Source organism: Kaistella jeonii (assembly GCF_000812865.1).
GTDB lineage: Bacteria > Bacteroidota > Bacteroidia > Flavobacteriales > Weeksellaceae > Kaistella > Kaistella jeonii.
In genome coordinates this window covers 57,672-115,342 of record NZ_JSYL01000006.1, presented here as the reverse complement: position 1 = coordinate 115,342, position 57,671 = coordinate 57,672, and the positions used below count along the sequence as shown (strand labels likewise).

59 protein-coding genes and 1 tRNA gene (2 of these 60 cut by a window edge) are annotated in these 57,671 nt (G+C 35.3%); 34 read left to right on the top strand and 26 right to left on the bottom strand.

Annotated features, from left to right (window positions below):
- From OA86_RS10180 to OA86_RS10170, 3 genes are all read left to right on the top strand, one after another.
- Window positions 1–94: the end of a glucoamylase family protein gene (locus tag OA86_RS10180; protein ID WP_039352522.1), read on the top strand. The gene continues 1,277 nt to the left of window position 1, outside the view; only the last 94 of its 1,371 coding nucleotides appear in the window; the start codon falls outside the window, past its left edge; it ends in the stop codon at window positions 92–94.
- Window positions 95–361: 267 nt separating this feature from the next.
- Window positions 362–2,689, top strand: coding sequence for a beta-glucosidase BglX (gene bglX / locus OA86_RS10175; RefSeq protein WP_039352519.1), 2,328 nt, complete (start codon window positions 362–364; stop codon window positions 2,687–2,689).
- A gap of 99 nt (window positions 2,690–2,788) precedes the next feature.
- On the top strand, window positions 2,789–4,309 hold the full coding sequence (locus OA86_RS10170) for an FMN-binding glutamate synthase family protein (RefSeq protein ID WP_039352589.1): 1,521 nt from the start codon (window positions 2,789–2,791) through the stop codon (window positions 4,307–4,309).
- Window positions 4,310–4,364: 55 nt separating this feature from the next.
- Here the strand turns inward: OA86_RS10170 and OA86_RS10165 are convergent, their stop codons facing one another.
- The 7 genes from OA86_RS10165 to OA86_RS10135 form a co-directional block, all read right to left on the bottom strand.
- Window positions 4,365–5,777, bottom strand: coding sequence for a chloride channel protein (locus OA86_RS10165; RefSeq protein WP_039352517.1), 1,413 nt, complete (start codon window positions 5,775–5,777; stop codon window positions 4,365–4,367).
- A 112-nt stretch (window positions 5,778–5,889) separates the two neighbouring features.
- Window positions 5,890–6,411 (bottom strand): 50S ribosomal protein L9, encoded by a 522-nt coding sequence (rplI, locus tag OA86_RS10160; protein WP_039352515.1) that lies wholly within the window; start codon window positions 6,409–6,411, stop codon window positions 5,890–5,892.
- A 143-nt stretch (window positions 6,412–6,554) separates the two neighbouring features.
- The gene (gene rpsR, locus OA86_RS10155; RefSeq protein WP_039352513.1) at window positions 6,555–6,857 is read right to left on the bottom strand and encodes a 30S ribosomal protein S18; all 303 of its coding nucleotides are present in this window, start codon (window positions 6,855–6,857) and stop codon (window positions 6,555–6,557) included.
- A 27-nt stretch (window positions 6,858–6,884) separates the two neighbouring features.
- Window positions 6,885–7,226, bottom strand: a complete 342-nt coding sequence (gene rpsF, locus OA86_RS10150) for a 30S ribosomal protein S6 (RefSeq protein ID WP_039352511.1) — start codon at window positions 7,224–7,226, stop codon at window positions 6,885–6,887.
- 130 nt (window positions 7,227–7,356) lie between these two features.
- The gene (locus OA86_RS10145; protein ID WP_039352508.1) at window positions 7,357–9,243 is read right to left on the bottom strand and encodes a T9SS-dependent choice-of-anchor J family protein; all 1,887 of its coding nucleotides are present in this window, start codon (window positions 9,241–9,243) and stop codon (window positions 7,357–7,359) included.
- A 151-nt stretch (window positions 9,244–9,394) separates the two neighbouring features.
- Window positions 9,395–10,147 carry a polysaccharide deacetylase family protein gene (locus OA86_RS10140; protein WP_039352506.1) on the bottom strand — a complete coding sequence of 251 codons (753 nt, stop codon included), beginning with the start codon at window positions 10,145–10,147 and terminating at the stop codon, window positions 9,395–9,397.
- Between the two features lie 5 nt (window positions 10,148–10,152).
- Window positions 10,153–11,118, bottom strand: a complete 966-nt coding sequence (locus OA86_RS10135) for an NAD-dependent epimerase/dehydratase family protein (RefSeq protein WP_039352586.1) — start codon at window positions 11,116–11,118, stop codon at window positions 10,153–10,155.
- 205 nt (window positions 11,119–11,323) lie between these two features.
- On the opposite strand from OA86_RS10135, the gene ggt reads away from it, so the two are divergent.
- Window positions 11,324–13,009 carry a gamma-glutamyltransferase gene (ggt, locus tag OA86_RS10130; RefSeq protein ID WP_039352504.1) on the top strand — a complete coding sequence of 562 codons (1,686 nt, stop codon included), beginning with the start codon at window positions 11,324–11,326 and terminating at the stop codon, window positions 13,007–13,009.
- 6 nt (window positions 13,010–13,015) lie between these two features.
- Window positions 13,016–13,624, top strand: a complete 609-nt coding sequence (locus tag OA86_RS10125; protein ID WP_039352503.1) for a Crp/Fnr family transcriptional regulator — start codon at window positions 13,016–13,018, stop codon at window positions 13,622–13,624.
- 208 nt (window positions 13,625–13,832) lie between these two features.
- Here OA86_RS10125 and OA86_RS10120 read toward each other — a convergent pair whose 3' ends face one another.
- From OA86_RS10120 to crtID, 6 genes are all read right to left on the bottom strand, one after another.
- Complete coding sequence (locus OA86_RS10120) at window positions 13,833–15,260, bottom strand: SDR family oxidoreductase (protein ID WP_039352501.1); 1,428 nt, start codon at window positions 15,258–15,260, stop codon at window positions 13,833–13,835.
- Window positions 15,257–15,742, bottom strand: coding sequence for an SRPBCC family protein (locus OA86_RS10115; RefSeq protein WP_039352491.1), 486 nt, complete (start codon window positions 15,740–15,742; stop codon window positions 15,257–15,259). Before OA86_RS10115 ends, OA86_RS10120 begins: the two co-directional genes overlap by 4 nt.
- A gap of 206 nt (window positions 15,743–15,948) precedes the next feature.
- Window positions 15,949–16,425, bottom strand: a complete 477-nt coding sequence (locus OA86_RS10110) for a sterol desaturase family protein (protein ID WP_039352489.1) — start codon at window positions 16,423–16,425, stop codon at window positions 15,949–15,951.
- Window position 16,426: 1 nt separating this feature from the next.
- Window positions 16,427–16,840, bottom strand: coding sequence for a hypothetical protein (locus OA86_RS15350; protein ID WP_126340437.1), 414 nt, complete (start codon window positions 16,838–16,840; stop codon window positions 16,427–16,429).
- A gap of 44 nt (window positions 16,841–16,884) precedes the next feature.
- Window positions 16,885–17,730, bottom strand: a complete 846-nt coding sequence (locus OA86_RS10100) for a phytoene/squalene synthase family protein (protein ID WP_039352487.1) — start codon at window positions 17,728–17,730, stop codon at window positions 16,885–16,887.
- Between the two features lie 4 nt (window positions 17,731–17,734).
- Complete coding sequence (gene crtID, locus OA86_RS10095; protein WP_039352485.1) at window positions 17,735–19,204, bottom strand: bifunctional phytoene desaturase/3,4-desaturase; 1,470 nt, start codon at window positions 19,202–19,204, stop codon at window positions 17,735–17,737.
- A gap of 86 nt (window positions 19,205–19,290) precedes the next feature.
- On the opposite strand from crtID, the gene OA86_RS10090 reads away from it, so the two are divergent.
- From OA86_RS10090 to OA86_RS10060, 8 genes are read left to right on the top strand one after another with little or no spacing between them, the layout of a single operon-like run.
- Window positions 19,291–19,962: a TetR family transcriptional regulator C-terminal domain-containing protein gene (locus tag OA86_RS10090; RefSeq protein ID WP_039352483.1), complete on the top strand. Its 672-nt coding sequence runs from the start codon at window positions 19,291–19,293 to the stop codon at window positions 19,960–19,962.
- Complete coding sequence (locus OA86_RS10085; RefSeq protein WP_039352481.1) at window positions 19,959–21,278, top strand: ABC1 kinase family protein; 1,320 nt, start codon at window positions 19,959–19,961, stop codon at window positions 21,276–21,278. Before OA86_RS10090 ends, OA86_RS10085 begins: the two co-directional genes overlap by 4 nt.
- A 35-nt stretch (window positions 21,279–21,313) precedes the next feature.
- The gene (locus OA86_RS10080; protein WP_052257480.1) at window positions 21,314–21,550 is read left to right on the top strand and encodes a TIGR03643 family protein; all 237 of its coding nucleotides are present in this window, start codon (window positions 21,314–21,316) and stop codon (window positions 21,548–21,550) included.
- Window positions 21,480–22,172, top strand: coding sequence for a flavin reductase family protein (locus OA86_RS10075; RefSeq protein WP_198410772.1), 693 nt, complete (start codon window positions 21,480–21,482; stop codon window positions 22,170–22,172). The genes OA86_RS10080 and OA86_RS10075 overlap by 71 nt, the downstream gene beginning before the upstream one ends.
- Before the next feature lie 12 nt (window positions 22,173–22,184).
- A complete protein-coding gene (locus OA86_RS15550; protein WP_074781408.1) occupies window positions 22,185–22,322 on the top strand; it encodes a DUF2256 domain-containing protein in 138 nt (45 codons plus the stop codon).
- 22 nt (window positions 22,323–22,344) lie between these two features.
- On the top strand, window positions 22,345–23,040 hold the full coding sequence (locus OA86_RS10070; RefSeq protein ID WP_039352473.1) for an SDR family NAD(P)-dependent oxidoreductase: 696 nt from the start codon (window positions 22,345–22,347) through the stop codon (window positions 23,038–23,040).
- Between the two features lie 15 nt (window positions 23,041–23,055).
- Window positions 23,056–23,706 carry a MarR family winged helix-turn-helix transcriptional regulator gene (locus OA86_RS10065; RefSeq protein WP_039352470.1) on the top strand — a complete coding sequence of 217 codons (651 nt, stop codon included), beginning with the start codon at window positions 23,056–23,058 and terminating at the stop codon, window positions 23,704–23,706.
- Entirely contained in the window at window positions 23,699–25,000 is a 1,302-nt protein-coding gene (locus OA86_RS10060; protein ID WP_039352465.1) for a cryptochrome/photolyase family protein, read from the top strand. Before OA86_RS10065 ends, OA86_RS10060 begins: the two co-directional genes overlap by 8 nt.
- Window positions 25,001–25,028: 28 nt before the next feature.
- Here OA86_RS10060 and OA86_RS10055 read toward each other — a convergent pair whose 3' ends face one another.
- The 6 genes from OA86_RS10055 to OA86_RS10030 form a co-directional block, all read right to left on the bottom strand.
- Window positions 25,029–25,880: a diacylglycerol/lipid kinase family protein gene (locus OA86_RS10055; RefSeq protein ID WP_039352462.1), complete on the bottom strand. Its 852-nt coding sequence runs from the start codon at window positions 25,878–25,880 to the stop codon at window positions 25,029–25,031.
- Window positions 25,881–25,932: 52 nt separating this feature from the next.
- A complete protein-coding gene (locus OA86_RS10050; protein WP_039352461.1) occupies window positions 25,933–26,742 on the bottom strand; it encodes a PdaC/RsiV family protein in 810 nt (269 codons plus the stop codon).
- A gap of 152 nt (window positions 26,743–26,894) precedes the next feature.
- Complete coding sequence (gyrB, locus tag OA86_RS10040; RefSeq protein WP_039352456.1) at window positions 26,895–28,829, bottom strand: DNA topoisomerase (ATP-hydrolyzing) subunit B; 1,935 nt, start codon at window positions 28,827–28,829, stop codon at window positions 26,895–26,897.
- 227 nt (window positions 28,830–29,056) lie between these two features.
- Window positions 29,057–29,230 (bottom strand): hypothetical protein, encoded by a 174-nt coding sequence (locus OA86_RS15695; RefSeq protein ID WP_156127378.1) that lies wholly within the window; start codon window positions 29,228–29,230, stop codon window positions 29,057–29,059.
- A gap of 11 nt (window positions 29,231–29,241) precedes the next feature.
- Window positions 29,242–30,018, bottom strand: a complete 777-nt coding sequence (locus OA86_RS10035) for a hypothetical protein (RefSeq protein ID WP_039352454.1) — start codon at window positions 30,016–30,018, stop codon at window positions 29,242–29,244.
- Window positions 30,019–30,060: 42 nt separating this feature from the next.
- A complete protein-coding gene (locus OA86_RS10030; RefSeq protein WP_039352444.1) occupies window positions 30,061–30,243 on the bottom strand; it encodes a hypothetical protein in 183 nt (60 codons plus the stop codon).
- A 375-nt stretch (window positions 30,244–30,618) separates the two neighbouring features.
- Here OA86_RS10030 and OA86_RS10025 point away from each other — a divergent pair, with 375 nt between their 5' ends.
- Window positions 30,619–31,416 carry a response regulator transcription factor gene (locus tag OA86_RS10025; RefSeq protein ID WP_039352443.1) on the top strand — a complete coding sequence of 266 codons (798 nt, stop codon included), beginning with the start codon at window positions 30,619–30,621 and terminating at the stop codon, window positions 31,414–31,416.
- 56 nt (window positions 31,417–31,472) lie between these two features.
- Here the strand turns inward: OA86_RS10025 and OA86_RS10020 are convergent, their stop codons facing one another.
- Together OA86_RS10020 and lysS are read right to left on the bottom strand one after the other, a co-directional pair.
- Window positions 31,473–31,889: an OsmC family protein gene (locus tag OA86_RS10020; protein WP_039352442.1), complete on the bottom strand. Its 417-nt coding sequence runs from the start codon at window positions 31,887–31,889 to the stop codon at window positions 31,473–31,475.
- A gap of 21 nt (window positions 31,890–31,910) precedes the next feature.
- Window positions 31,911–33,611 carry a lysine--tRNA ligase gene (lysS, locus tag OA86_RS10015; protein ID WP_039352440.1) on the bottom strand — a complete coding sequence of 567 codons (1,701 nt, stop codon included), beginning with the start codon at window positions 33,609–33,611 and terminating at the stop codon, window positions 31,911–31,913.
- A gap of 240 nt (window positions 33,612–33,851) precedes the next feature.
- Between lysS and OA86_RS10010 the strand changes: the two genes are divergently transcribed.
- From OA86_RS10010 to lipB, 15 genes are all read left to right on the top strand, one after another.
- The gene (locus OA86_RS10010; RefSeq protein ID WP_052257478.1) at window positions 33,852–34,211 is read left to right on the top strand and encodes a hypothetical protein; all 360 of its coding nucleotides are present in this window, start codon (window positions 33,852–33,854) and stop codon (window positions 34,209–34,211) included.
- Window positions 34,212–34,300: 89 nt separating this feature from the next.
- The gene (locus tag OA86_RS10005) at window positions 34,301–34,810 is read left to right on the top strand and encodes a DUF4064 domain-containing protein (RefSeq protein WP_074781407.1); all 510 of its coding nucleotides are present in this window, start codon (window positions 34,301–34,303) and stop codon (window positions 34,808–34,810) included.
- Window positions 34,811–34,858: 48 nt separating this feature from the next.
- Window positions 34,859–38,029: an efflux RND transporter permease subunit gene (locus OA86_RS10000; protein WP_052257477.1), complete on the top strand. Its 3,171-nt coding sequence runs from the start codon at window positions 34,859–34,861 to the stop codon at window positions 38,027–38,029.
- A gap of 133 nt (window positions 38,030–38,162) precedes the next feature.
- On the top strand, window positions 38,163–39,386 hold the full coding sequence (locus tag OA86_RS09995) for a TolC family protein (RefSeq protein ID WP_039352572.1): 1,224 nt from the start codon (window positions 38,163–38,165) through the stop codon (window positions 39,384–39,386).
- A 16-nt stretch (window positions 39,387–39,402) separates the two neighbouring features.
- A complete protein-coding gene (locus tag OA86_RS09990; RefSeq protein ID WP_039352438.1) occupies window positions 39,403–39,975 on the top strand; it encodes a cytochrome b/b6 domain-containing protein in 573 nt (190 codons plus the stop codon).
- 13 nt (window positions 39,976–39,988) lie between these two features.
- A complete protein-coding gene (locus OA86_RS09985; protein ID WP_039352437.1) occupies window positions 39,989–41,113 on the top strand; it encodes an efflux RND transporter periplasmic adaptor subunit in 1,125 nt (374 codons plus the stop codon).
- A 199-nt stretch (window positions 41,114–41,312) separates the two neighbouring features.
- Window positions 41,313–42,731, top strand: a complete 1,419-nt coding sequence (locus OA86_RS09980; RefSeq protein ID WP_039352436.1) for an anthranilate synthase component I family protein — start codon at window positions 41,313–41,315, stop codon at window positions 42,729–42,731.
- 12 nt (window positions 42,732–42,743) lie between these two features.
- Complete coding sequence (locus OA86_RS09975) at window positions 42,744–43,313, top strand: anthranilate synthase component II (protein WP_039352435.1); 570 nt, start codon at window positions 42,744–42,746, stop codon at window positions 43,311–43,313.
- 19 nt (window positions 43,314–43,332) lie between these two features.
- The gene (locus OA86_RS09970) at window positions 43,333–44,022 is read left to right on the top strand and encodes an exonuclease/endonuclease/phosphatase family protein (RefSeq protein WP_039352434.1); all 690 of its coding nucleotides are present in this window, start codon (window positions 43,333–43,335) and stop codon (window positions 44,020–44,022) included.
- A 3-nt stretch (window positions 44,023–44,025) separates the two neighbouring features.
- Complete coding sequence (trpD, locus tag OA86_RS09965; protein WP_039352431.1) at window positions 44,026–45,012, top strand: anthranilate phosphoribosyltransferase; 987 nt, start codon at window positions 44,026–44,028, stop codon at window positions 45,010–45,012.
- A 2-nt stretch (window positions 45,013–45,014) separates the two neighbouring features.
- Window positions 45,015–45,800, top strand: coding sequence for an indole-3-glycerol phosphate synthase TrpC (gene trpC / locus OA86_RS09960; RefSeq protein WP_039352430.1), 786 nt, complete (start codon window positions 45,015–45,017; stop codon window positions 45,798–45,800).
- A 58-nt stretch (window positions 45,801–45,858) separates the two neighbouring features.
- Window positions 45,859–46,488 (top strand): phosphoribosylanthranilate isomerase, encoded by a 630-nt coding sequence (locus OA86_RS09955; protein WP_039352427.1) that lies wholly within the window; start codon window positions 45,859–45,861, stop codon window positions 46,486–46,488.
- A gap of 27 nt (window positions 46,489–46,515) precedes the next feature.
- On the top strand, window positions 46,516–47,697 hold the full coding sequence (gene trpB / locus OA86_RS09950) for a tryptophan synthase subunit beta (RefSeq protein ID WP_039352424.1): 1,182 nt from the start codon (window positions 46,516–46,518) through the stop codon (window positions 47,695–47,697).
- Window positions 47,698–47,881: 184 nt separating this feature from the next.
- Window positions 47,882–48,664 carry a tryptophan synthase subunit alpha gene (gene trpA / locus OA86_RS09945; RefSeq protein ID WP_052257476.1) on the top strand — a complete coding sequence of 261 codons (783 nt, stop codon included), beginning with the start codon at window positions 47,882–47,884 and terminating at the stop codon, window positions 48,662–48,664.
- A 176-nt stretch (window positions 48,665–48,840) separates the two neighbouring features.
- Complete coding sequence (gene lipB / locus OA86_RS09940; protein ID WP_039352566.1) at window positions 48,841–49,599, top strand: lipoyl(octanoyl) transferase LipB; 759 nt, start codon at window positions 48,841–48,843, stop codon at window positions 49,597–49,599.
- 11 nt (window positions 49,600–49,610) lie between these two features.
- On the opposite strand, the gene OA86_RS09935 is transcribed toward lipB, so the two are convergent.
- Both OA86_RS09935 and OA86_RS09930 read right to left on the bottom strand, forming a co-directional pair.
- Complete coding sequence (locus OA86_RS09935) at window positions 49,611–50,228, bottom strand: peptide deformylase (protein ID WP_052257475.1); 618 nt, start codon at window positions 50,226–50,228, stop codon at window positions 49,611–49,613.
- A 2-nt stretch (window positions 50,229–50,230) separates the two neighbouring features.
- On the bottom strand, window positions 50,231–50,524 hold the full coding sequence (locus tag OA86_RS09930) for a putative quinol monooxygenase (RefSeq protein ID WP_039352420.1): 294 nt from the start codon (window positions 50,522–50,524) through the stop codon (window positions 50,231–50,233).
- Between the two features lie 130 nt (window positions 50,525–50,654).
- On the opposite strand from OA86_RS09930, the gene OA86_RS09925 reads away from it, so the two are divergent.
- Window positions 50,655–51,989, top strand: a complete 1,335-nt coding sequence (locus OA86_RS09925; protein WP_039352418.1) for a dihydrolipoamide acetyltransferase family protein — start codon at window positions 50,655–50,657, stop codon at window positions 51,987–51,989.
- A gap of 217 nt (window positions 51,990–52,206) precedes the next feature.
- Window positions 52,207–52,677, top strand: coding sequence for a GNAT family N-acetyltransferase (locus tag OA86_RS09920; RefSeq protein ID WP_039352415.1), 471 nt, complete (start codon window positions 52,207–52,209; stop codon window positions 52,675–52,677).
- A gap of 70 nt (window positions 52,678–52,747) precedes the next feature.
- Here the strand turns inward: OA86_RS09920 and OA86_RS09915 are convergent, their stop codons facing one another.
- Both OA86_RS09915 and OA86_RS09910 read right to left on the bottom strand, forming a co-directional pair.
- Window positions 52,748–53,197: an XrtF-associated fRMsr-like GAF protein gene (locus OA86_RS09915; RefSeq protein WP_039352414.1), complete on the bottom strand. Its 450-nt coding sequence runs from the start codon at window positions 53,195–53,197 to the stop codon at window positions 52,748–52,750.
- A 12-nt stretch (window positions 53,198–53,209) separates the two neighbouring features.
- Window positions 53,210–54,637 carry a nicotinate-nucleotide adenylyltransferase gene (locus OA86_RS09910; RefSeq protein ID WP_039352559.1) on the bottom strand — a complete coding sequence of 476 codons (1,428 nt, stop codon included), beginning with the start codon at window positions 54,635–54,637 and terminating at the stop codon, window positions 53,210–53,212.
- Between the two features lie 56 nt (window positions 54,638–54,693).
- Here OA86_RS09910 and OA86_RS09905 point away from each other — a divergent pair, with 56 nt between their 5' ends.
- The 3 genes from OA86_RS09905 (at window position 54,694) to OA86_RS15690 (ending at window position 56,271) form a co-directional block, all read left to right on the top strand.
- Window positions 54,694–55,458, top strand: coding sequence for an MBL fold metallo-hydrolase (locus OA86_RS09905; RefSeq protein ID WP_039352411.1), 765 nt, complete (start codon window positions 54,694–54,696; stop codon window positions 55,456–55,458).
- Window positions 55,459–55,571: 113 nt separating this feature from the next.
- A tRNA-Leu gene (locus OA86_RS09900) sits at window positions 55,572–55,656 on the top strand.
- Between the two features lie 447 nt (window positions 55,657–56,103).
- On the top strand, window positions 56,104–56,271 hold the full coding sequence (locus OA86_RS15690) for a transposase (protein WP_074781406.1): 168 nt from the start codon (window positions 56,104–56,106) through the stop codon (window positions 56,269–56,271).
- A 152-nt stretch (window positions 56,272–56,423) separates the two neighbouring features.
- On the opposite strand, the gene OA86_RS09890 is transcribed toward OA86_RS15690, so the two are convergent.
- Window positions 56,424–57,671: the 3' portion of a sensor histidine kinase gene (locus OA86_RS09890; protein WP_375600437.1), read on the bottom strand. It continues 63 nt past the right edge of the window; 1,248 of the gene's 1,311 nt are visible here — the last part of the coding sequence; the start codon falls outside the window, past its right edge — the gene reads right to left on this strand; it ends in the stop codon at window positions 56,424–56,426.

Genomic DNA, 57,671 nt, shown 5'->3' with positions numbered 1-57,671 from the left:
CAGAACAGGATTACTCTGGAAATTATTTATGAATGCCCCCGAAATTAAGAATGGGTTAAAGAAGTTGGATTTCAGCTCAACGAAATATAAGTAGAATTTTTTGAAGCTGTTTCCCGCTCTCCACTATATCTTTTTCTTTTCCCACCGCTTTATCCACCGCTGAAAAAGAAAAAGGATGCCGTTGCGATCGGGGCTAGAAATGCATTATTATTAAGTAAATAACGAACATCAAATCAGAAAAGTAAACAAACAGATGGAGTTAATCAATTTTCCTAATTCATATTACTCCCGGTTTGATCCGTGATTATATGAAAGGATATTTTCGAAGATAAAATTTAGATAAAAAGTAAAAAGTAATAAAATGAAGAAACTGATGTTTATCGCAGCAGTGGCATTTTCAACCGCCATTTTTGCACAGGAAATCGTAACAAGATCTGTTCAGTCTTATCAAACAGATTCTTATAAAGCCAAGAAAAAAGTTTTTGTAGAGACCCTTCTCGCCAAGATGACTTTGATGGAAAAAATCGGCCAACTCAATCTTCCAAGTGCAGGAGATTTCACCACAGGACAAGCTCAAAGTTCTAACATCGGCAAAAAAATAGAAGATGGTTTAGTCGGCGGACTTTTTAATATCAAAGGCGCTGAAAAAATTCGGGCGGTACAAAAAGTCGCCGTAGAAAAAAGCCGTTTAAAAATCCCATTAATTTTCGGGATGGATGTTATTCACGGCTATGAAACAAATTTTCCAATTCCTTTAGGTTTAGCCGCATCTTGGGATATGAATCTCATTCAGCAATCTGCAAGAGTTGCTGCAAACGAAGCCGCTTCCGACGGAATTTCCTGGACATTTTCACCCATGACCGACATTTCCCGCGAACCAAGGTGGGGCAGAATTTCTGAAGGTTCCGGCGAAGATCCTTACCTCGGAAGTGAAATTGCAAAAGCTATGATTTACGGTTATCAGGGAAAAGATTTATCCGCGAAAAACACCATTTTAGCTTGTGTCAAACATTTTGCATTGTACGGAGCCGGTGAAGCGGGAAGAGATTATAATACCGTTGACATGAGTCGTCTGAGAATGTTTAATGAATATTTTCCACCTTACAAAGCCGCAGTTGATGCTGGTGTCGGAACGGTGATGGCTTCTTTTAATGAGGTCGATGGAATTCCTGCTACCGGAAATAAATGGCTTCAAACCGATGTTTTACGAAACATGTGGGGTTTCAAAGGATTCGTAGTTTCAGATTATACCGGAATCAATGAAATGATTAATCACGGAATGGGAGATTTGCAGCAGGTTTCCGCATTGGCATTGAATGCAGGTGTTGATATGGATATGGTTGGAGAAGGATTTTTGACCACTTTGAAAAAATCTTTAGAAGAGGGAAAAGTTTCACAAGCTGCGATCGATGAAGCAACCAGAAGAATTCTGGAAGCAAAGTATGATTTAGGACTTTTTGAAAACCCTTACCAATACGGAGATCCGAAATGGGCTGCAAAAGAAGTGTACAGTATGGAGAATCGAAATATTGCAAGAAATACTGCAGCACAATCTATGGTTTTATTAAAAAATGACAAACAGATTTTACCTTTGAAAGCAAGAGGAACTATCGCCGTGATCGGTCCTTTGGTTAACAATTCCCTCAATATGGCAGGAACTTGGAGTGTCGGTGCGAAACATGCTAATTCCGTTTCTTTGATGAAAGGTCTTCAGGATAATTTCGGTAAACAAGTTAAATTTATTTCGGCAAAAGGTGCCAATATTGATTACAGCGAAAAACTCGAAAATATTTATGCAGCCCACGGAAAATTAACAGATCGAGACAATCGTTCGAAAGAAGTTTTATTAAAAGAAGCAGTAGATATTGCCAACAAGGTCGATGTTATTATCCTCGCAATTGGCGAATCTGCCGAAATGAGTGGTGAATCTTCCTCCAGAACTCACATTGATATTCCCCAGTCTCAAGTTGACTTGTTAAATGAACTGAAGAAAACAGGGAAACCAATCACAATGGTTCTTTTCACGGGAAGACCTTTAGCTTTAACCAATGTTAAAGACGTTCCCGATGCGATTTTAAATGTATGGTTTTCTGGTACTGAAGCTGGAAATGCAATCTCCGACGTTCTTTTTGGGAAAATAAATCCTTCCGGAAAATTACCTGTGACTTTTCCGAGAAGTTTGGGCCAAGTTCCTCTTTATTACAACCATAAAAATACAGGAAGACCTTTAAGTCCGGAAAAAACGGAGAAATGTCAATACGAAAGATTTAAATCTAACTTTATGGATGAGTGCAACACTCCGCTTTATCCCTTCGGTTTTGGATTAAGTTATACGCAGTTTAAATACAACGATATGTCCGTTTCAAATAGTGATCTGAAAGGAAATCAAACGCTCCAAGCTTCAGTTACGGTTACTAATTCTGGTAATTTTGACGGAGCAGAGGTCGTTCAGTTGTATATTCGGGACCTAGTTGGAAGCATAACAAGACCCGTAAAAGAACTAAAAGGCTTTCAAAAAGTTTTTCTTAAAAAAGGAGAAAGTCAAAAAGTAACTTTTAATATTACTCCCGAAGATCTGAAATTCTATAACAATTCCTTAATTTATGATTGGGAATCAGGGGATTTTGAGGTCATGATCGGAACCAATTCAGATGAGGTGCAACGCACAGAAATTACGTGGAATAAATAAATGTAACAACTTGATCAAAGCCGTTTTCAATATTTGAAAGCGGTTTTTTTACTTGGTTTATTATTGCTAAATTTGGACGAAATCTATAAAAATTTTGTAATGAGAGACAAATTCATTCGTTGGGGTATTGTAATTTTAGTAGCGGTTTGGGCGGTTTCACTGCTCATTAGAGCCCACTATTGGATTCCAGTTTTATTGACCGCAATCTATGCTTTAGGAATTTATAATGTAACGCAATCTAAACACGCCATTCTCAGAAACTTTCCTGTAATTGGTTATTTCCGATATTTTTTTGAAGGCATTTCGCCGGAGATGCAGCAATATTTTATTGAAAGAGAAACTGATGGAAAACCTTTTCCGAGAAATCAGCGGTCTGCCGTTTACCGACGCGCAAAAAATATCAGTGATACTGTTCCATTTGGTACACAACTCGAAGTGAACCAAAGAAAATATGAAGGAATTAAACATTCCATTTATGCAAAATCACCGAACGAAGAATTACCGCGAGTTTGGGTAGGAGGTGAACAGTGTACCCAAAAATACCACGCTTCTTTATTTAATATTTCTGCAATGAGTTTTGGTTCTTTGAGTGACCGCGCTCAAATGTCTCTGAACAAAGGGGCGAAAAAGGGAAATTTTTATCACAATACCGGTGAAGGGGGAATTTCTCCGTATCACTTAGAAGGTGGTGATCTGTGTTGGCAAATTGGAACCGGATATTTTGGATGTAGAGATGAGGAAGGTAAATTTTCTCCAGAAATTTTCAAGAAAAATGCTGCGCTTCCAAGTGTTAAAATGATTGAGATTAAAATCTCTCAAGGTGCAAAACCTGGTCATGGTGGAGTTTTACCAGGTGCTAAAAATACGCTTGAGATTGCTAAAATTAGACATGTTCAACCCGGAATTACAATTATTTCGCCACCGTCGCATTCTTCTTTTTCTGATGCTCCTGGATTATTGAGATTTGTACAGCAACTACGTGAATTATCTGGTGGAAAACCCGTTGGTTTTAAATTATGTATTGGTGATACGAGAGAGTTTGAAGAGGTATGTGTACAGATGAATGTTATGAAAATTTATCCCGATTTCATTACCATTGATGGGGCCGAAGGAGGAACAGGAGCAGCACCGCCGGAATTTTCTGATGGAGTAGGAATGCCTTTGGAACCTGCCTTGATTTTTGTCAATAGAACTTTAAATATCTTTAATGTTCGCGATAAAGTAAAAATTATTGCAAGTGGAAAAGTCTTAACGTCTCTTGATATTTTAAGAGCCATCGCAATGGGTGCAGATATGTGCAATAATGCGAGAGGATTTATGTTCGCATTGGGCTGTATTCAGGCTTTAAGATGTAATACGAACAATTGTCCGACTGGAGTTGCAACGCAGGATAAAATGTTGATCAAAGGTTTAGACGTGACCGATAAAAGTGAAAGAGTTTATCACTTTCACAAAAATACGCTTCATACTTGTAATGAGTTGATCGGTGCTGCCGGAAAAAGCTCTTACGATGAAGTTGATGCAAGCATGTTTATGAGAGGTGATGAATTTGAACATCTATCTGATCTTTATTTCCCAGATATTTTAGGAAATGTAAAAGAACATACGGGTAAATATTAATTTTAGATCTAATAAAATCCCCTAGGCATTACTGAATTTCTAGGGGATTTTTATGTTAAAAGTTCTTTTCATTTTCGTCGTCCTCATTTTCTTTTTCTTTTTTCTTTTCATCTGCATTTTCCTCTTCAGTGCGTAACTCCTCTAAATAGGAAATCTTTAAATAATCATATAATGATCGTTTGCTCACCATCGAAGAGATCAGGGAAGAAACCATTCCTGCAAGCATTAGATGAAAGATTAATGAATGACGATCGGTCATCTCCAAAACAATAATTGCCGAAGTAAATGGAGCTCTTGTAACTCCTGTTAAAAATGCGACCATTCCGGTTAAGATCAAGACATTTGTTTCGTTCGGACTTAAGTGGATCCAACCAGAAATAACCGAACCGATACTCGCACCAACTGAAAGAGCGGGAGCGAAAATTCCGCCTGCACCACCAGAAGTGAAGGACAAAGCCGGACCAATCATTCTGAAAAATGGAATGTACCATTCTTCATGTTTATCATCAGTAAAAAGAGTTCTAACCATAATGCTTTTTCCCGAACCCAAAATTTCACGGTTTACAAAATATGCGAGAGAAGCAATAAGTAATGCACTACCAACAAGAAACAATATTTTTTCTCTGTCTTTTTTTAAAGACTTATTCCATGCGCTAATTTTTAGCATAATTACAGAAAGTTGACTTGCAAAAATTCCTGCAATGATAGAGACCAAAATCACAGGAAACATGATGGATAAAGTGACATCTGCAGTTTTCGGATAACCCAAATAAAGATAAGAACCCGCTAAAGTCTGCGAAGTTAAACCTGCAATAATAACAGCCGTGAAAAGTGCTGTTTTGAAATAGTTGATATGCGTTTTGGAAAGTTCCTCCACCGCAAAAACAATTCCACCCAAAGGAGTATTGAAGGCTGCAGAAAGTCCTGCCGCTGCACCGGTGAGAATCATATTTTTCTTAGAAATTTTTGGCCACCAGTCTGGAAGATATTCATTTACCTTTCGAAAAACTGAACCGGCAATTTGAATGGTCGGACCTTCTCGTCCAACTGCGCCACCTCCAATGATTAAAGCCAGACTCGATAAGACTTTGAAAACGATAATTTTTAAACTTAATAAATTCCGAATCTTGGTATGTTCTTTTGGGTTCGCCAGTTCTACTGCAGCCATTACTTGGGGAATTCCGCTTCCTTTGGCGTACGGTGCAAATTCTTTTACGAGCCACCAGGAAAGCACAAACCCGACGGGAGCAATAATGAAAATCATCCAGTCATGCCAATCGAAAATAAGATTCATCAAAGTTTCTCCCCAAACAAAAGCTTTTGCATAAAGCACTGCGAAAACTCCCGTAATCAGTGATCCAACCCAAAATGGAATAGCCTGTAAAAGGTTATTTTTCAGTCTTTCATTATGCAGATTGTCGAAAGATTGCTTGATTCTTTCCCTTAAGTATACTATGATTTTTAGCATGAATCAAAATTATTACTTTAATAAATTAAAAAAAAATTATTGTGCTATGAATTTAGAGCCAAAAAAATCCGATAAAATGAATTACCGGATTATTTTTTTATTTTCAAATTGCTTACGCTTCTTCAGCAGGAGTTTCTTCTACTTTTTTCGGAGCTGGAGTTGCTTTTGGAGCAGCTACAACTGGTGGAGCATCAGAAACAATATCGAATTCGAAATTATGTTCTACATTTCTGTGAAGTCTGATGATCGCAGTTACTTTACCAGTTCTCTTGATCGTATTCCCAGGAATTTTGATGTATTTTTTGTCAACCTGAACACCTGCTTTAGAAAGTTCTTCAGAAAGATTTGCGTTGTTGATCGATCCGAAAAGTTTATCGCCAGAACCTACTTTCGTAGCAATAGTAATGTTTGTTTTCTTCAATTGATCAACGATAGAGTTTGCCGTAGCAACCAATTTCGCTTCTTCTTCTTTTCTAGCTTCCAAAGTTGCTTCTAAAGCCGCTTTGTTTTTTGGTGTTGCAAGAAGTCCTAAACCCTTTGGTAATAAGAAGTTTCTCGCGTATCCGTTTTTTACATTTACCGTATCGAACTCAAGTCCTAAGTTTTCTACGTCTGTTTTTAATATGATTTGCATTGTTGTTGTCCGTTTTTAAATTTAAATAGAGTGAAGAATAAATTCCTCTGTCTTCTATCTAAAAATCGTTAGAATTAAATTATTATTCAGCAACTTTTTTGGCGTTATGCACTTTGCATAAAGCGTATTGCTAAGAGCAGTTTTTATTTTAAAAGATCCGCAACATAAGGCATCATTGCTAAATGTCTTGCTCTTTTAATCGCTGAAGAAACTTTTCTTTGGTATTTCAAAGATGTTCCTGTATATCTTCTTGGTAAAATTTTACCTTGTTCATTTACGAACTGAAGAAGGAAGTTTGCATCTTTATAATCTACGTGTTTGATTCCGTATTTTTTAAATCTACAGTATTTTTTATCAGTTTTTGTATTGATATCAAGTGGAGTTAAAAATCTAACTTCAGATTCACCTCCTGCAGAGGCTTGTTTTGCCATATCATCTATTGCCATAACTTTTCTTTTTTTTGAGGGTTAAAATTAAACTTTCGCAGTTTTTACTTTCGTTCTTCTTGTAACTGCATACTCGATCGCATGTTTATCAAGTTTTGTAGTAAGGTAACGAATTACTCTTTCGTCACGTTTGTAAGCAGTTTCTAAATCTGCAACTACAGTACCTTCACCTTTGAATTCGATCAAAGTGTAGAATCCATTCTTTTTTAATTGAATAGGATAAGCTAATTTCTTAAGTCCCCAATTTTCTTTGGCAACGATTTCGCAATTGTTTGCTTTAAGCAAATCTTCAAACTTTTTTACTGCTTCCTCCACCTGAGCATCAGATAGAACGGGAGTTAAAATGAAAACAGTTTCGTAATTGTTCATAATGTTAATTAATTTGTTAATTATTTCAAGGTGCAAAAATATAAATTTTTTCCCAAAGACGCAATGTTTCAGTCAAATAAATAAAAAAGGCCTGTATTTCTACAGACCTTTAGTTATTATTAGTTAAAATTTATTTTTTAATAATTTTTACTGTTTTGGTTTCATTGTCCATTACAACATTAACCATGTAAACTCCCGGTGCCAATTTAGAAAGATTAACCTGAGATTTTGCAGCATTTAACACTTGTGTAGAAACTGCTTTTCCTGACAAGTCAAAAACAGATATTGATTTCACGTTTGATGGTGCTTCAATATTTAAAACATCTACAACTGGATTAGGATAAACTCTAATCGCATTTTTAGCCATATCGTTTACTGCTAAAGCTGCTCCAACGTTGATCGTGTAATCTTCAGCTTGTCCAAATGATCCACCTAAACATGGGTTTGCATAATCTGTTGTGCCGAAAATCTTTTTAACTCTCATTCTGGTGTTTCCTAAGGTTGCACCCGCTGGAACTGCCAATGTTTGAACTGCTTGTACTGCATCTACTCCTGTGGAGTTTACAATAGTTTGCGTAATTAAATAAGTTTCACCGTTATCATCAAGAATTCCATTTTGATTCCAATCGATAAATACTGCAAATCTGTTCGTGTATGGTCCATCAGTATTTCCTTTTAATGTAATAGGATAAGAACCTCCTTGGTTAACATTCCCAACGATAGTTATGAAATTCTCATGACCAATTCCTCCTGCTGTTGCGGGGCTTGAAACATTATTAATTCCTGCAAAATTAACCAGAGTTATTGGTTCTTTAAAAGTGAATGCAAGCGGGCCGCAATATGGTGCGAAAGGATTTGCAGCGGTTGTAAATGAATATACAGTGCAACCTACAGAAGCTCCTGCTTCGTTTTTACCAAGAACTTTCCAGTAGTAAGTTGTTGAAGGTAATAGTCCTGGTGCTGTGGTACTCGTTCCAACTACATTCCCTAATAAAGTGGTAGGATTGGCATTGGTTCCTAAATAAACATCATAACTTGTCGCTCCTGTTGAAGCAGTCCAGGATAATGGTATTGGAGCGGTGTAATCAACGCTTGTCGCACCATTTGCCGGAGCCACAATAACTGGACAGTTCGGTGGCGATGTTGGAGCTTGATTAGTTTGGAAAGAAAATTCCGTACATCCTACTGAATCACCTGCTGTATTTTTAGCAATTACTTTCCAATAGTATGTTGTTCCTGCTAAAAGTCCTGGTGCAGTAGTACTTGTACCAGTAACATTTCCTAATAGAGTGGTAGGATTTGGGCTTGTTCCAAGATAAACATCATAACTTGACGCTCCTGTGGAAGCCGACCAAGATAAAGCAACTGGAGCATAATAATTAATACCAGTTGCACCATTAACCGGAGCTACAAGAGCAGGGCAGTTTGGTGGAGCTGTTGGTTGTAGATTTACAGAAATATTATCGACCAACAATACAAACATATCAGTAGAATTATTTACAAATGCAATACGAACATTAGTTCCTACATATGCATTAAGATTAACAGTTCTGGTCGTCCAAGCAGAATTTTCTGCAGGAATGGTAAATAACTGAACCGTAAAATCCGCAACAGTATTTCCACCGTTCGGAGATAACATTACTTTGTAACCATCTTTAAAGGTAAGATCCTGGGCTTTAGAATCCCACTGTAGGAAAGCATTTGCCGCTGGTAAAGTTATTTGCGGGGAGATAAGCCAATCGTTAGAAGTTCCGACCGGACTGTAATAAGAAGAGCTCATTGCAGCAAAGTCGTTATCCGGACCTCCGTAATTTGGAATTGGTCCGCCTCTGTTTTTTCGAATCCACGCACCTGCGTCAAAATCTGCTACAGCCGGATCATGCATAAGTCCATCAACATCAATAAGCGTCCAAGCTGCGAAACCCGGGCCGTTACCGTCAAAATTTTCTTGGAAGATTTGAGAATTTCCCAAAAAAGGAATCGCCAAGAAGGAGGCAATAAGTAGAATTTTTTTCATAATAAAATAATTTTATTTTGTTAAACTTCTTTCAAAATTAAATAAAATAAAAGTATTAGGCAATGAAAAGCGAATTTTTATTATTATTTAATTTCCCAATTCAACTTTCATTGCGAATTAAAAATAAATTCTACTTTTTACTTGTAGAAAGCTAAAATATAAAATCTTTCATTCGGGAAAAAGCTAAATTTTCATCATTAATCCATCGCAGAAAATTTTCCAGTTTATCATCCATTTTTCGTCCGGAATTATATTTTCTGTAAAACGGAATTTTAAAGTGGAACTTTCCAAAATTGGTGAATTGCCAAGAATTAATATACACCAATACAAAATCATCATTTTTCATGGTTTCCAGAACCATACTTTTGTAATATTGAAGAGGTAAAGCTTGAAAAACAAAATCGTTGTAAGGGATTTGAGAGTAGGGAGAAATGCTTTCAGGAATAATACTCAATCCACTTTTCTGCAAAATTTGGGTGCTCCGTTTTAGTCTTTTGAAAGGAAAAAGGATATCAGCATTTTCAATATTCGAAATGTAAGTGAATTCCAGTTTTTTAAGTTCTTCTATAGAAAGTGAAACTTCCTTCTGTCTGATTCCACGGATAATCTTATTTATATTTTCCTCAATACTGCCCTTTGCAGTTTCTATTTCCAACAAAGAGGAATTTTCATTGTAGAAAGCAATTTCATGACCTTTGCCAATTATTTTTTTTATTAAAGGTTTTAGTTTTTCAACTATAGAAACTTCTACAAAAAAAGTAGCAAGAACATTGTTATTTTCTAAAGTCCGCAGAATCGAAGACGTGTTTTGTTCTGTGATTTTTAGAATTTCTTCATCGGTAAGATCGTAATTCTTCTCAAAATCACTTCTGTTATTAGTAATGTTGAAAGTGAGTAGAATCATTAAAATTATTTTTTACTTAATTTTACCTTCAAATTCTTCAGCATATCTTTTGTCATTTCCGAAATATCGAAATCATACGTTAAGCCCCAATCTTTTTTTGCAATAGAATCGTCAATCGAAGCTGGCCAGGAATCAGCGATCGCCTGTCGGAAATCCGTGGTATAATCCATCGTAAATTCTGGGATTTCCTTCTTGATTTCTTCCCCTAATTGTTTTGGAGTAAAAGATAATCCACCCAAATTATAAGAAGTATGGATTGTTAATTTTTCTTTCGGAGCTTCCATTAATTTCAAAGTTGCATTGATTGCATCTTCCATATACAGCATCGGCATCGCTGTGTTTTCTGAAATATAACTCGTGTATTTTCCTTCTTCTACGGCTTCATAAAAAATTTCTACCGCATAATCTGTAGTTCCACCACCTGCAGGAGTTTTCCATGAAATTAATCCAGGATATCGAATACTTCTTACATCAACTCCAAATTTATCAAAATAATATTCGCACCATTTTTCACCCGCCATTTTAGAAATTCCATAAACAGTTGTTGGATTCAAAACTACATCCTGACCTACATTTTCCTTTGGAATTCCTTTCCCAAAAACAGCGATTGAACTTGGCCAGAATATCTTTTTTAGCAAACCTTCTTTCGCCAGTTCACAGAAATTCAGCAAAGGTTCCAGATTCAATTTCCACGCAAAAAGCGGTTGTTTTTCCGAAGTCCCGGAAAGTAATGAAGCCAAATGATAAACCGTCGTGATTTCATAATCTTTAATTACCTGACGCACCAGTTGGGTATTCGTCACATCCATTCTCTCATAAAACCCTGCGGAAGTAAGGTTTTTATCCCATCGGTCCAATCCGGAAGCCACTACATTTTCAGCGCCATGAATTTCAACCAGTCTGTTTGTAAGTTCAGTACCGATTTGTCCAAGCGCACCGGTGATAAGAATTTTTTCCGTGTAGGATTCCATATTTTGATTTTTGAGATGCACAAATTTAGAAAAATAGAAGGTTAAAAGAAATACTATTCCTAAAATAATTTTTTGGGCGACTTTTCCCGCCTTCCGTTCCATCCCGATTTTAAATCGGGATCCACTCAAGTCGGGTCGCAATAGCGTGTCAAATAAAATCGTGGCAAACCATCCAATTTCCCTATTTTTGATAAAATTTTTACGCATGAAAAAGTTTAGTCTACTCTTAGTTCTGATTTCTCAGTTCGCATTTTCCCAGTTTACCGACATTAATATTGTCAAAGAAATTCGCACCAAAGGCAAAGGTTTGGTCGTTTCTGCACATCCTTTGGCAAGTGAAGCCGGCGCAAAAATTATGAAAATGGGTGGGAATGCTTACGATGCTATAATCACGACTCAGCTCGCTTTAGCCGTTGTTTATCCTCAAGCAGGAAATATTGGTGGCGGCGGATTTTTAGTTGGTGTAAAAAATAATGGCGAAAAATTTACGATTGATTTCCGCGAAAAAGCTCCAGAAAAAGCCTCAAAAGATATGTATCTCGACAAAAAAGGAAATTCCAATACCGATCTTTCTCAAAACGGCAGATTAGCCGTTGGAGTTCCAGGTTCTGTTGCCGGATTTTTTGCTACTTTGAAATATGCAAAACTTCCGATGGAAAAACTGATTCAACCCGCAATTGATTTGGCAGAACAAGGATTTGCGATCACAAATAAAGAAGCCAGTTTGCTCAATAATCAAATGGAATATTTCAATCAACATAATAAGAGCAAAACCGTTTTTCAAAAGACGTCTCCTTGGAAACAAGGCGATATTCTCGTTCAGAAAGAATTGGCAGCAACTTTAAAATTGATTCAAAAAAATGGAGCTAAAGGTTTCTACGAAGGAAAAACGGCACAACTCATCACACAGGAAATGAAACGCGGCAACGGAATCATTACTTTAAATGATTTGAAAAATTACAAAGTGGTGGAAAGAAAACCACTCGCTTTTAATTATAAGAATAACGAAATCGTCGCTATGCCTTTGCCTTCAAGTGGTGGAATTCTTTTAGCGCAAATGTTGAAAATGGCAAGCTTCGAAAATTTAGATCAATATCAGCAGAATTCTACGCAAGCCGTTCAAATTATGGTAGAAGCGGAACGTCGTGCTTTTGCAGACCGCGCAGAATACATGGGAGATCCCGAATTTATTAAAGATCAAACTGCGATGTTAATCTCCGACGAATATTTAAAAAACAGATGGAAATCTTATAATAAAAAAGATGCAACACCAAGTTCAGAAGTTGGCAAAATTATCACGCAACCGAAAGAATCTACAGAAACTACGCATATTTCCATTGTTGATAAAGACGGAAATGCAGTTGCAGTTACAACAACATTAAATGGATTGTACGGAAGCAAAGTAGTAGTTTCCGGAGCAGGATTTTTTCTAAATAATGAAATGGATGATTTCTCCGTAAAACCTGGTGTTCCGAATATGTTTGGTGCTGTTGGTGGTGAAGCAAACTCCATTAAACCTGGGAAAAGAATGTTGAGTTCTATGACGCCAACAATTGTTTTGAAAAACGGAAAACCTTATATTATTGTCGGAACTCCGGGCGGAACTACGATCCCAACTTCGGTTTATCAATCTATTGTTGATATTTTAGATTTTAAATTGAGTCCGAATATGACTGTAAACTCCCCTAAATTTCATCATCAGTGGCTTCCTGAAACCGTAATGGTAGAAAAGAATTTTCCTGAATCTACCATTAGAGATTTAGAAAAGATGAATTATAAAATCGAAAGAGAATCTCAAATCGGCAGAACCGAAATGATCGTCATTGATGAAAAAGGAAATGCAGTTGCAGTTGCAGACGGACGCGGTGATGATTCTGTCGCAGTAGAATAATTTACTATGATAACAAATAAAGGAGATAAAGATTTTATCAGGCAAAAAGTACTTGCGTATAAACCCGATTTCGATTTAGAAATGTTAGAAATTGGTTTAGAGCAATTTCAAGTATTTGAGTGTAAAAGCGGCGATTTTATTTTGAAAGCAGGTGAAATATGTAAAGGAATTTTTGTGGCTGAAAATTCGATCACACGTTGCTATTTTGAGGATCGAGACGGCGAAGAAAAAACGATTTGGCTGGAGCAGGAAAGCACTCTTATTACAGAGTATGAAAGTTTTATTACGCAAACAGCAAGCAGATGTGATATTTGTTGCTACCAAGATTCTACCATATATACGATAAACAGGGATAAATTAATGATGCTTTATATTCAGCATCATGATTGGGCTCTGTTTGGACTTATAATCATGGAGGAACATTATGTGAAACTGATGAATTTTCGAAATATCATCAGCTTTAATACTGCAAGCGAAAATTATGATTTTATAGAAAGTTATTTTGCCCGATATTTAGATGTTGTACCGTTGAAACATCTCGCTTCCTGGCTCAATATTTCTCCTGTTCATTTATCTAGAATTCGTAAAGAAAGAATAAAAATAACTCCGAATTAACAAATGTTAAGTAGTATTTGTAAACTGTATAATATATTTGCAGTGATTCTAGAAAACATGATGAATAGAAGAATGAACAATCATTACTAATTTCTTGCCTTTGTTGTATTGGGTGCGGTTCAGTAAATATTTATTACTAAGCTGCTTAATTTTAATTAGATCTAAAAACTATACAACAAAGCGGCAAGTTTTTATGATTTAATAAGGATTATTTTCCTCCCAACTTTTTCAGCATTCCATTAAAAATTAAACCGTGAAAAGGCAGAACGGAATACCAATACAATCTGCCCGACAATCCTAGCGGACGAAAAGTTGCTTCCTGATGCAAAACGCCATCTTTAATTTTAAATTCTAACCAAGCTTCACCCGGAAGTTTCATTTCAGCGAAAAGTAAAAGTCGCTTTTTATCTTTGTCAGCGTACAAAACACGCCAAAAATCTACAGAATCTCCAGCTTCTAATTCAGTCATATTTCTACGGCCTCGTCTTAAACCGACACCACCAAAAAGTTTGTCTAAAAATCCACGGATTCTCCAGAGAAAATCTGCGTAATACCATCCGGTTGTACCACCAATACTGAAAATGCGGTTGATCGTCGCTTCTTCATCATCGACTTTTATATCTCTGATATCTTTGAAGCAGCCTTCATCCGGAACTTCTAAATATTGCCAAACCTGTCTGGTATGAAACTGATTGGTAAATGAATCGTACCAACTTGATAAAACATTGTTTTGCTTAATTTTATCGAAAGCCATTTGTATCGCTTCCTTATAAGAAAAAAGATGAATTCCCAATTTTTCTCCCAAATCATTTTTAGTTGCAACCACATCGATCTTCATGCTATCGACTAAATTTTTCGCAAGAAAATAACTTGTGGAAGTCACGAAGTAAAGCCAGTAAGAAGATAATTTCGGTGTCATAACAGGCACAATAAAGATGGTTCGTTTCAACCCTCGAATTTCAGCATACTGCAAAAGCATTTGTTTGTACGTCAAAATGTCATTTCCGGCGATGTCGTAATGTTTATTGTAGGTAAATTCTTTTCCTAAAACACCGATTAAATACTGAATAACATTGCGAATTGCAATCGGTTGACATTTCGTATTCAGCCATTTTGGTGTGATCATTACCGGTAGTTTTTCTACGATATCACGAATAATCTCAAAAGAGGCGCTTCCTGATCCCACAATAATTCCGGCTCGCAAGCACGTTAAGGCGTAAACCGAACTCTGCAATGCCTCTTCCACATTTTTTCTCGATTCTAAGTGTTTGGAAAGTTTATCTTCATTGATAATTCCCGTTAAAAATATGACCTGTTTTACGTGAGTTTTCTCTAAAACATCCCGAAAGTTTTCTGCAGAAGTTTTTTCTTTTTCAGAAAAATCGCCGTCGCTGGAGGACATGGAGTGAATCAGATAATAAGCGGCATCGATATCTTTAGGAATATCGTGTAAGGTATCCTTGTTCAAAAAATCATTCTCTATAACCTCAATTTGGTCTAAATTATTTTTGAAAAGATGTGCTCCAAAATGCTGACGGTCTCTTACAGAACATACGATGTGATGACATTCTTCCAAAAGTTGAATGAGAAGTCTTTTGCCGATATAACCCGTGACTCCTGTAAGAAGTATTTTCATGGTTTTAGGAATTTTTCTAAAATGGTATAGCGGCTTTCAAAAATAAATCTGACCTTATTTTTGACTAAAGTTCCGCCAAATAAATCGCCCAATATCCCGAAAGGCATTTTGAAATTGACGATGTCGGTCATCTTTACTTTTTCCGGACCAATTTCTTCAAAATGATGTTCGTGGTGCCACATTGCGTAAGGTCCGAAACGTTGCTCATCTACAAAAAACTGATGGTCTTCTAAATGAGTAATTTCCGTTACCCAATTGGCTTTGATCATCAGTAAAATACCGATTTTATAAGTAATGATCTGTCCTTTGTAAGTTTTCGCAGGCGGATTGTTGGTGATCTTGAAATCCATTTCCTTAGGGGTAATCTTATCTAAGTTCATGGGAACTGTAAAAAATTCCCAGGCTTTCTCCAGTGAAATGGGTAAAATCTGTTCTGATGTTAAGGTATAGATTCCTGATTGTTTGACGATGTTAATTTTCATGGTAGTTTTTAGAAGAAATTTTATTCTGCTGAGTATTACAAATTTTACTCAACTTTAATGTAAAGGAGATTATTATTGTAGTGACGTTAGATCAAATTCAAACCAAAAAGTTTATGGCTTAAACGCAATATTCCTTTGCCAAATATTATATGAGATGGCTTTAATTATTGGTCTTGAAAAGAGTTCAGCTCTAAAGGTTTGATCAACTACTTTTTAACGGTCGCTAATCGAGCTTCTTTAAAATATTTCAGCGGCACATACAACATTCCGAAACATTCACCTTCTTCTTTTCCTAGGTGTTTGTGGTGAATTTTGTGAGCTTTTCTCAAGCCTCTCAAATACCAGTTGTTCGTTTTTTCAAACCATTTGAATCTTCTGTGAATTAAAACATCGTGAATGGTGAAATAAGCAATTCCATATAAAAGAATTCCCAGTCCGACAAAAAACATCCAGTTCAATCCATTCCAGGTTCCGAAAAAGAAAAGCAACATGCTTGGAACTGCGAAAACTACAAAAAAAGCATCATTTTTTTCAAATACATGAGGATATCCCGGTTGATGATGATCTTCATGAAAATACCAACCCGCTGCACCGTGCATGATAAACTTGTGAGTAAGCCACGTGACGCCTTCCATGGTTACAAAGACGCAAAGTGTTAAAATAATATATCCTAAAATTTCCATTTTATAATTTTAAATATTCGACAATAAAAGTTTTTAAATCAGAATCGGTGGTCTTCTTATAATTTCTGTGTACAAAATTACGATCTTCCTCAATATGTTGATGATATCCTAAGATCCTCGGAATGTTTTCCTGTGCAATTAAACGCATTAATCTGATTTCCAAATTCGTAGGATCCCTTTCTACTGCTGATTCCAACATTTTTTTGCCGTGCGAAAAATAGGAAATTTTTTTTATTGGATTAAAAGCATGTTTGGCCATAAAAAAATCACCAACGGCTATAAATCCTAAAAAAATAGGTTCTTTGGTTGAATTATAAGCGCTTGTCGATTTCTCTATTAATTGTATTGAAGATTTTTCAGAATCTTTGCCAAGTTGAATTAAAGTTCTATACTCTTTCAAATTCTGTGTTAACATAAAGCTGGAAATTAATAAGAAAAACAATAGGACCAATTTTTTCATTAAAGCAAATTCAAATTTTTGTTTAAGATCATCTCTCCGAAAAGATACATTTTTCGAGCATTTGAAACTCTGATTCTTTTCGTTAGAAGCAATTCTGGTTTGGTTTTTTTAATTTTTTTCAACAGATTAAAGTAATATTTAAAAGCCATAAAAACTGCTAATTTACTGGAAATTGGTAACATTTTAATTCCAATTTTCGCATGTTCAAAATCTTTGGCAATATCTTGCTCGATTTCAATTTTTTCCCGAGCTGAAAAGTTTTTAAAATCAACTCCGGGAAAATAAGTACGGTTCAAATCGATAAAATCTGCGTTGATATCACGCAAAAAATTAATTTTCTGAAAAGCAGCACCTAGACTTTGAGCATAAGGTTTTAGTTTTTCATACTCTTCATCATTACCGTTCACAAAAACTTTCAGACACATCAAACCAACTACTTCTGCCGAACCGTAAATATACTCATTATACTTTTCGTCATTCAGATCTTTGATCTCGCCAAGATCCATTTTCATAGAATGTAAAAAGGCATCTACTAAATGTTGCGGAATATTTTTTTCACGCTGCGTCAGACAAAAAGAATGCAGGATCGGGTTTAGTGAAATCCCATTCTCCTTAGCCGAATGGTAATTTTGCTCAAATTCGCCCATCAATTTTACTTTGTCATAATCATGGAAAGTATCTACAATTTCGTCAGCTAATCTTACAAAACCATAAATATTATAGATGTGTTGGCGAATTTCTGGTTGAAAAAGCGACGATGCTTTGTAAAAGGACGTGCTGTATTTCTCGGTAACCATCTTAGAAGACTGGCCGCAAAATGAGTTGAAAATCTCTAAATTATTCATGATATTAGAATATTTTATTTTGATGTTGAATGATATAATCGGTTACTACTTTTCCAGAAATCAATGCTGGTGGAACGCCGGGTCCCGGAACAGTCAATTGACCAGTATAAAAAAGATTTTTAATTTTCTTGTTGCTGATACTTGGTCTTAAAATAGAAGTTTGTAATAAAGTGTTTGCTAAGCCATAAGCATTACCACGACAAGAATTGTACCGCTCTTTGAAATCCTGTACCCCAAAACTTTTCTTAAAAATTACTGAGTCGCGCAAATCGACTCCAATATTTTTTTCCACACGATCCATGATCAGTTCAAAATACCGGTCATGAATTTCCTGATTGTCCTCCAGATCCACTGCAACAGGAATCAGGAAGAAGCCGATTTCCTTTCCTTCCGGACATAAATCATGATCGGTTTTAGAAGAGAAATTTGCATAAAACAAAGGTTTCGTTGGTAGTTTTGGTTCGTCATAGATCTCTACGGCATGCAGCCCAAAATCAGTGTCAAAAAATAAATTATGATGTTGAAGTTCCGGAACTTTTTTGTCAAATGCAACATAATATAAAAAGGAGGAAGGTGCAAAAACTTTTTTCTTCCAGTACTCTTCGGGATAATTTTTTTGCTCCGGTTTTAATAATTTTTCGGTGTGCGCATAATCTGCGCCGGAAATTACGAGATCCGCTTCAAAAGTTTCAGTCTTTGTAATTACTTTGGTCGCCTTATTATTTAAAGTTTCAATATGAGTAACTTCCTGATCGACCAGAAATTGAACGCCTAATTCTTTCGCCAGTTTCACCATTCCTAAAGCAACGGCATTAAATCCACCTTTCGGATACCAAGTTCCCAAACCAAAATCGGCATGGTTCATAAAATTATAAAAAGCGGGTGTATTTTGTGGTTTTGCACCCAAAAATAATACAGGAAACTCTAAAATACTTTGAAGTTTTGGATTTTTAATATTCTTACGGACCGTTTGTGAAATATTCTGCACAAATAAATTTAATCTTGTCGCAGTTTCTAAACTCACCAGTTCTAATAACGATTTTCCGGGATTATAAACCAGATCTTTCATTGCGATCTGATAATTCTTCCGAGAATCTTCCATGAATTTTCTCAGGTGCTTTCCGCTTCCTGGCTCTACTTCTTCAAATTTTGCAATGATTTTTTCGGGTTCATCAGAAATATCAATGTAATCGTCTTTCCCAAAAACCACTCTGTAACCCGGAGAAAGTTTTTTCAATTCGTAATAATCGGAAACTTTTTTTCCAAAATCTGAAAAAAACCGCTCAAAAATATCCGGCATCCAATACCAACTTGGTCCCATGTCGAATTTAAATCCGTCAATTTCTAACATTGAAGCACGCCCTCCCAATTGTTCGTTTTTTTCTAAAACTTGCACAGAATAACCAGCTTTAGCCATATAACAGGCAGAAGCAATTGCGGAAAAACCAGATCCAATAATAACTACTTTTTTCATTTAAATAATAATAGAACAAAAATATACTTTTATTTCTTAATTAGAAAATATTTTTACTAAATTTGTCAATAAATATTTAACAAGATATGAAAAATATAGATGCTTCTCAGCAAAAAATACTCGACCTCTATTCTAATTATGCATTGAGAAATAATAAAAAGCCTTTGAATGTTTTTACCTTTTGTGAAGATAATCAGATCAGCGAAACAGACTTCTATTTTTACTATGCAAATTTCGTTCAGTTAGAAGGCGATTATTTAAGATTCTTCATGAATCAAGCTCTTGTTTTGATTTCTGAGGAAGAAAATTATCAGGCGCAAAGTGCCAAACACAAATTGCTCTCCTTTTACTACACCTTTTTTGAGCAGTTAACTATGAACCGAAGTTTAATCATTTATCTTTTAGATTCTGAGAAAAATGACCTTCAGAATATCAAAAAGATGTGGCCTTTGAAAAAAGAATTCCAAATATTTGTGAGGAGTTTAGAAATTTCAGAGCCGATGATGGACAATACTTCTGAAAGTATGGCGAAAATCGAACGATTTAAAAACAAAGGAATTGAGGAATTGTATTGGGGTCATTTTATGGCAACACTTAAATTCTGGCTCGATGATACGAGTTCAAATTTCGAAAAAACGGACATTTTTATTGAGAAATCAGTCGATACCAGTTTTGAACTTTTAGATGTAAAACCTTTGAAGAAATTGGTTGATCTGGGCAAATTTTTATTTAATGAAAAGGTAAAAAATAACGGATGAAAACATTAGATAGAATCCCTACAGGTAAAATTGAACGCGCAAGTAAGTTGATTTCGACAGGAGCAAAAATCGGAGTGAATTACCTTAAATACTACGGTGAAAAAATCACTAAAACAGAAGATGAAGCCAAAGGAAACCTCAATAAGAATAATGCTTCTGATATTTACGACGGTTTAAAAGAATTGAAAGGAAGTGCTTTGAAAGTCGCTCAGATGTTAAGCATGGAAAAAAATATTTTACCAGCTGCGTACGTTGAGAAGTTTTCACTTTCTCAATTTCAGGTTCCGCCACTTTCTGCGCCTTTAGTAGTCAAGATTTTTAAAAATTATTTTGGAAAAAAACCGACAGAATTGTTTGACCGTTTTAATGCAGAGTCTACAAACGCTGCAAGTATTGGTCAGGTTCACAAAGCTTCGAAAGATGGAAAAGAACTTGCGGTAAAAATTCAATATCCGGGTATTTCCGACAGTATTTCTTCCGATTTAGCCATGGTTAAACCGATTGCGATGAAGATGTTTAATATCAAAGGAAAGAATTCTGATCAATATTTCAAAGAAGTTGAAGATAAGCTCTTAGAAGAAACTGATTACGTATTGGAACTGCAACAAAGTTTAGAAATAAGAAAAAGTTGTGAAAACTTACCCAATCTGGCTTTTCCAAATTATTATCCGGAATTATCGAATGGTAAAATAATCACGATGGACTGGATGCACGGGAAGCATTTATCTACTTTTTGCGAGCAGAATAAAGATCCGGAAATGGCGCAAAAAGTTGGGCAGGCTTTGTGGGATTTTTATATGTTTCAAATTCATTACTTGAGAAAAGTTCACGCCGATCCGCATCCGGGAAATTTCCTGGTTTCAGAAGACGGAACTTTGATCGCTATCGATTTTGGATGTATGAAAGCGATTCCGGAAGAGTTTTATGTGCCTTATTTTGAATTATCGTTGAGAGAAAATCTAGATAATAAAGAATTTTTCGATCAGAAATTACTGGAACTGGAAATTATTAGAGAAGACGATTCGGCGGAAGAGAAAGAATTTTTCACTCAGATTTTTTACGAATTGCTCTATTTGTTCACGACGCCTTTTCAGGAAGAAAATTTTGATTTTTCAGACAATACTTTTTTTGAAGCTATTGCTGATTTAGGTCAAAAATATGCGAAGAATACCCAGATGAAAGGTCGAAATGCAAATCGGGGTTCCAAACATTTCATCTATATGAACAGAACATTTTTCGGTTTATACAGTTTGATGCATGACATTAATGCGAAAGATGTTAAGATTAATAATTACAAAAATTTTATAAAAAATTGATTTTAGACGACGCACAAATCGACCGGGTTATAGAGATGGCTTGGGAAGATCGGACTCCTTTTGAAGCCATCACTTACCAATTTGCTTTGGCAGAAAAAGACGTGATCGCTTTGATGAGAAAGGAACTGAAAAGAAGTTCTTTCAATTTGTGGCGGGCTCGTGTGAATTCGGGAGTAAGCCAAAAGCATTTGCACAAAAGAAATGCTGAAATCGATCGATTCCGGTGCAGCCGACAAAAATCAATCTCTGGAAATAAAATTAGTAAGAGATAAGATGAGCGATGCTGTAATTAGAATGACGAAAGAAATGATGTCGGAGAGTGAAAAATATTTCCGGATCAAACTGATCAACTCTTTAGCCGGAATTCGGCAGGTTGCTTTGATAGGAACGAAGTCGAAAGAGGGTCAGGAAAATGTTGCGATCTTCAATTCGGTGATCCATTTGGGAGCGAATCCGCCGTTATTTGGTTTTATTTCAAGACCCGATGTCGTGGAGCGCGATACTTTAGAAAATATTAGGGAAACTGGCTCTTACACGATTAATTTGATCGATAAAAAGTGGATAAAAGAGGCACATCAAACTTCGGCTCGTTATCCAAAAAATATTTCTGAGTTTGAAGCTGTAGGTTTTACACCAGAGTATTTACTTGAAATTTTTCCGCCTTTTGTGAAGGAAGCCGACATTAAAATTGAAATGAAATTTGAACAGATCTTAAATATTGAAATTAACAACACGATCATGGTTATCGGAAGTATTGAGTCGATTCAAATTCCCGAAAAACGTTTGTCTGAAGATGGTTTGGTTAATCCAGACAATCTTTTATTAAGTGGTGGTTTAGATGCGTATTATTCGAGTCAGTTTTTAGAACAATTGCCTTATGCGAAACCTAAATAATGTGTTTTCACTTTGAAAAATGTAAAGAAGGTAAATCTTCCTTTTAAAATTTGTCCCGTCTGTAAAAAAGAATTTTCCTGGCGAAAAAAGTGGGAGAAAAATTGGGATAATGTCATTTATTGCAGTGAAAAATGCAAAAGGAATAAATAAATAAAAAAAATAAAATTCAGCGATGAAAAATATATTAATAATTGGTGCAGGAAGAGGAATTGGACTGAAAACCGCGCAACTTTTAAAAGAGGAAAATCTCTACACCATTTCGCGAAACTTAACACCAGAACTTGAAAGTTTAGGTACTCAATTTTTTCAGTTTGATGTTGCGAAAGACGACTTGAGTGAATTATCTTTGCCCGACCAATTACATGGCGTAGTTTTTTGTCCGGGATCCATCAACCTGAAGCCTTTTAACCGATTAACGGAAGAAGATTTCCTAGCAGATTTTCATCAGAATTTTTTGGGAGCAGTTCGCGTTATTCAGAAATGTTTGCCGATTCTAAAAAAGTCGGGTGGCGCAAGTATTGTCTTGTTCAGTACCGTTGCGGCTAAAGTAGGAATGCCTTTTCATACGTCGATCGCGGCAAGTAAAGGTGCCATTGAAAGTTTTGCCCGAAGTTTAGCTTCAGAATTAGCCGCTGCAAAAATCCGGGTAAATGTGATCGCACCGTCGCTATCAGATACTTCTTTGGCGGCAATGCTACTTTCAACGGAGGAAAAAAGGGAGGCTTCGGCAAAACGTCATCCATTGCAGAGAATTGGATCAACAGAAGACAGCGCGCAACTCGTCGAGTTTCTACTTTCAGATAAGAGTTCCTGGATAACAGGACAAGTAATCGGAGTTGACGGCGGTTTAGGAAATATAAAATTATAACAAAAAATTATTAATATGGAATTAAATTTAATCATCGATATCTTATCAGAATTAGATACTTTTCAAAAAGTTCAACCTGGGAATCAAACCAGTTTGGAAGATTTCCGTCTTTATTTAAATCAGAAAGCTTACGAAAGCGAAACGCCAAGAAACCTTACCGAAAAGTTTGGTCTAGAGGTTTTCGATCTTGAAAATGAAATCGCTAAACAGGTAATTATGCTGGGTCGTTATTCTAAGCATTTGATAAAGAAATCGTTAGAGAATCATCCTGATTTGGTGAATGAAGATTTTACTTATCTTTTTAGATTAATGGATTATCCGTCCCTGACGAAAATGCAGTTGATTGAAAAAAATGCCCACGAAAAACAAACTGGCATCGAAATCATCAAAAGATTGGTGAGAAATGGTTTATTGGTCGAAAGTCCAGACGAAAATGACAAGAGAAGTACTCGAATTTCGGTGACGGAAAAAGGGAAAAAAGTTTTTTCAGAATCGATGAAAGATATTACCATGGTTTCAAAAATCATGTGTGGAAAATTGGATCATGAAGAGAAGGAACATTTACTCAATTCTTTGAAGAAATTAAACACTTTCCATCATACGGTTTACACGAATTTAAGAAATGAGGAAACAAAGAAAATTTTGAAAATGGTAGAAAATGCCTAATAGAATTAGTATTTTCTGGTTCCGGCGAGATTTAAGACTGTCCGATAATCATGGGCTTTTTAAAGCTTTGGAGTCTTCAGAAAATATTTTACCTATTTTTATTTTTGATGAAGAAATTCTTTCAAAATTAGATAATAAAGAAGATAAAAGGGTCGACTTTATTTTCCAAGCTTTAGAAACACTTAATATTTATTTAGCAAAATCTGGCAAAGCAATTAAGATTTTACATGGTAATCCTTTAAATATTTTTAAAGATTTAGTAAAAGATTCCAAAATTGAAAGCGTTTTCTGTAATGAAGATTATGAACCTTCTGCCATTCAAAGAGATAAGGAAATTGATCAGTTTTTAAAGGAAAACGATATTCATTTTTATACTTTTAAAGATCAGGTTCATTTCCATAAAGATGATATTTTAAAATCCGATGGAACGCCTTATACCATTTACACACCTTATTCAAAGCAATGGTTAATAAAATATAATAATGATGTTGAAACCAAGTCATATCCTAGTGAGAAACTCCCTCATCATTTTATTAACGTTGAAAAACAGAAAATTACTTTAGAAAAAATCGGTTTCAAAAAAACAGATTATGAATTTAAAATTCCAAAAATTAATCGTGATATTTTAAAAACCTATCACGAAACCCGAAATTTTCCTACGACAAAAACTTCGGAAATGAGTGTTCATCTTCGTTTCGGAACAATAAGCGTCAGGAAATTAGCGGCAGAAGCCAATCACCTCAACGAAACTTATTTGAAAGAATTGATTTGGCGGGAATTTTTTATGCAGATTTTATATCACTTTCCAAAAGTTATTCACGAATCTTTTAAAAGAAAGTACGACAAAATCGCCTGGCTTTATGATGATGAAAGTTTAAAAAAATGGCAAGAGGGAAAAACCGGTTATCCGATTGTTGATGCAGGAATGCGGGAATTAAATGAAACAGGTTTTATGCATAATCGCGTTCGTATGGTTTGTGCGAGTTTCTTCACGAAACATCTTTTAATGGACTGGAGAATCGGTGAAGCTTATTTTGCAGAAAAGTTACTGGATTACGATTTATCTGCGAACAATGGAAACTGGCAATGGAGTGCAGGAACAGGTTGCGATTCGGCTCCATATTTCAGAGTTTTCAATCCGGAAGAACAGCAAAAGAAATTCGATCCAGAATTTAAATATATCAAAAAGTGGGTCAAAGAATTTGGAACTAAAGAATATCCACAACCAATGATTGATCATAAATTTGCACGTTTGCGAGCTCTCGAAACCTATAAAAAAGGCTTGCAGGAATAATTTAAAAAGCTTTTTTCTCGAGGGTTTCTCAGACTAAAATTTTCAAACTTTTTGGTAAAACTTTAATGTGAATAGGAGAGGAGATCTCATTGTATTCCCCATCCAGATGCCAGTCTTTGGTATTCACACTAAACTCAATTTCCGGAACCGAAAGATAGGTTACATATTGATCTTCTTTTAAATTTTTTGAAAACATACGGACCGCGAAAAGTGCGCCGTACGTTAATGGAAATTTTTTCACTAAAACAATTTCTGCCAAACCATCGACTGTGCTTGCATGCGGTGCGATATATGCATTATTCCCGAATTGACGGGTATTTGCAACGTTTAGCATGAGATATTCACCGTCGTATTTTTTAAAAACTTCAGATTTGAATCGAACTTGTATTGGTTTGTAATTAAAGAATGTCCTGATAGAAACTTGAATATAATTTTTGAAACCTCGACTTGTTTTTTCGAATTCCTTTACGACTTTTCCGTCGAAACCAGTCCCCGAAACATTGATTGAAAGTTGATCATTAAGTTTAAAAGTGTCGATTTCCCGAAATTGACAGGCTTTTATTTTTGCTAAAAGTTCATCTAAATTTTTTGTAAAATTGGTTTCATTAGAAAAACCATTTCCCGAACCTGCAGGAAATATAGCAAGAATTTTCCCAGTATTGATGAGGCTTTTTGCAACGGAGGAAATTGTTCCGTCGCCACCAACTGCTACGAAAATATCAGTATTTTCGAAATTCTCTTTAATGAAATTTTCAGTGCCTGTGAGTGATTCTGAAATATAAAAATTTGGATTTTCGACGCCTTTTTTTAAGGAATCAACAAAAAGCTGATAATTTTTCTTTGCAGAAAAAGGATTGATGATAAAAGCTACATTTTTCATGGTTTACAAAAATAAAGAAAGCAAATCATTAAACTTACTTTCTTCAAAATTATTATAATCCTAATCGGGTTTTGAATTCACTTTTCAGTAGAGGTTTGATAGCTGAAAAAGGAACTTTAATCAAAACCGGACCTGCAGCATAAGCTGTAATTTCATATTGATTATAAAGGAAATAAAGATGATCCTTTCCTAAATAAAAATTTTCTGTTAATGGAATTTCTTTCACCAGGAGCATTTCAGCCTGACCTTTTCCTAAATCGTTTTTCAGGAAATTATCCATCAAAATTCTACTCCAGATTTTAGGATCTTGCTCCGTCAAAATATCTGACAGGTGCAGTGTTTTATTATTTTTAAGATCAAAAACTTTATAAAATTCGTAGTAATATCCATGAGCGCCGCCTGTAAATCCATCCCCGGAATATTTGACCGTTAACAAATCGTTCCTATTGGAATAAACCGTCATGTCAGAATTATTATTCCAGGTTGTTTTAAAATCGGGTTTCCAATCTTTCAAGCCATCCTTCGTTTCTTTATAAAATTTAGCTTTTTTAGCCTCTAATTCTTTAGTGAGATTGGCTTTAGAATAATTAGTTGAATGAATGTTTTCTCTTGCATAGACTGAATCCAGTAAAGCTGAATCTTTAATTTGATTGAAAACCAATAACTTAGATCTAAAAGCAATTGTCAGATTTTTATCTACTTTTAGAGAATCATCAACTTTTACAGAATCCACCTCAAATTTTTCAGGAACAATAATTGTTTTTTCCTTAACTTTCGAAGCGGCTTCGACCGTTTTTTTTTCTTTATTACAGCTAAATAGAAATAAGGATAAGGTGATTGAAATGACGAAGAAATTTTTCATTTTTAAATTTAATGAAAATTATTTATTTAAAAAAATTTTAAGAATAGATTTCTTAAACCAAAAAAGTAATAAGCCATACATTATTAATAATTTTATGATAAAAAAAACTGCTCAAGAATTTGAACAGTTTAATATAAATATTTTAAGAAATCTTAAACATCAATTTTTGCATAGATAGCATTTTTCTCGATGAATTCTCTTCTTGGTGGTACTTCATCGCCCATCAACATAGAGAATACGTTGTCAGCTTCTGCTAAACTTTCGATCGTAACTTGTTTTAAAATTCTATTTTCAGGATTCAATGTAGTATCCCAAAGTTGTTCTGGATTCATTTCCCCAAGACCTTTGTAACGTTGTACTTCAACGCCTTTCCCGTCTGGAGCCATTTCTAACGTTATTTGTTCACGTTCTTTTTCGTTGTAGGCATAAATCTTTTTACTTCCTTTTTTTAATAAATATAAAGGAGGTTGTGCAATATAAATATATCCATTTTCAATTAATTCCTTCATATATCTGAAGAAGAAAGTCATAATTAAAGTTGAAATGTGAGCACCATCAATATCGGCATCACACATGATAACTACTTTATGGTATCTTAATTTTGCAATATTTAGGGCTTTCGAATCTTCTTCAGTTCCTACAGAAACACCAAGTGCGGTATAAATATTTTTGATCTCTTCGTTGTCGTAAACTTTGTGAACCATTGCTTTCTCTACGTTCAAAATTTTACCTCTTAATGGTAGAATCGCTTGAAAATGGCGGTCACGACCTTGTTTTGCTGTTCCACCCGCAGAATCTCCCTCGACTAAGAATAACTCAGAAATTGCAGGATCTTTGGAAGAACAATCAGAAAGTTTTCCTGGTAATCCACTTCCTCCCATTGGCGATTTACGTTGAACGAGTTCTCTTGCTTTTTTTGCAGCTTGTCTCGCTTTTGCAGCTAAAACTACTTTCTGAACGATCAATTTTGCTTCATTTGGATTTTCCTCCAAAAAGTTGCTCAACATTTCGCCCACGATCTTATCAACTGCACCAGAAACTTCAGAGTTTCCTAATTTCGTTTTGGTTTGACCTTCAAACTGAGGCTCCATTACCTTTACAGAAATCACGGCAGTTAAACCTTCACGGAAATCGTCACCGGTAACTTCTACTTTTTCTTTTGCAGGAAGTCCTAATTCATCTGCAAATTTCTTCAAAGTTCTCGTTAAAGCTCTTCTGAAACCTGCGAGGTGAGTTCCACCTTCATGAGTATTGATATTATTAACGTAAGAGTGCAGATTTTCGGTGTAAGAAGTGTTGTATCTCATCGCAACTTCTACAGGAATATTATCTTTTTCACCTTCCATGAAAATGACACTATTCATAATACTTTCACGATTACCGTCGATGTATTCTACGAATTCTCTCAGACCACCTTCAGAATAAAACAGTTCGCTTTTAAATTCACCATTTTCTTCTGTTACGCGTTCATCTGTTAAGGTAATTTTTATCCCTTTATTTAGATAAGAAAGTTCTCGCATTCTACTTGCTAAAGTATCGTAATTAAAGACTAATTCCTGAAAAATAGTATCGTCAGGTTGAAAGAAAACTTCGGTTCCTCTTTCAGTAGTAATTCCAATTTCCGTAACATCTGCTAAGGCTTTTCCTTTAGAATATTTCTGCTCATAAACTTTGCTATCTCTCTTAACGGTTGCAATTAAGGAATTTGAAAGTGCATTTACCACCGAAACACCAACTCCGTGAAGACCACCGGAAACTTTGTAAGAATCTTTATCGAATTTTCCACCAGCTCCAATTTTGGTCATTACAACTTCCAAAGCTGACTTCTGTTCTTTCTCGTGTAAATCTACTGGAATTCCACGACCGTTATCTTTTACAGAGATACTTTCACCTTCATGAATGATTACTGATATGGTGTCGCAATGTCCCGCTAAAGCCTCATCAATGGAGTTGTCAACAACTTCGTAAACTAAATGATGTAAACCTCTTAAACCTACATCACCGATGTACATTGAAGGTCTCATTCTTACGTGTTCCATTCCTTCTAAAGCTTGGATGCTACTCGCTGTATATTCTTTTTGACTCATAATATTTTTATTAGTTGAAGTAATTTTACAACAACATTTTCAATGAATTTATATTAAATTTTAACTGAAATTTCCGTCTTTTTTATAATTTCAAAAGGCTCACAAATATACTGAATTTCGATATAACATCAAAGTTAAGAAAGTCATAAAATTAGAGGTCTTTTATATGAAAAAATCCTCAAATATTTTGAGGATTTAAAATCTAAGTTTTCTATGGTTATAAATAATTAATCTGTTTTTTGATCAATTTTTAATTGAATATTTGCATCTCCCAACTCATCAAATGTTCCAATCGCTTTTGTCACTTTTACCTTTGATCCAAAAGTATCTGAAGAACCAGTTTTACAATATCTGCACGAATGAGGTAAGATTAAAATGAATAAAAATAGTAAGTTTTTCATGGTATTTCTTTTTAAAATCGAGCCACTAAAGCTCTATTGTCACCGGTAAATCTCCTTATAGGCGTTCCAACTCTATCCATCAGAATTTTTGTTTCGCCATTTTTTTCAACGCTTATGAAGATTTTATCTACATCCCAATTATCTGCGCCGATACCTCCACCTCCTGTATGACGAACTTCCACTTCCTTAATGTCATTAAAATCCATGGCGGCAGAATTCATGATTTCCATAACACGACTTGTTTCCGTAAAATTGTTCCATTTTCTTTTGGCATTGATATTTCTCAGAACGTAAACCTGCGGGCTGTTTCGCATTCGAATCGTAATATTGACATTGTCATTATCGCCACCTTCCAAATTATCTCCGCCCGTACCGATGGTGAATGACAATTTAGCATTCGTTCTTGTCGATATAGAGGGAGTTGTTGTAGTAGCCGTATAAATATGAGGGAAAGTGTAATTGAAAGTGTTGCCGCAATAACTGCAGGGATTTCTGTTTTCATAGATAAAGCGGTAAAGTGGAATTCTGCCGACTCCCTTCAAATCTGCTAAAACATATCTTTTCATCATTCCATTTTCGGCAATATTTGCTACAACCGTTAATTTTCCCAAATTCCAGTTATCTGCCATTGCGCCATCTACATTATTCCAGGAGCCTGTTGCATTTCCCCGAATGACAGCGATGGTTTTGATGTCGGTTACCACAATATTTGCCGGTAATGGCGAAACGAATCTTCGCACTGAATTGTTTGGCCAGTTTTCGCCTTTATTTACATTCTCCAGAAACAAATCAGGTTTTCCGTTGAAAGTAATTCTTACATCTACATTTTTCTAAAAATCGCGGTGGTCAAGATTATCGTCTCCCGTTTTAAAGTCGATGGTAAGTGAGTTTTCAAGCACTAAAGCATTGACGTTTTTCCCGAACTTTTTCGAGATAGAACTACTTGTTATATTTCCAATTGCACTTGCAAAACAAAATAGATTGAGCATTAATAAAAGTGTAATTTTTTTCATGATTTTGAGTTTTTTAATTTGGTGTAGAATGTGTTTTGAAGAGGTTAATTTTACGTATGAAACTACCTGTAAGAAGATTTGATTTTTGAGATTATAAAAACTGAAAAGGAAATAAAATTGTAAAAAGGTAGATTTTTGTTTTAATGATGGGTAATTTCTCAGCTATCTTTTTAGAATGAATAATTGATTTATAAAATAGAATTTTTATTAATTTTTAGAAAAAAGTTATTTGGTGGAACTGGAAGAATTATGATTTTAAAATTGGTAATTGCTTAAAAAAGTTTACAATTATATTTGATAAAGTAAATATGCTTAAGTTTGTTCTAATAGAAAATAGTAGATATCTGTCATTTTAATGAAAAATTGAGAATATAAATGAATAAAGATTCTGAAATTAAACCAATCGACTACGAAACATTTTCCACGAGTTTGAAAGTGGAAAACAAAAAGAAAATGGATTTGGAGAAGATCTTTAGAAGAGATATCGAAAATATCTCCAAATATGCGATCGGTCCTTATTTTTGGTTCATTCCAGATAACTCCAATATGACCATCTTTCAAACCAGCGACAATATTCATGAATTAACAAACTATAAAAAGAATGAATGGAAAAAATATGAACCCGAATTTCTCAGTCCAATTATGCATCCTGAAGATTGGATCTATTTTTTGGGTGGCGTAAAATATATGCTGGGTTTTTTGCAAAATCTACCGGTCGCTGAGCGGAAAAATTACCGTTTCAATATTTACGCAAGAATTAAAAATGTGAAAGGGGAATACAGATGGATGGTAATCCAATTTCCAAAAATCATTTATAATGCAGAAGGAAATGGGCTGAGTTCTTTGATCGTGGTAAGTGATCTAAGCCATTTTTCGATTGTGAATCAACCTGTAATGACCTTGATCGATACTACAAATTCCAGAAAGCCATTTTACAAAGCGATTGTTGACAAAGATGAACCTTCTACCAGTATTAACAGAGCGAATATTACCAAAAGAGAACGGGAAATTCTTGCTTTAATGATCAACGGAAAAAATAGTCCCGAAATCGCGGAAGAACTTTTCATTTCTTATCACACCGTCGAAAATCACAAAAAGAACTTGCGTGTAAAAACGGGAAGTAAAACCTCCGTAGAATTGATTTATTACGTTTTACATCGCAATATTTTATAAAAAAAATCCTCAAAAATTTGAGGATTGATAAGTTAATAGTTAACTTTTCTTTGTTGTTAAACTAAAGTTGCTTCTACTCTAATTTCGGTATTGAGTAATTTAGAAATAGGGCAGTTCTTTTCTGCATCAGCAACTAATTCATCAAATTTTTCTTTAGAAATTCCTTGAACTGTTGCGACTAATGTCAACATTGATTCCGTTATTTTTCCTTCTTTGGCGTCCAAATTAATGACACATTTTGTTTCTAAGTTTTCTGCTTTAAAACCTGCTTCATCTATTTTGAAAGATAAAGCCATCGTGAAGCAACCTGCGTGTGCTGCTGCGATCAGTTCTTCAGGATTTGTTCCTACGCCTTCTTCAAAGCGCGAGCTGTAGGAATATTGCGTCTTGTTTAAGGTCGTGCTTTGAGTAGTCAAATTTCCTTTTCCATCTTTACCTGAACCTTGCCAAATGGCTGTTGCATTTCTTTTCATAATAGGATTGTTTAAGGTGTTTTATATTTTTTTCATCAAAACGACATCGTCGATCTTCTCTACTTTAACCAAGTTATATTTCGTTAAGTTTTTTGCCGCTTTGTCCCATTTCTTTCCAGAAAGGTTACTCTTCACTTTTACCAAGCCCAAAGTCATTGGTTCTTCAGAAGAACTCAAGATCTCTAAAACCAGTTTTTCGTCTTCATCCAGTTCGAAAGTTGGAGTAGCTTTTTCCGGCTTCATTTGTGGGAAAAATAATACTTCCTGAATCGATTGATTGTTGGTCATAAACATGATCAAACGATCCATACCAATTCCCATTCCCGAAGTGGGCGGCATACCGTATTCTAAAGCTCTCAAGAAATCTTCGTCTATAAATTGTCCTGCTTCATCATCTCCTTTTTCGGCTAATTTTAATTGATCTTCAAACCTTTCTCTTTGGTCGATTGGGTCATTTAATTCCGAATAAGCATTTGCGATTTCTTTACCACAAACCATTAATTCAAATCGCTCCGTTAAACCTTCCTGCGTTCTGTGTTTTTTTGTCAAAGGCGACATTTCGATAGGGTAGTCTGTTATGAAAGTCGGCTGTATAAAGTTACCTTCACATTTTTCCCCAAAAATTTCATCGATCAACTTTCCTTTACCCATAGTTTCATTCACGTCGATTCCGATTGCTTTTGCGAAATCAAAGAGTTCCTGTTCAGATTTCCCTGTGATATCAAACCCGGTATATTTAATGATCGCTTCCGTCATCGAAACCCGCGCGTAAGGTGCTTTGAAACTAATTTCCTGATCCCCAAATTTAGCATCGGTTGTGCCATTTACAGCAATTGCGCAATGTTCGATCATTTTTTCGGTGAAATCCATCATCCAGTAGTAGTCTTTGTAGGCTACATAAATTTCCATGACGGTAAACTCCGGATTATGAGTTCTGTCCATCCCTTCATTTCTGAAGTTTTTAGAAAATTCATAAACGCCATCAAAACCACCAACGATCAATCTTTTCAGATATAATTCATTTGCGATTCTCATATATAATGGAACATCCAAAGCATTATGATGCGTCATAAATGGTCTTGCTGCAGCACCGCCTGCTATTGCTTGTAAAACGGGCGTTTCTACTTCAATATAACCTGCGTCATTGAAAAACTGACGCATGGCATTGTACAATTTCGTTCTTTTTAAAAATGTCTCTTTTACGTGAGTGTTCACTATTAAATCTACATAACGCTGTCTGTACCGAAGTTCAGGATCATTAAATGCGTCGTAAGTCACTCCATTTTCATCCGTTCGGGGTTGTGGAAGCGGACGTAAAGATTTAGTTAAAATTTTAAAATTCGTAACCTTCACCGTCATTTCACCAACTTGGGTGTTGAATAGTTCACCTTCAATTCCGATGATATCACCAATGTCCAAGAGGTGTTTGTAAACTTCGTTATAGAGGGATTTATCTTCGCCAGTACAGATTTCATCTCTATTAAAGTAAACCTGAATTTTACCTTCCGAATCCTGGAGTTCCGCAAAACTTGCTTTTCCCTGAATTCTGCGGCTCATCAATCTACCCGCGATGGTCACTTTTTTACCTTCAACAAAATCTTGTTTGATGCTTTTCGTCGTTTCTGTAATTTTATATTCTTCGGCTGGAAAAGCGTTGATGCCCATTTTTTCCAGGGTTTGTAACTTTTCTCTCCTGATGATTTCCTGTTCTGATAACTGCATTTTTCTTGCTTTTTAAGTCTGCAAATTTAGTGATTTTTTTACGAAGAATAGAAGGCTAAAATTGAGTATAAATTTAAAGATAGTTAAGGATTTCGTCGTTTTTAAAGAGTGATAATTTTTATAACTAATTCAGTTACAATAGATGATTTTTATTTGGTTCCATTCCAAATTCATAAATTAGAGCATTGTATGGACTATTATTTGTAAATTTGTACTGTGAAAAAATGGCTGCTGTACTTTATGGTTTTTACTTATCTAACTTCTTTTTGTGAAGTTAGACAGGTGGCGAAACTTCCGAAGCTCGTTCAACATTATATTTCACACAAGATCGCTGATCATGATATCTCGGTATATGCATTTTTTAAGATGCATTATTTAGACGAACAAAAAAAGGATAAAGATTATTCGGAAGATATGAAACTGCCTTTTAAAACTCATGATTTTTCAGGTGCTTCTATCACTTTAAACATTCCACCTGAAAAGGCATTCATAAACATTCAGCATCGCTCAATTTACGTTGATTACTCAACTAACTTTTCTTATTCAGAAAAGCTTTATCCTTCCGTATTTCAAAAAATTTGGGAACCTCCTAAGATTTAATTTAAAAATTTTCTCGCATTCCACTTTATCAAACCTTTCGGTTTCGACTTATGGTATGCTAAACAAGAATTAAATTTTAAATCAAAAAAATGGACGAATTACATTTGCATCTGGTTGTAAATCATTTGCCGATCATATTTCCTATTGTAGGAATCATTATACTCCTTATCGGAATTTTCAGTAAATCAGAAGTTACTAAACGAAACGCGTACATCATCTTTATTCTCGGAGCCATAACTTCTATTGCAGCGATTGTTACTGGTGAAAACGCAGAAAATTCCGCCACACAGATTGCAGGCCTTTCTGAAAACCTTATTGAAAAACATGCGGATGTTTCTGAAATTTTTGCAGCCCTAACATACGTTTTAGGAGGAATTTCATTGGTTGCTCTTATTGCAAGTTTTAGGAATTCAGTCATATCGAAATATGCTCCCTATGCAGTGGGAATTCTCGCGATTGTTTGTCTCTTCTTTGCTCAAAAAGTAGGAACAACTGGTGGTGAAATTAAACACACTGAAATCAGAACTGGTAAAGACTTCGACTATCGAAATTTCGAGGGCAATGATCCAACTTCCAAAAGTGACAAACATGATGATTAACAATTTTATGTATAACCTACATTCTCTGACAATTTTTAAAGAAAAAAAATGCTTAATAAAATAATAGAATTTTCTATAAAAAATAAACTGATCATCATTTTGATGACGCTTGGTTTAATTATTTATGGACTGTTCGAACTCAGAAAACTTCCCATCGATGCGGTTCCTGATATCACCGATAATCAGGTTCAGATCATTACGGTTTCTCCCAGTTTGGGTGCGCCGGATGTGGAACGGTTTATTACTTTTCCTTTAGAACAAATAAATTATAATATCCAGGGGATCAAAGAAATGCGAAGTTTCTCGCGCTTTGGTTTATCGGTTATAACCATTGTATTTAAAGATGATATCGATTTACTGATGGCTCGTCAACAAGTTGCAGAACGACTTCAACAAGTTTCAAAAGATATCCCTACCAATTTAGGAGTTCCACAAATGGCGCCGATTTCCACAGGTTTGGGGGAAATTTATCAATATGTTGTCCGTCCGAAAAAAGGCTATGAACACCGTTATAATCCAATGGAATTACGAACAATTCAAGACTGGATTGTCCGCCGACAGTTACTCGGAACACCTGGAGTTGCTGATGTTGCCAGTTTTGGTGGCTATTTAAAACAATATGAAGTCGCCGTAAATCCAGCCATTTTAAAATCAATGGGCGTTACTATTACCGAAGTATTTAATGCACTGCAAAAAAACAATCAAAATACAGGTGGTGCTTATATTGAAAAAGGACCAAGCGTTTTGTTCATCAGAACGGAAGGTTTGATGAATCAAATTCCAGACATTGAAAATACCGTCGTTAAAAATTTGGCGGATGGAACACCAATTCTTATTAAAAATATAGGAACAGTGCAATACGGAAAAGCCATTCGTTACGGTGCGATGACTTATAATGGAGAAGGAGAAGTTGCGGGAGCAGTAGTAATGATGATGAAAGGCGCAAACTCTAATGAAGTTATTAAAGAGGTCAAAACCAGAATTGCCGAAATTCAAAAAACACTTCCGGAAGGAGTAAAAATAGACGCCTTTCTCGACCGTACTAAAATGGTGAATAATGCCATCAGTACAGTAAGCAAAAACTTGTTGGAAGGTGCTTTGATCGTAATATTCGTCTTGGTTTTATTTCTTGGAAATTTCCGCGCCGGACTTTTGGTTGCTTCGGTCATTCCTTTAGCAATGCTCTTTGCGATTATCATGATGAATATTTTCGGTGTATCTGGAAACTTAATGAGTTTGGGAGCGCTGGATTTTGGATTGATTGTCGATGGTGCGGTCATTATTGTCGAAGCCATTTTACATCGTTTTAAACATTTGACTAAGTTTCAGGATAAAAAGATTTCCCAGGAATTTATGGATCGCGAGGTTTATACTTCTTCGAGTACGATGATGAATTCAGCGGTTTTCGGACAGATTATTATTCTCATCGTTTACTTGCCTATTTTAACTTTGCAAGGCATTGAAGGAAAGATGTTTAAACCAATGGCACAAACGGTGATTTTCGCTTTGTTAGGGGCATTTATTCTTTCTCTCACCTATATTCCGATGATGAGTTCGCTATTCCTATCTAAAAAAATAGACCTCAAGAAAAACTTTTCCGACAAAATGATGGCTGGGTTAGAAGTCTTTTACCATCGAACTTTAAATTTCGTTCTGAAGATTCCAAATTTGGTTTTCTTTAGCGTTGTTGGATTATTTTTCGTGTCCTTATTTGTAATGTCGAGATTAGGCGGGGAATTTATCCCATCTCTCCCAGAAGGAGATTTTGCTGTTGATACCAGAGTTTTACCGGGAAGTAATTTAAAAACCTCTACTGACGCAGTGCAGAAATCATCAAAGATTTTAATGAAAAAATTCCCCGAAATTGAAAAAGTCGTGGGTAAAACAGGAAGCAGTGAAATCCCAACCGATCCGATGCCGATTGAAGCAAGTGATATGATGATTATTCTAAAACCTCGGAAAGAATGGACTTCTGCTAAAACCTATGATGAACTCGCCGAAAAAATGTCTGCAGAATTGAAGAAAAATTTAGTTGGTGTGACATTTTCCTTTCAATATCCAGTTGCCATGCGTTTTAACGAATTGATGACAGGTGCGAGACAAGATGTGGTTTGTAAAATTTATGGAGAAGATCTGGATAGTTTAAAAGTATATTCCGAAAAATTAGGGGAGATTGCAAAGAAAATAAAGGGTGCACAAAATATTTATGTCGAACCGATTTCTGGGATGCCACAAATTGTAATTTCCTATAAAAGAGATGCCCTTTCGCAATTCGGATTAAACGTAGAAGATGTGAATAACATTGTCAATACCGCTTTTGCAGGACAATCAACAGGTGCCGTTTTCGAAGGTGAGAAGAAATTCGATTTGGTGGTTCGTTTAGATGGCGAACAAAGAAAGAATGTCGATGACGTCAACAATCTATTAATTTCGACACCTTCAGGAACTGAAATTCCGTTGAGCACAGTTGCGACTGTTGAACTCAAGGAAAGTGTCAATCAAATTCAGCGTGAAAATGCGCAACGCAGAATTATCGTCGGCTTCAATGTCAGAAACCGCGATATTCAGTCAACAGTAGAGGATTTACAGAAAGTTGTTGAAAAAGATTTCAAACTCCCGACGGGTTATTCTATTTCTTATGGCGGAACTTTCGAAAACCTTCAACATGCAAAATCCCGTCTAATGATTGCTGTTCCTGTAAGTTTATTGCTGATTTTACTGATGCTCTATTTCGCCTTTAACTCCGTAAAATATGGGTTGCTTATTTTCTCCGCGATTCCACTTTCTATGATCGGCGGAATTCTTTCCCTTTGGATCCGCGGAATGAATTTTAGTATTTCCGCCGGGGTCGGTTTCATCGCACTTTTCGGGGTTGCAGTATTAAACGGAATCGTCTTGATCGCAGAATTTAATCGGCAAAAACTAAAACATTCTGATTTAAAAGACGTCGTAAAAATCGGTGGTAGAACGCGATTACGCCCAGTTTTAATGACTGCTTTGGTAGCATCACTTGGATTTTTACCAATGGCACTAAGTACCGGCGAAGGTGCAGAAGTACAAAGACCTTTAGCAACAGTCGTTATCGGTGGTTTACTTTTGGCAACTTTCCTCACACTCTATCTATTGCCCCTAATTTATATCTGGTTTGAGGAACATTTCCCGGACAGACGTAAAAAAATTCAGGAAATAAGTGAAGAAGAAGATGGTTACGATGAATAGTTTTTTTGGGGCAGACATTTCCGCCTTCCGCTCCCAATCTTTTTGTTCCGCTTCGCTGCACAAAAAGGATTTTCACTCAAGTCGGGCTGCAGATTTTCGCTAAAATTAAGTGACTTTAATTCAATTTAAAAAAATGAAACAACTTATAAAAATAATAATCGCATTTTCGGTTTTGATCGCAATTCAACTGAAAGCACAAACGCCGATTTCTCTCGAATCGGCCTACGAGAAAGCCTTTAAAAATAATCTGAATTTAAAAAACGGACAACTTCGAATCGATTACCAGGATAAGATCAAAAAATCTTATGCAGTCGTTGATCCGTTGAATGTCTCCGGAGAAATTGGGCAATTTGTTTCCGCTTACACCGATAATAAATTTTCAGTCAACCAAACTTTGAGATTACCCGGATTTTATAACAATCAAAAGCAAGTTCTCATCGAAGAATGGAAAAACTCAATGCTGACTTTAGATGTTCAAAAGTGGCAGTTAAAACGAGAGATCGCTTTGACTTACAACGACCTCAATTATCAAAATGAAAAGGAAAAACTGCTCTTGCGAGCCGATTCAATTTATACCAATTATTACAACCGAGCAGAACTTCGTTTGAAAAAGGGGGAAAGTAATATTCTCGAAAAAACGACAGCTGAAAACTACAGAAGTCAGGCCGAAATCCAATTGGCAAATCTGAAGAAAGATCGCGAAGTTTCCCTTTATCAATTCAATTATCTGATCAATGACGAAACGTTGTATTCCAATGAAAATTCAAATTTCTATGAAATGAATGGTCTGACTCAAGATTTAAATTACGCGGGAAATCCTGTTGTTTTAAAACAATTAGAACAGCAGAAGAACATCGAACTCGCCAAACTAAATGCAGAAAAATCGAAACTTCTACCGACTTTCAATATTGCCTATAACAATTCCAGCATGTATGGAACCGGAGCAGATGACAAGTTTTACGAAAGATCTGCACGTTTCCATTCAGGAATGATCGGCGTTGGAATTCCGCTTTTTAATGGAGCGCAAAAATCATTGATTGAAGGTCAGAAAATTAATCAATTGATTGCAGAAAATAATTATAAACTCGGTTCTAAAAATCTTAAAAATCAATATTCATCGTTGTTTGGTGAATTTGAAAAACTAAAGAGCGAAACTGATTATTATAAATCCAAAGGTTTGAAAAATGCAGAAACTATAATGAAAACTGCAAATCGTTTATATTACGAGGGAGAAATTAACTATCTTGAATGGTCCATTTTAATCAACCAAAGTTTAGACATTCAAAACAAACTCATCGACACTCAGAAAATGCTGAATGAGAAAACAATTCAATTAAACAATTTAACTCAACAATAATTTAATAATTATCAAAATGAAAACATACACCGCTCTACATCGCTTACTACACTGGACTTTCGCATTAGGAATGTTGGTTTTATTTACCACCGGATTTCTAAGAATGTACTGGATGAGCAAAACCGTAATTTCTGAAGCTGTGAATAAAAATTTAGAAATTCAGAATTTAAATCTCGATAAACAGAGTCTTCGCACAATTGTGCATTCCGTTCAAGACCCAATGTTTCAGTGGCATGTTTACGCCGCTTACATAATTACTTTTGCATTTATTGTAAGAATAATTTACATGATTGTGAAAGGAATTAAATTCCCAAATCTTTTTCTGAAAACAACGACAACTAAAGAAAAATTGCAAGGTTTAACTTATCTTGGATTTTATGTTTTAGTTGCCGTGCAAATAATTACAGGCAGTATTCTGAAATTTGAAATCGGCTCAGAATCTCTCGGTAATTTGGCAGAAACAGTTCATAAGCTCGCCATTTATTGGATGCCTATTTTCGTTCTTTTGCATTTCGCCGGAGTTGCCATTTCAGAAAATACGAATCGAAAAGGAATTACCTCAAAAATGATTGGCGGTGATTCAAAATAACAAAATTTTTACAATGAGAAAAGTACTTTTAATACTGATAAGTTTATCAATTTTATCCTGTTCCAAGGAAGAAACGAAGAAGGAAGAAATTCCCACCGTTACCGGAAATCAGGTGACTTTGACCGATCTTCAAATCAAAAATTCCGACATAGAAACCAATATTTTAAACAATCTGGATATTGCAAATAAGATCATTCTCACGGGACAAATTGATGTTCCGCCGCAAGGAATGGCAAGTGTTTCTGCACCAAGTGGCGGTTATGTGAGAGTCTCTAACTTTATGCCTGGAAATCATGTGACGAAAGGTCAGACTTTAGCAACTTTAGAAAATCCTGAACTCGTACAATTGCAACAGGATTATCTCTTGGCAAAGTCGAATCTTCAATATTCACAACAGGATTATGCCCGACAAAAAGATTTGAATGAGAACAAAGCCAGCTCCGATAAGGTTACTCAAAAAGCCTTTAACGAAGCCCAGAATCAAAATATTATGGTGAAGGGAATTGCACAAAAATTAGCGGCTTTGGGAATTAATCCAACTTCTTTAAATGCAAATAATATCCGCAGAGCTTTTGCTGTTGCTTCTCCTATTTCAGGATATATTTCTACGGTAAATGTGAATATTGGACAATATATTTCGCCGACAGATAAAATGTTTGATATCGTAAATACCAGTGATTTACATTTGGCTTTAAAGGTTTTTGAAAAGGATTTGAATAAGATTGCTATTGGACAAAAAGTCTTTGCTTACACCAATCAAAATCCCACCAAGAAATATGAAGCAAAAGTATTTATCATCGGAAAAGATTTTTCCGCAGACCGAAGTGTTTTGGTGCATTGCCATTTTGTCGATAATAGTTTGTCTTTACTTCCGGGAACTTTTATGAACGCAGAAATGGAAGCTGATTCTGAAGAAGGTACTGTAATTCCTGACGATGCGATTGTGACTTGGGAAGAAAAACAATATATTTTTGAGGAAATTAAACCTAAAACGTATAAAATGTTTCCTGTAACAATTGGAAATTCTGAAAATGGATTTACGGAACTTTTAAATTTTAAAGACGAAAATAGAAAGAAAAAATTTGTCACAAAGGGCGCTTATCAATTGTTGATGGCTCTGAAAAATGTAGAAGAATAATTTGTTTAAAAATTATTTGCAGATAAAAAAAACATTTATATATTTGTCCCAATGAAAACGAGAACAAACATTACTTGGTGGCATCATTCAAACTTTATTAGGGTCTGAAGCAAATCTTGTATTCTGTTTGTAATAACATATAAAAGACTTTGACGTGACCCGTTAAAGTCTTTTTTTTATCTAAATTTTAAAAAATCTCATGGAATTTAACCAAACTGTAAACATAAAAACAACTGTAAAATCAGTGATGAGCGATCTTTTCACGCCGGTCGGAATTTACCTTCGGCTTCGTGATAAATTTCGGGATACCATTTTGCTCGAAAGCGCAGGAAACCAAAATACAGATAACAACTTTTCGTTTATTGCCATCAATGCGGTTGCGGGAATTGAAATCCGGGATTTTGATGAAGCAGAAATTAAATTTCCACTTGGTAATCCTCAGAAAATTGCTTTAGATAAAGAGAAGTTGAGTGAATTGCTAAATGATTTTACCAAATGTTTTATTTGCGAAGAACCTTCCAAGCAAATCGGTAAATCGGCACAGGGATTTTTTGGATATACGAGTTACGATGCGATTCCGTTTTTTGAAAATATTAAATTTAAAGAACTTTCAGCGGAAAATAAAATTCCGTTGTTGCGTTATCGTTTGTATCAATATGTGATTGCGATTAACCATTACAATGATGAAATGTTCATTATCGAAAATAAAATCGATGGACTTAAATCAAATACAATTGAAATCGAAAATTTGATCAACCAGAAAAATGCTCCGATTTTTCCGTTCAAGATCACCGACTATGAAACTTCAAATTTAAAAGATGAAGAATATCGCGAATTGGTTGAAACAGCAAAAAAGCATTGTTTCCGTGGTGATGTTTTTCAATTGGTTTTGAGCAGAAGATTCGAGCAAAAATTTAACGGTGATGAATTCAATGTTTATCGTGCTTTGCGACATATTAATCCTTCGCCGTATTTATTTTATTTCGACTATGGAGATTTCAAATTAATGGGTTCTAGTCCAGAAAGTCAACTGATTATAAAAGACGGAAAAGCCATAATTCATCCAATTGCAGGGACTTTTAAAAGAACAGGTGAAGTTCAGAAAGATTTAGAAGCCGCGGAAGAATTGAAGAAAGATGCGAAAGAAAACGCAGAGCATACGATGCTTGTTGATTTAGCTCGAAATGATTTAAGCATTTGCGGAAAAAATACAACCGTAACAAAGTTGAAGGAAGTTCAGTTTTTTTCCCACGTCATCCATTTGGTAAGTGAAGTTACGGCAGAGGTGGAAAAAAATCAAAATCCTTACGAAATGATCGCAACTACTTTTCCACAGGGAACTTTGAGTGGTGCACCTAAATACAAAGCGATGGAACTGATCGATTCTTACGAGAAGACTTCCCGTTCTTTTTATGGTGGTTGTATCGGTTTTGTAGGGTTTGATGGAAGTTGCAATCAGGCAATTATGATCCGGACTTTTTTAAGTAAAAACAACACACTTTATTACCAAGCTGGTGCAGGAATCGTGGCAAAATCTACGGCTGAAAATGAATTGCAGGAAGTGAATAATAAACTGAATGCTTTAAAAATGGCTGTTAAAAAAGCAACCTCAATCTAAGAAAATACAATTATGAAAATATTAGTCTTCGATAATTACGACAGTTTTACGTATAATTTGGTTCAAATGATTGAGCAGATCAGTGGCGAAAAAGTAGATGTTTTCCGCAACGACAAAATCGCTTTGGAAGACATCGAAAATTATGATAAAATTATTCTTTCTCCCGGTCCGGGAATTCCAAGTGAAGCTGGAATTTTAATTGAATTGATTAAAAAATACGCGCCCACAAAATCCATTTTAGGAGTTTGTCTTGGTCAGCAAGCCATTGCAGAAGCTTTTGGAGGAAGTCTCATAAATCTTACAGAAATTTATCACGGCGTTGCAACCAATGCTCAAACAATCAAAAAAGACGCTCGACTTTTAAGAGATTTACCCGAAAATCTGGAAGTTGGCAGATATCACAGTTGGGCCGTTAATCCCGAAGATTTCCCGCAAGAACTAGAAATCACATCAGTTGATGAAAACGGAATGATCATGTCGCTTCAACACAAAAAATACGATGTTCAGGCAGTTCAGTATCATCCGGAAAGTATTTTAACGCCGCACGGGAAGAAGATTATCCAAAATTTTTTACAGAATTAATTGTTAAAAATTAAATTAAATGAAGATTTTAAGTTGGAATGTTGAAAGATTGAAAACACAGCAAAAAGAGAAAAGTAATTTTATAAAAGACTTAATTAATGCTGAAAATCCTGATATCATTTATTTAACAGAAACAAATCTTAATTTAGATTTCGGAGATGAGTATTTCAGTTTACATTCAACTGCATTATCTAATTTTCACGACAACCAAGATTATACAAATCAAGAAAATCGGACTAGTATTTTTTCAAAATATCCATTTATTCAAATCTTTCAAACTTATGATCATCATACTGCGATTTGTGGAAAAATATCAACTGAATTCGGTGACCTTTATTTATATGGAAGTATTATCAGGAGTTTCGGAGGGAAAGATATTTATTTTGAAAATGATTTGAAAAATCAAAAAGATGATCTAATGAAATTGAGTGGAACGATTTGTTATTCTGGCGACTTTAATATTTCTTTTTCAGGCTTTAAATATCCAAGTAAGAAAGTCATCGAAGAAACTAATCAATTTTTTAAAACTATGGAAATGAAAATTTTGACAGAAGAAAATGAGAACTGTGCAATTCATATCGTCCTTAATAAGAATTTTATCGAAGGCAAAAAAACATCTACAAGAATGATTGAAATACCTGGAAAAATTTCTGATCACAATGCTGTAATTTCTGAAATTATGGAAAACTTAGAACCAACAACTTATTAAAAAATGAAAGAGATATTACAATATTTGTTCGACCACCAAACTTTGAGCAAAGCTCAGGCAAAATCAATTCTGCTGGAGATTTCAAAGAATATTTTCAATGAAATTGAAGTGACATCTTTCGTTACCGTTTTCTTGATGCGAAGTATAACGTTGGCAGAATTGGAAGGTTTTACCGAAGCATTGCAGCAATTGGCGCCGAAGATTGATTTAGGAACAGACGATTTGGTTGACATTGTTGGAACCGGTGGCGACGGAAAAAATACGTTCAACATTTCAACTTTAGCGAGTTTAGTCGTGGCAGGAACAGGACAAAAAGTAGCGAAGCACGGAAATTACGCAGCCTCCACAATCAGCGGTGCTTCCAATGTTTTGGAGACTTTAGGTTATCGATTTAAAGAAACTGAAGAAGAATTGAAAAGCGATTTGGAGAAAGCAAATTTCTGTTATTTACACGCACCAATTTTTCATACTTCTTTGAAATCAATTGCACCAATGCGTAAAAATATTGGCTTGAAAACCTTCTTTAATTTGTTAGGACCTTTGATTAATCCAGCGCAACCAAAATATACCATGATTGGTGTTGCGAATTTAGAAATTGCGCGTATTTATCAATATTTATTGCAGAAGAAAAATGCAGATTTTTTGTTGGTAAATGCATTAGATGGTTATGACGAAATCAGTTTGACGAGCGATACAAAAATCATGGATAAAAATGGCGAGAAGATTTATTCAGCCGAAGAATTACAGTTTCGAAATATTGATCCTGAAACTATTTTCGGTGGTAACAGTATTGATGAAGCAGCGGAAATTTTTAAAACGATATTAGAAGGAAAAGGAACTTACGAACAAAATGCCGTTGTCTTGGCGAATGCGGCAATGGCCTTGAAAAACACGGAGAAATATGATGATTATGAAAACTGTTTGAAGATGGCGAAAGAAAGTTTGATGGAAGGAAAAGCCTTGAATTGTCTAAATATTTTAATCGATTAGAAATGAATATTCTCGATAAAATAATTGAACAAAAAAAGCAGGAAGTTGCTGAAGCGAAAAAGAAAATTTCTTTAACGCAATTAAAAGATGCAGCACTTTTTGACCGAAAAACTTTTTCCTTAAAAGAATCGGTGAAATCTGGTAGTGGAATCATTTCTGAATTTAAAAGACAGTCGCCCAGCAAAGGAATAATCAATGATAAAGCTGATGTTTTAGAAGTTGCAAGATCATACGAAAAATTCGGAGCGAGTGGAATTTCAATCTTGACAGACTCGGAATTTTTTGGTGGAACTCTTCGAGATCTATTAAAAGCAAGAAATGAAATTGCAATTCCGATTTTGAGGAAAGATTTTATGATTGATGAATATCAGTTTTATGAAGCGAAAGCGAATGGAGCGGATATTATTTTATTAATCGCTTCGTGTCTTTCTCCAAATCAAGTGCAGGAGTTTACACAATTATCTCACGAATTAGGATTAGAAGTTTTATTGGAAATTCATACCGAAGATGAATTGCAACATTTTAATAAAAATATCGATCTGGTCGGAATCAATAATAGAAATCTCAAAGATTTTAAAGTTGATCTGCAACATTCAGTCAACTTAAAAAACCTCTTGCCAAAAGAAGTTCTCGCAGTTGCAGAAAGCGGAATTTACTCCATCGAAGATTTTAAATTCTTAAAAGAAAAAGGATTTGATGGATTTTTAATGGGAGAATATTTTATGAAGAATGAAAATCCGGGAGTTGCGTTCGAAGCGTTCATAAACACAATTAATAGTTATCAATAGGAACGGGCTTTAGTCCGTTTAAAAAAGTAAAATCAACTGGCTTTAGCCAAAACATATTATGAAACTAAAAGTTTGCGGTCTCACAAAACTCAATCAAATTGAAGAATTAATTTCTTTGAACACCAATTTCTTAGGCTTCATTTTTTATGAAAAATCACCACGTTATGTTTTGAATTCCTTGACTTTAAAAGAAATAAAATCAGTCAAACATCATGGAAAAGTCGGAGTTTTTGTGAATGAAACTATAGAACAAATTCTAGAAATCTCTGCAAAGACAGAACTCAACTTCATTCAACTTCACGGCGACGAAAGCGACGAATTTATTTCTGAATTAAGAAAAAAACTAAGTCATGAAATTAAAATCATCAAAGTCTTTAGAATAGGAACAGAATTAGAAAATTTAAAATTTAAAATCCAAAATTTAAAATCAGAGGTTGACTATATACTTTTCGATACCGATTCAAAATCGTTCGGTGGAACAGGAAAATCTTTCGACTGGCAAATTTTAAATGATTTAGAAATCAACAAACCGTACTTTTTAAGTGGCGGAATTTCTGAAGAAAATATTGAAAACATAAAATTTTTAAATCAAAAACCTTTTGTCTTAGATATCAATTCAAAATTTGAAATTGACCCCGGAAATAAAGACTTGGAAAAAATAAAAAAATTTAAAAATCATCTCGTATGATTATTCAAGAATTGAAAAAAATATAAAATGAAAAATTATAGAAATCCCGATGAAAACGGATATTACGGTGAATTTGGTGGCGCTTTCGTTCCGGAAATGCTCTATCCAAACGTAGAAGAATTACAGGAAAAGTACATTGATATCATCAGCACGCCTGAATTTCAAAAAGAATTTAGAGATTTGCTGAAAGACTACGTAGGTCGAGCTACACCATTATATTTTGCTAAAAATTTGAGCGAGAAATATCAGACTCAAATTTATTTAAAGCGTGAAGATCTGAATCATACCGGAGCGCACAAAATCAATAATGCTTTAGGACAGGTTCTACTCGCTAAAAAATTAGGAAAAAAACGAATCATTGCAGAAACCGGTGCAGGTCAACATGGCGTTGCAACCGCGACTGCATGCGCATTGATGAATTTGGAATGCATTGTTTATATGGGCGAAGTTGATATCGCAAGACAGGCTCCGAATGTTGGGCGAATGAAAATGTTGGGTGCGACGGTAATTCCCGCAACTTCAGGTTCTAAAACATTGAAAGATGCCGTGAATGAAGCTTTACGAGACTGGATCAACAATGCTACAACAACGCATTATATCATTGGAAGTGTGGTCGGACCGCATCCTTTCCCGGATTTAGTTGCGAGGTTTCAAAGTGTGATCTCGGAAGAAATTAAATGGCAGTTGAACGAAAAGATCGGACGTGAAAATCCTGATTATGTTATCGCCTGTGTTGGTGGTGGAAGCAATGCTGCCGGAACTTTCTATCATTTTGTCAACGAAGAAAGCGTGAAACTGATTGCAGCTGAAGCAGGAGGTTGTGGACTTGATTCGGGGAAATCTGCGGCCACCACTTTCCTTGGAACTTTAGGAATTTTGCACGGAAGTAAAAGTATTGTCATGCAAACCGATGACGGACAAGTAATTGAGCCTCATTCGATTTCTGCAGGTTTAGATTATCCGGGAATTGGACCTTTCCATGCCAATTTATTTACAGAAAAGAGAACCGAATTTTTCAGCATTACAGATGATGAAGCTTTAAAATCTGCCTTCGAACTCACAAAAATTGAAGGCATTATTCCGGCTTTGGAAAGCGCGCATGCTTTGGCGGTTTTAGAAAAGAAAAAGTTTGCGAAAGACGATGTCGTCGTGATTTGTTTGAGTGGGCGAGGAGATAAAGATTTAGAAATGTATTTGCAGAATCTGTAATTTATTTTGGGCGACAATTTCCGCCCTCCATTCCCGCTTTTTTAATTGGTGGCTTCGACTTCGCTCAGCCACCATTACAAAGAGCTTCACTCAGGTCGGGTCGCAGATCGCGCTCCTCCAATTATTAATTTTAAAATAAAAAGAATTTTATCCAATTCTATTATCAATTTAGCGACAATAAATTATGAACAACGATAATAACATCCAGCATCCAGCAACCAACATCCAGCCTCAAAAGAAACTCAATATCTATTTCACTGCAGGAATTCCGAACTTAGAGGACACGACGGAAATTATGAAAACCATCCAGAATTCTGGAGCAGATTATATGGAAATCGGGATGCCCTATTCTGATCCAGTTGCAGATGGTGAAGTGATTCAGAAAGCGCACGAGATCGCGCTGAAAAACGGAATGACGATTGTTAAACTTTTCGAACAGTTGAAAACGGTGAAAGACGTAATAAAAATTCCCGTCGTTTTAATGGGTTATATTAATCCTGTTTTAAGTTTTGGTTTTGAAAATTTCTGTAAAGAATGTGCAGATTCCGGCGTTTCCGGTTTAATTATTCCAGATCTGCCGCCGATCGAATTTGAGAAGAATTACAGCGAAATTCTGAAGAAATACAATCTAAACTTTACATTCCTCGTAACGCCGGAAACTTCCGAGAAACGAATTAAATATTTAGATGAATTAAGTTCAGGATTTCTTTACGCCGTTTCAAGTTCTTCAACCACCGGAAACGAAAATAAAGAAGTGAAAAATGAAGATTACTTGACACATCTTTCAGAACTCGATTTAAAAAACCCTGTATTTATTGGCTTTGGTATTAAAGATAAAACAGATTTCGAGAACGTAACCGAAAAAGCAGAAGGTGGAATTATCGGAACGGCTTTTGTCAAAATTCTATTAGGAACTGAAGATTGGAAACAGAAAGGAAGAGACTTTATTCATAGCATAAAGAATTAAATTTTGTAAATTTGTCTTCTCTTAAAACGCAATCCCGCAATAGGGATCGACGTGGAAATCCCGGAACGGAGGCGCTCGCTTCGCTCGCGCCGAAATGAGGAATTGTAACAGAGAGCCCGACCCAAGCGTTGGCATTAGCGCAAGAAAAGGGGATTGCCCAAAATATCAAAATTTCAATGACGACGACACAAAATAGAACTTTGCAATTTCAGGAATTAGGTTTGATGGATTATCTTCCCGCCTTTGAATATCAGGAAAAACTGATGAAAGAAATCATTGCCTTAAAGTTGAAAAATCGCGACCGGACTGATGAAATTCAAGAGTTAACTCCTAATTATTTATTGTTTGTAGAACATCCGCATGTTTACACTTTGGGAAAATCGGGTCATGAAGAAAATATGCTCGCCAACTCTAAAAGGTTAGAAGAAATCAACGCGACTTACGTAAAAACCAATCGTGGCGGAGATATTACCTACCACGGTTTTGGACAATTGGTTGGTTATCCGATTTTAGATCTTGATAATTTTAAATCCGACATTCATCTGTATATGCGGAATCTGGAGGAGGTCATTATTCGCACCATCGCAGAATTTGGGTTGAAAGGGGAAAGATCTGAAGGGGAAACCGGGGTTTGGCTCGATGTCGGAAAACCTTACGCCCGGAAAATCTGTGCAATGGGTGTGAAAACTTCAAAATGGGTGACAATGCACGGTTTTGCTTTAAATGTGAATACCGATTTGCGCTATTTTGAATATATCATTCCGTGTGGAATTAAAGATAAAACGGTGACTTCTTTGAAACGGGAGTTGGAACGCGAATTTTCTGAAGAAGAAATTATTATTCTCAAAGAGAAAATTAAAAAACACTTCTGTGAAGTTTTTGAAGCAAAATTTATCAGCTCAACACCATTAAATAATAGAAATCACCTTTTTTAAAGGTGATTTTTTTATTGTAACTCTTTGTAAAATTCTACTTTCTCGAAATTTTTTAATTTTTGCTTTTTAATTTTATCCGAAATTAAAATTCCCGACAGATGATCGATTTCGTGCTGCATAATAACTGCGGTAAAACCTTCTACGATTTCAGTGTGTTGTTTTCCCTCCACATCGTAATATTCTATTTGAATGATCTGACTGCGGTAAAAATAATCTCGAAAAACTGCAATCGAAAGATCACCTTCCGGACCAAGATTTAAAATTTCGGAACGCCACAGAATTTTAGGATTGATCAAATATTCCAAAGGTTTATCAACTTTATCAACTCTTTTTACCCAAATAATATTTCGGTTGATCCCGACTTGCGGACCTGCAATTCCGACACCACTTTTTGTGGAAAGCAGTGCCAATTTCATTCGGTTCACCAAAATTTTGGTGGTTTTGTCTTTTGGATCAGCATCCAAAGATCTATCGAGCAAAACTTTGTGTTGTAACGAATCTACCGTTTGATAAATCGGAAGGGCCGTTTCAATATTTCCTTGATTAATAAGGGAAATTTCAGCTTTTGTATATTTTTGTCCAGAAGATAAAATATAAAATAAAACAAAAAGCAAGGAGGTCTTTTTCATCCTTAAAAGGTTTTAAATCCTTTATAAACTTCCGCAGACTTCTCTAACATTCTTACAGATTGAATTCTAAACTGCGTTAAATGGTCGGTTCCATTGTGTTGATGATGATGTTCAACACTTTCCCACACTTCCGTGATAAAGAACATTCCTTTATTTTCATTGTCTTCAACCAGATCATATTGTATACAACCTTCTTCTTTGCGGGTTTCAATAACCAGTTTTCTTAATAATTCTAAAGCGTCCATGATGTCGTTTTCTTTAAAATGAAAGAGCGCGACGATATATAAGTTCTTCATAATATTTTTAAAGTTTAAAGATATGAACTGAAAACGGAACTTTTGAAAAATCGATAAAAAAAGTTGACATAAAATCGTTTTTTCTTAATCGGTAAAAATTTTTATCTTTGTAAGAATCAATAAAAGAAAAATGGCAGAATATAAATTAATTCTTCCTTCGATGGGAGAAGGCGTGATGGAGGCGACGATCATCAGTTGGATGTACAATGAAGGAGACCTGGTAAAAGAAGACGATTCTGTTGTAGAAATCGCTACTGACAAAGTAGATTCCGATGTTCCGACACCAGTTTCAGGGAAAATTATAAAAATTCTGAAACTAAAAGATGAAATCGCTAAAATTGGTGAAGTCATTGCGATCCTGGAAGTTGCGGGAGAAGGAGAAACTATTTCGGAACAACCACAGGAACCAAAATCTGCGGAAGAAGTAAAAACTCAAATTCCAAATGTTGATTCAGAAGTTGTAAAAGGACTGGAAGAAGCCATGGAAAGTTCAAAAGCTGCAACCAGTTTTGCAGGTTCTGATTTATATTTATCACCGCTCGTAAAATCGATCTCTCAACAGGAAAATATTTCCGAAAGCGAATTGCAGTCGATTAAAGGAAGTGGGTTAGACAGCAGAATCACGAAAGAAGATATTTTATCTTTTGTTTCAACAAGAGGTCAAAAGCAAGCGGAAGTTCAAACTCCTGTTCAAGTACAATCAACTCCAGCTCCAAAAGCTGCAGCGCCAGTTTCAACACCAATGGTTGTTGGACAAGGCGACGAGATCATCCAAATGGACCGTGTAAGAAAAATCATCGCCGAGGCAATGGTGAAAAGCAAACATACCGCACCACACGTAACTTCTTTCATCGAAACCGATGTTACAAACGTTGTAAAATGGAGAACGAAACATAAAGATCTTTTCGAGAAAAGAGAAGGCGAGAAACTGACGTATATGCCAATTTTTGTAAAAGCAATTGTAAAGGCGATTCAAGATTTCCCAATGATCAACGTTTCTGTAGATGGCGATAAGATCATCAAAAAGAAAAACATCAATATTGGAATGGCAACCGCACTTCCAGACGGAAATTTAATTGTTCCCGTCATCAAAAATGCAGATCAACTTTCACTTTCAGGTTTGGCAAAAGCGATCAATGATCTGGCTTTCCGAGCAAGAAATAAAAAATTGCGACCTGAAGATACGCAAGGAGCAACCTACACGATTTCCAACGTTGGTGGATTTGGTAATTTGATGGGAACGCCGATTATTCCGCAACCTCAAGTTGCTATTTTGGCGGTCGGAGCGATCGTTAAGAAACCAGCAGTTTTGGAAACCAAAGACGGCGACGTCATTGCGATCCGTAACTTGATGTTCATGTCGCATTCTTACGATCACCGTGTTGTAGACGGTTCTCTGGGCGGAATGTTCCTGAAACATGTTCACGATTATTTACAGAACTGGGATTTAGATACAGAGATTTAAGATCTCAATAAATATAAAATTAAAACCTTCAGAATACGTTCTGGAGGTTTTTTTTAGGAGCTAAATCCCGCTTTCACTACTCGCTTTTTTTCGCCACCACATATTCCAACATCAAAAAAAGAGCTCAAACAGGCCGTTCAATCGGGGCTGGTTACGGTTGGATTTTTAAATAAAATTCTGGCAAAAACCTTAACTTTGATTTCTAAAATAAAAAGAAATGTTCACGATTAGAAAAGCCACCCCAGAAGATACACCAGTCATCTTTGATTTGATTAAAAAACTCGCCGTTTACGAAAAAATGGAAAATGAAGTCGTGACTTCCATAGAAGAACTTCGGGAAAATATATTTGAGAAAAACTTCGCGCACGTCATCATCGGCGAAGAAAATGGAATTCCGGCTGGATTTGCCCTTTATTTCTATAATTTTTCAACATTCTTAGGAAAACCTGGTTTGTACTTAGAAGACCTTTATGTCGAGCCGGAACACCGCGGAAAAGGGTATGGAAAAACATTGCTCATCGAACTGACTAAAATTGCAAAGGCAGAAAACTGTGGCAGAATGGAGTGGTCCGTTCTCAACTGGAATCAACCCGCAATCGACTTCTACGAATCACTTGACGCAAAACCAATGAATGAATGGACCGTTTATCGTTTGGATGGACAAGGAATCGCGGATTTAGCAAAATAACAAACGCTCATAAAAACAAAAAGTGTGGATTTCTAAAAACCCACACTTTTTTATTGTAATAAAATTTCAACTACATTATTTTCGCGATCTCGTCACACAACCATTCCAGCATTTCGCGGTCTTCCGCAGTAAATGGGTCTAACTCGTGAGAATCAATATCGATCTGACCGATGTTGTTGCCATCTTTGATAATCGGAACTACGATCTCTGCTTTCGTTGCGATAGAACAACTCAAATAATTTTCTTGAGCATGAACATCAGGAACAACAAAAGTTTCGTTAGAAACTGCAACCTGTCCACAAATTCCCTTACCAAAAGGAATTACGGTGTGATCGGTCTCTGCACCAACATAAGGTCCCAGAATTAATTCTTCTTTATGTCCGTTTCTAAAGTAAAATCCCGTCCAGTTGAAATAAGGAATTTCCTGATCGAGAAGATGACAGATTTTCTGAAGTTTAACTTCTGTATTGTGATTTGGACTTTCTAATATTGAAGAAAGACGTTTTTTTATTTCTGACATTTTTTTATTTTTTTAGGAAAACTGTTTTAGTTTTAATTCTTCTTTATAGCCAAACATTCCGCGTTCCTTGATCATATCGGCAACATCTGCAGGTACTTGTTTTTCCCAACCACTTTCGTGATTTGCAATTTTATTGAGAATTTCTCGGGAATAAATCTCGGAGAAATCAGGATTATAATTTTTGATATCTACGATCCTTTGATTGAGTTTGAAATATTTATACAACTCCTTTAAATTATCGCTCACCTTTAAATTGGTAGAGGTCAGTAATTCATGAGTTTCAGGATCTTTGTAAGGATAAAGATACACGGTCATTCCTTTTCTGAAAAATTTCCCGAAAGCTTCTAAAATTCCGCCGGAGAGACTTTTATAATAATTTTCATCAAATACATCTAAAAGATTGTTAACGCCCATTGCGACTCCTATTTCTCCACTCGTATAGTTTGCGAAATAATCAATCAAGCGAAAATATTCGGAGAAATTTGAAATGATAACAGTGTAGCCCAACTTCGCTAAAACATCAACTCTGTCCAGAAAATCGCGCTCATCAATATCACCGGCTGCTCTTAAATTTGAGATCGTAATTTCAAAAAGAACTTCTTTCTCATCAAAATTACACTCCGAATCTTTCATAAACATTTCAAGACCTTTCTCGAACATATCGATATTCACCAATGTTACTGGGCGAAAACTCCCACGAACTGCGAAAATATTTTTCTTATATAAAATATCTGCAGGTAGCATATTATTTCCCTGTGGATTAAAAATTACCGCATCAGTCATCCCATTTTTTACAAGTTGCAGACTCATCAGGCGATTATCTACATAAGTAAAAGCGGGTCCACTGAAATCAATCATATCAATTTCAACATTATCTGTAGAAATATCGTCATATAAAGATTCAATTAACCTTCTCGGATTATCGGAATAGTTGAAAGCTCCGTAAATTAAATTAACTCCAAGACCTCCCAAAGTTTCTTGTTGCAGAGTAGTGTCGTTTTCATTGAATTTTACATGAAACACAATTTCATTATAATCTTCTTTCTCATCGAGCTGAAATCTCAAACCAACCCAACCATGACCTTTCATGGTTTTGTCAAAATTGATCGTTGTCACGGTATTCGCGTAGGAAAAGAATTTTCTTCCGGGATTGTTTTCCCGACAAAGACGTTCCTCGATTAATGAAACTTCATAACGCAACATTTTTCGCAGACGGTTTTGGGTAACATATCTGTTTCTAGCTTCTTTTCCGTAGATCGCGTCACTAAAATCTTTGTCATAAGCCGACATTGCTTTTGCAATGGTTTGCGAAGCACCTCCTGCTCTAAAAAAATGACGCACCGTTTCTTGACCTGCACCAATCTCGGCAAAAGTCCCGTAAATATCGGCGTCTAAATTAATGGCTAAAGCTTTCTGTTTAGGAGTTAATTTCTGATTAATCACAAGCAATTCATATTTTTTGTAAATTTACCAATAATATACCAACCTCAAAAGAAATGGAGTTGAAATTTTTAGGAACTGGAACTTCCCAAGGAGTTCCTGTTATTGGTTGTCACTGCGAAGTTTGCAGTTCAACAGATCCAAAAGATAATCGGTTTCGATCGTCGGCTTTAGTCAGCACAGATTCTGGAAAAAAAATATTGATTGACTGTGGTCCGGATTTCCGCATTCAGATGCTCAATAATAAAGAAGACAATGTTGATGCGGTTTTACTTACCCACGAACACAATGATCACGTTATTGGGTTAGATGATTTGCGTCCCGTAATTTTTCGCAGTAAAAAAAATATGGATCTTTATTGTAATAAAAGAGTAGGAGTTGAAGTTAAGAATCGCTTTCCTTATGCTTTTGCAGATGTAAAATATCCTGGAGCGCCTTCTTTTGACCTGCATGAAATTGAGGGAAATTTTGATTTATTTGATACGGAAATAATTCCCATTGAAGTGATGCATTATAAAATTTCAGTTTTAGGATTTAGGTTTAAAAACCTTGCATACATCACAGATGCAAGTTTTATTTCAGAGACTGAAAAAGAAAAACTAAAAAATTTAGATTATTTAATCTTAAACTGTATTCGGAAAGAAGATCTTCATCCTGCGCACTTTATCTTACCTCAGGTTTTAGAACTTTTTGAAGAACTCCAGCCAAAGAAATTATATCTCACGCATATTTCACATCACTTAGGACTACATGCCGAAACTGAAAGCGAACTCCCAGAAAATGTACATCTTGCTTTTGATGGATTAGAACTGGAGTTTTGAAAATCAGTTACTTAAAGTTTTTTGTTTCAAGAAACGCCAGAAATGCTCAAAATTTTACAAAATAATTTTCCTTAGATAAAAAATAATTCTATATTTGCACACCAATTTAAAAAGCCCGGTTGGCGGAATTGGTAGACGCGCTAGACTCAAACTCTAGTATCGCAAGATGTGCCGGTTCGATTCCGGCACCGGGTACCAAAAACCTCTGTAATCATTGATTAACAGAGGTTTTTTATTTTTTAGCTATTCTGTATGTCCGCAATCTTTCCGAATTTTTGAAAAACATCAATTATTCGTCATGATATTTCATACTTTTTAAAAATTATATTTCATACTTCGTTTTAATGAATGTGGTTATTTATGACTTTTAGTTCACCGGAAAAAAAATATTTTAATCTTCCGAAATAACTAATTGATTCTAAGTTTCACTAAACAATCTACTAATTTTAAGAAAAAATATAATGATGAAATGAAAACATTAAAGTGAAAGTAAATCAAGCGACCGCCCTTTTAAATGAAACAAGAGCGGGAAATTTATGATCCAGCTTTTAAGACTAAAGAGGTTCAAATGAGTAACGAAAGAACCACTATTTCATAATTAGCCAGAGAATGGGTATTAAGGCCACGTTGTTTTAAAAATGGAGGATGGAATTCGAAGAGTTTGGAACAGAAAGCTTTCCCGGTAATGGGAAACTGAAACTGACGGTAGAACAGGAGAAAATTCATGAATTGGAGAAAAAACTTAAAGATGCAGAACTTGAAAGGGACATCTTAAAAAAAGCAATCAGCATTTTTTCCAAGAGCGGTCGCTGAAATATCAGTTTATTAAAACTCATGAATATTTTTTTCCGATTGAAAAAATGTGTAAGGTTCTAAAAGTAAGTTGCAGCCGTTATTTCAAATGGAAAAGCAGACCAATTTGCGATAGATTGCTTTTGAAAGAAAAAATATAAAGCAGAATCGCATTATTTCAAAAACCAAATTTCAAAACGACTTCCTTCTTTCAATGGTTTGTAATTAAGATACCCTTTGTGCGCTTCAATGATGCTTTTGCTTAGCGTAAGTCCAATTCCTGAACCGCTGATTCTCGTCGTAAAAAATGGAAGAAAGATCTTATCCTGAATTTCCTTTTGAATTCCTATTCCGCTGTCTTCTACACTTAAAATAATTCGTTTATTAAAGGTTTTTATTTCTGTTTTGATGGTCTTTTCTGACTCGTCGGCAACTGCATATATTGCATTTAGATAAAGATTGATCAAACATCGCTCGATCATTTTTTGGTCTGCAAAAACCGTTTGATCTTCCAATGAATTGACGATCGTAATTCCGTTTTTTTCAAATTCTGGTTTTAAGAAATTAAGCGCAGATTCTACAATATTGGTTAAAGAAATAGTTTTGAAAACCGGTTTCGGCAGTTCTGCAACTTGTCGGTAATCATCTACAAAATTCAGTAATTGTTTAGATTTTGAATTAATGATCATCAGACTTTCTTTCATTTCTTCCTGATCTTCTTTTTCTACAACATCTTGATTGGCAATATATTCTAAATTTTGAATAAGACTGTTTACCGGCGTTAAAGTATTTAGAAGTTCGTGAGAAATCACTTTCATCAAATTATTCCAGGCGAGCTTTTCTTTTTGCTCAATGATTTTCTGGACAGATTCTAAACTGATAATGCAGAAACGGTTTTTTATATTCTGCACTTTTTTTGTTCTCAAAGAAAACGATTGTTTCACATTTTCATTAATGGAAATATCGAAAAATTCCTGCGAGTTTTCGTAGTTCGTTTGTTGGATGATTTTATAGAAATCAGGCGTTTTATCTTCATACAAATTCCAGGAATTATATCTTGGTATTTGAAGGATTTCCAAAAAGGTTGGATTAACATAAAAAACTTCCCATTCCGCCTTTTTCTCCGTGAGAATCATTAGTCCAATTTCCAGTTGATTCAAAATTTCTTCATACAAAAGTTTATATGAGGAAAGCGAAAGATGTTCTTCTTTACTTTGATAATAGAGTTTTACAGCATTGTCAATCAGATTATTCTGTTCAGTTTTTGGGAAAAGTGAAAAATCTTTTTTCTGAATGGAAAGCAATATTTTTTCGCTTTTCTGAATGGAAGAGGTCGCGTGAATCTTCGCAAAAATGATAAAAATGATACTCATCAAAGCAAACAAGCTTAAATTGATCCATTTGTTCTGAATATAAAAATC

Coding starts and splice junctions, on each gene's coding strand:
- OA86_RS10100 (WP_039352487.1), bottom strand. CDS start 17,730: ATGAATAATTTAGAGATTTTCAACTCATTTTGCGGCCAGTCTTCTAAG.
- ggt (WP_039352504.1), top strand. CDS start 11,324: ATGAAAAAGTTTAGTCTACTCTTAGTTCTGATTTCTCAGTTCGCATTT.
- trpC (WP_039352430.1), top strand. CDS start 45,015: ATGAATATTCTCGATAAAATAATTGAACAAAAAAAGCAGGAAGTTGCT.
- OA86_RS10115 (WP_039352491.1), bottom strand. CDS start 15,742: ATGAAAATTAACATCGTCAAACAATCAGGAATCTATACCTTAACATCA.
- OA86_RS10060 (WP_039352465.1), top strand. CDS start 23,699: ATGCCTAATAGAATTAGTATTTTCTGGTTCCGGCGAGATTTAAGACTG.
- OA86_RS15695 (WP_156127378.1), bottom strand. CDS start 29,230: ATGAAAAACTTACTATTTTTATTCATTTTAATCTTACCTCATTCGTGC.
- OA86_RS09985 (WP_039352437.1), top strand. CDS start 39,989: ATGAGAAAAGTACTTTTAATACTGATAAGTTTATCAATTTTATCCTGT.
- OA86_RS10140 (WP_039352506.1), bottom strand. CDS start 10,147: ATGATTCTACTCACTTTCAACATTACTAATAACAGAAGTGATTTTGAG.
- OA86_RS09915 (WP_039352414.1), bottom strand. CDS start 53,197: ATGTCAGAAATAAAAAAACGTCTTTCTTCAATATTAGAAAGTCCAAAT.
- trpA (WP_052257476.1), top strand. CDS start 47,882: ATGAACAACGATAATAACATCCAGCATCCAGCAACCAACATCCAGCCT.
- crtID (WP_039352485.1), bottom strand. CDS start 19,204: ATGAAAAAAGTAGTTATTATTGGATCTGGTTTTTCCGCAATTGCTTCT.
- rpsF (WP_039352511.1), bottom strand. CDS start 7,226: ATGAACAATTACGAAACTGTTTTCATTTTAACTCCCGTTCTATCTGAT.
- OA86_RS10145 (WP_039352508.1), bottom strand. CDS start 9,243: ATGAAAAAAATTCTACTTATTGCCTCCTTCTTGGCGATTCCTTTTTTG.
- OA86_RS10085 (WP_039352481.1), top strand. CDS start 19,959: ATGAAAACATTAGATAGAATCCCTACAGGTAAAATTGAACGCGCAAGT.
- lipB (WP_039352566.1), top strand. CDS start 48,841: ATGACGACGACACAAAATAGAACTTTGCAATTTCAGGAATTAGGTTTG.
- OA86_RS09920 (WP_039352415.1), top strand. CDS start 52,207: ATGTTCACGATTAGAAAAGCCACCCCAGAAGATACACCAGTCATCTTT.
- OA86_RS09995 (WP_039352572.1), top strand. CDS start 38,163: ATGAAACAACTTATAAAAATAATAATCGCATTTTCGGTTTTGATCGCA.
- OA86_RS10050 (WP_039352461.1), bottom strand. CDS start 26,742: ATGAAAAATTTCTTCGTCATTTCAATCACCTTATCCTTATTTCTATTT.
- OA86_RS10165 (WP_039352517.1), bottom strand. CDS start 5,777: ATGCTAAAAATCATAGTATACTTAAGGGAAAGAATCAAGCAATCTTTC.
- OA86_RS10005 (WP_074781407.1), top strand. CDS start 34,301: ATGGACGAATTACATTTGCATCTGGTTGTAAATCATTTGCCGATCATA.
- lysS (WP_039352440.1), bottom strand. CDS start 33,611: ATGCAGTTATCAGAACAGGAAATCATCAGGAGAGAAAAGTTACAAACC.
- OA86_RS09970 (WP_039352434.1), top strand. CDS start 43,333: ATGAAGATTTTAAGTTGGAATGTTGAAAGATTGAAAACACAGCAAAAA.
- OA86_RS09930 (WP_039352420.1), bottom strand. CDS start 50,524: ATGAAGAACTTATATATCGTCGCGCTCTTTCATTTTAAAGAAAACGAC.
- OA86_RS09980 (WP_039352436.1), top strand. CDS start 41,313: ATGGAATTTAACCAAACTGTAAACATAAAAACAACTGTAAAATCAGTG.
- OA86_RS10030 (WP_039352444.1), bottom strand. CDS start 30,243: ATGAAAAAAATTACACTTTTATTAATGCTCAATCTATTTTGTTTTGCA.
- OA86_RS10135 (WP_039352586.1), bottom strand. CDS start 11,118: ATGGAATCCTACACGGAAAAAATTCTTATCACCGGTGCGCTTGGACAA.
- OA86_RS10125 (WP_039352503.1), top strand. CDS start 13,016: ATGATAACAAATAAAGGAGATAAAGATTTTATCAGGCAAAAAGTACTT.
- OA86_RS09905 (WP_039352411.1), top strand. CDS start 54,694: ATGGAGTTGAAATTTTTAGGAACTGGAACTTCCCAAGGAGTTCCTGTT.
- OA86_RS10080 (WP_052257480.1), top strand. CDS start 21,314: ATGGCTTGGGAAGATCGGACTCCTTTTGAAGCCATCACTTACCAATTT.
- rpsR (WP_039352513.1), bottom strand. CDS start 6,857: ATGGCAATAGATGATATGGCAAAACAAGCCTCTGCAGGAGGTGAATCT.
- OA86_RS09955 (WP_039352427.1), top strand. CDS start 45,859: ATGAAACTAAAAGTTTGCGGTCTCACAAAACTCAATCAAATTGAAGAA.
- OA86_RS10065 (WP_039352470.1), top strand. CDS start 23,056: ATGGAATTAAATTTAATCATCGATATCTTATCAGAATTAGATACTTTT.
- OA86_RS15690 (WP_074781406.1), top strand. CDS start 56,104: ATGGAATTCGAAGAGTTTGGAACAGAAAGCTTTCCCGGTAATGGGAAA.
- OA86_RS10075 (WP_198410772.1), top strand. CDS start 21,480: ATGCTGAAATCGATCGATTCCGGTGCAGCCGACAAAAATCAATCTCTG.
- OA86_RS10055 (WP_039352462.1), bottom strand. CDS start 25,880: ATGAAAAATGTAGCTTTTATCATCAATCCTTTTTCTGCAAAGAAAAAT.
- rplI (WP_039352515.1), bottom strand. CDS start 6,411: ATGCAAATCATATTAAAAACAGACGTAGAAAACTTAGGACTTGAGTTC.
- trpB (WP_039352424.1), top strand. CDS start 46,516: ATGAAAAATTATAGAAATCCCGATGAAAACGGATATTACGGTGAATTT.
- OA86_RS09990 (WP_039352438.1), top strand. CDS start 39,403: ATGAAAACATACACCGCTCTACATCGCTTACTACACTGGACTTTCGCA.
- trpD (WP_039352431.1), top strand. CDS start 44,026: ATGAAAGAGATATTACAATATTTGTTCGACCACCAAACTTTGAGCAAA.
- OA86_RS15350 (WP_126340437.1), bottom strand. CDS start 16,840: ATGTTAACACAGAATTTGAAAGAGTATAGAACTTTAATTCAACTTGGC.
- OA86_RS10025 (WP_039352443.1), top strand. CDS start 30,619: ATGAATAAAGATTCTGAAATTAAACCAATCGACTACGAAACATTTTCC.
- bglX (WP_039352519.1), top strand. CDS start 362: ATGAAGAAACTGATGTTTATCGCAGCAGTGGCATTTTCAACCGCCATT.
- OA86_RS09935 (WP_052257475.1), bottom strand. CDS start 50,228: ATGAAAAAGACCTCCTTGCTTTTTGTTTTATTTTATATTTTATCTTCT.
- gyrB (WP_039352456.1), bottom strand. CDS start 28,829: ATGAGTCAAAAAGAATATACAGCGAGTAGCATCCAAGCTTTAGAAGGA.
- OA86_RS10110 (WP_039352489.1), bottom strand. CDS start 16,425: ATGGAAATTTTAGGATATATTATTTTAACACTTTGCGTCTTTGTAACC.
- OA86_RS10070 (WP_039352473.1), top strand. CDS start 22,345: ATGAAAAATATATTAATAATTGGTGCAGGAAGAGGAATTGGACTGAAA.
- OA86_RS09975 (WP_039352435.1), top strand. CDS start 42,744: ATGAAAATATTAGTCTTCGATAATTACGACAGTTTTACGTATAATTTG.
- OA86_RS10090 (WP_039352483.1), top strand. CDS start 19,291: ATGAAAAATATAGATGCTTCTCAGCAAAAAATACTCGACCTCTATTCT.
- OA86_RS10010 (WP_052257478.1), top strand. CDS start 33,852: ATGGTTTTTACTTATCTAACTTCTTTTTGTGAAGTTAGACAGGTGGCG.
- OA86_RS10000 (WP_052257477.1), top strand. CDS start 34,859: ATGCTTAATAAAATAATAGAATTTTCTATAAAAAATAAACTGATCATC.
- OA86_RS10020 (WP_039352442.1), bottom strand. CDS start 31,889: ATGAAAAGAAATGCAACAGCCATTTGGCAAGGTTCAGGTAAAGATGGA.
- OA86_RS09925 (WP_039352418.1), top strand. CDS start 50,655: ATGGCAGAATATAAATTAATTCTTCCTTCGATGGGAGAAGGCGTGATG.
- OA86_RS10170 (WP_039352589.1), top strand. CDS start 2,789: ATGAGAGACAAATTCATTCGTTGGGGTATTGTAATTTTAGTAGCGGTT.
- OA86_RS10120 (WP_039352501.1), bottom strand. CDS start 15,260: ATGAAAATACTTCTTACAGGAGTCACGGGTTATATCGGCAAAAGACTT.